At 68.2% G+C, this 55,774-nt stretch carries 58 protein-coding genes and 6 pseudogenes (2 of these 64 running past the window's edge); 38 read left to right on the forward strand and 26 right to left on the reverse strand.

Translation table 11 applies throughout. The features are described 5' to 3' along the window. From OG219_RS43360 to OG219_RS43370, 3 genes are all read right to left on the reverse strand, one after another. A protein-coding gene (locus OG219_RS43360) for a proton-conducting transporter membrane subunit (RefSeq protein WP_266837899.1) crosses the window boundary here: on the reverse strand, positions 1-490 show its start. It extends 1,541 nt beyond the left edge of the window; only the first 490 of its 2,031 coding nucleotides appear in the window; its start codon is at positions 488-490; its stop codon lies beyond the left edge, outside the window. A gap of 2 nt (positions 491-492) precedes the next feature. Then, the gene (locus OG219_RS43365) at positions 493-975 is read right to left on the reverse strand and encodes an NADH-quinone oxidoreductase subunit B family protein (RefSeq protein WP_266836524.1); all 483 of its coding nucleotides are present in this window, start codon (positions 973-975) and stop codon (positions 493-495) included. A 228-nt stretch (positions 976-1,203) separates the two neighbouring features. Then, a complete protein-coding gene (locus tag OG219_RS43370) occupies positions 1,204-1,554 on the reverse strand; it encodes a metalloregulator ArsR/SmtB family transcription factor (RefSeq protein WP_266836526.1) in 351 nt (116 codons plus the stop codon). A 215-nt stretch (positions 1,555-1,769) separates the two neighbouring features. Here OG219_RS43370 and OG219_RS43375 point away from each other — a divergent pair, with 215 nt between their 5' ends. Next, on the forward strand, positions 1,770-1,955 hold the full coding sequence (locus OG219_RS43375; protein ID WP_266836528.1) for a hypothetical protein: 186 nt from the start codon (positions 1,770-1,772) through the stop codon (positions 1,953-1,955). 168 nt (positions 1,956-2,123) lie between these two features. Here the strand turns inward: OG219_RS43375 and OG219_RS43380 are convergent, their stop codons facing one another. Then, positions 2,124-2,777, reverse strand: a complete 654-nt coding sequence (locus tag OG219_RS43380) for a DUF1326 domain-containing protein (RefSeq protein ID WP_266836530.1) — start codon at positions 2,775-2,777, stop codon at positions 2,124-2,126. Between the two features lie 264 nt (positions 2,778-3,041). Here OG219_RS43380 and OG219_RS43385 point away from each other — a divergent pair, with 264 nt between their 5' ends. Further along, positions 3,042-3,794, forward strand: coding sequence for a DUF2182 domain-containing protein (locus OG219_RS43385; protein ID WP_323183369.1), 753 nt, complete (start codon positions 3,042-3,044; stop codon positions 3,792-3,794). Between the two features lie 7 nt (positions 3,795-3,801). On the opposite strand, the gene OG219_RS43390 is transcribed toward OG219_RS43385, so the two are convergent. The 7 genes from OG219_RS43390 to OG219_RS43420 all read right to left on the reverse strand — a co-directional run bounded on the left by OG219_RS43390 (position 3,802) and on the right by OG219_RS43420 (position 9,185). After that, positions 3,802-4,194 (reverse strand): anti-sigma factor antagonist, encoded by a 393-nt coding sequence (locus OG219_RS43390; RefSeq protein WP_266836532.1) that lies wholly within the window; start codon positions 4,192-4,194, stop codon positions 3,802-3,804. 35 nt (positions 4,195-4,229) lie between these two features. Continuing rightward, a complete protein-coding gene (locus OG219_RS43395) occupies positions 4,230-4,655 on the reverse strand; it encodes an ATP-binding protein (protein ID WP_266836534.1) in 426 nt (141 codons plus the stop codon). Next, the gene (locus OG219_RS43400) at positions 4,655-5,062 is read right to left on the reverse strand and encodes a pyridoxamine 5'-phosphate oxidase family protein (protein ID WP_266836536.1); all 408 of its coding nucleotides are present in this window, start codon (positions 5,060-5,062) and stop codon (positions 4,655-4,657) included. Before OG219_RS43400 ends, OG219_RS43395 begins: the two co-directional genes overlap by 1 nt. Next, positions 5,059-6,783 carry a SulP family inorganic anion transporter gene (locus OG219_RS43405; RefSeq protein ID WP_266836538.1) on the reverse strand — a complete coding sequence of 575 codons (1,725 nt, stop codon included), beginning with the start codon at positions 6,781-6,783 and terminating at the stop codon, positions 5,059-5,061. The genes OG219_RS43400 and OG219_RS43405 overlap by 4 nt, the downstream gene beginning before the upstream one ends. After that, on the reverse strand, positions 6,780-7,121 hold the full coding sequence (locus OG219_RS43410) for a metalloregulator ArsR/SmtB family transcription factor (RefSeq protein WP_266836540.1): 342 nt from the start codon (positions 7,119-7,121) through the stop codon (positions 6,780-6,782). The genes OG219_RS43405 and OG219_RS43410 overlap by 4 nt, the downstream gene beginning before the upstream one ends. Before the next feature lie 159 nt (positions 7,122-7,280). Continuing rightward, positions 7,281-7,637 (reverse strand): zinc ribbon domain-containing protein YjdM, encoded by a 357-nt coding sequence (locus OG219_RS43415; RefSeq protein ID WP_323183370.1) that lies wholly within the window; start codon positions 7,635-7,637, stop codon positions 7,281-7,283. An 876-nt stretch (positions 7,638-8,513) separates the two neighbouring features. After that, positions 8,514-9,185 (reverse strand): uracil-DNA glycosylase, encoded by a 672-nt coding sequence (locus tag OG219_RS43420; protein WP_266836542.1) that lies wholly within the window; start codon positions 9,183-9,185, stop codon positions 8,514-8,516. A 224-nt stretch (positions 9,186-9,409) separates the two neighbouring features. Between OG219_RS43420 and OG219_RS43425 the strand changes: the two genes are divergently transcribed. Further along, positions 9,410-10,654 carry an IS256 family transposase gene (locus OG219_RS43425; protein ID WP_266836544.1) on the forward strand — a complete coding sequence of 415 codons (1,245 nt, stop codon included), beginning with the start codon at positions 9,410-9,412 and terminating at the stop codon, positions 10,652-10,654. Positions 10,655-10,825: 171 nt separating this feature from the next. Then, a complete protein-coding gene (locus tag OG219_RS43430; protein ID WP_266836546.1) occupies positions 10,826-11,470 on the forward strand; it encodes a hypothetical protein in 645 nt (214 codons plus the stop codon). Positions 11,471-11,497: 27 nt separating this feature from the next. On the opposite strand, the gene OG219_RS43435 is transcribed toward OG219_RS43430, so the two are convergent. Continuing rightward, positions 11,498-12,265: a transposase gene (locus tag OG219_RS43435; RefSeq protein ID WP_266836548.1), complete on the reverse strand. Its 768-nt coding sequence runs from the start codon at positions 12,263-12,265 to the stop codon at positions 11,498-11,500. 560 nt (positions 12,266-12,825) lie between these two features. Between OG219_RS43435 and OG219_RS43440 the strand changes: the two are divergent. Beyond that, positions 12,826-12,954, forward strand: a pseudogene (locus OG219_RS43440) (transposase); the annotation flags it as partial. Between the two features lie 7 nt (positions 12,955-12,961). Here OG219_RS43440 and OG219_RS43445 read toward each other — a convergent pair. Beyond that, entirely contained in the window at positions 12,962-13,096 is a 135-nt protein-coding gene (locus OG219_RS43445) for a hypothetical protein (protein WP_266838000.1), read from the reverse strand. A 738-nt stretch (positions 13,097-13,834) separates the two neighbouring features. On the opposite strand from OG219_RS43445, the gene OG219_RS43450 reads away from it, so the two are divergent. From OG219_RS43450 to OG219_RS43500, 11 genes are all read left to right on the forward strand, one after another. After that, complete coding sequence (locus tag OG219_RS43450; RefSeq protein WP_266836550.1) at positions 13,835-15,142, forward strand: nitroreductase family protein; 1,308 nt, start codon at positions 13,835-13,837, stop codon at positions 15,140-15,142. 3 nt (positions 15,143-15,145) lie between these two features. After that, positions 15,146-16,588, forward strand: coding sequence for a class I adenylate-forming enzyme family protein (locus OG219_RS43455; protein WP_266836552.1), 1,443 nt, complete (start codon positions 15,146-15,148; stop codon positions 16,586-16,588). A 57-nt stretch (positions 16,589-16,645) separates the two neighbouring features. Next, complete coding sequence (locus OG219_RS43460; protein WP_266836554.1) at positions 16,646-16,909, forward strand: hypothetical protein; 264 nt, start codon at positions 16,646-16,648, stop codon at positions 16,907-16,909. Next, positions 16,899-17,609 carry a dihydrodipicolinate reductase C-terminal domain-containing protein gene (locus OG219_RS43465; RefSeq protein ID WP_266836556.1) on the forward strand — a complete coding sequence of 237 codons (711 nt, stop codon included), beginning with the start codon at positions 16,899-16,901 and terminating at the stop codon, positions 17,607-17,609. Before OG219_RS43460 ends, OG219_RS43465 begins: the two co-directional genes overlap by 11 nt. Continuing rightward, positions 17,606-18,364 carry a class II aldolase/adducin family protein gene (locus OG219_RS43470; RefSeq protein WP_266836558.1) on the forward strand — a complete coding sequence of 253 codons (759 nt, stop codon included), beginning with the start codon at positions 17,606-17,608 and terminating at the stop codon, positions 18,362-18,364. The genes OG219_RS43465 and OG219_RS43470 overlap by 4 nt, the downstream gene beginning before the upstream one ends. Next, complete coding sequence (locus tag OG219_RS43475; protein ID WP_266836560.1) at positions 18,331-19,110, forward strand: 4'-phosphopantetheinyl transferase superfamily protein; 780 nt, start codon at positions 18,331-18,333, stop codon at positions 19,108-19,110. Before OG219_RS43470 ends, OG219_RS43475 begins: the two co-directional genes overlap by 34 nt. After that, positions 19,107-20,531 carry a condensation domain-containing protein gene (locus OG219_RS43480; RefSeq protein ID WP_266836562.1) on the forward strand — a complete coding sequence of 475 codons (1,425 nt, stop codon included), beginning with the start codon at positions 19,107-19,109 and terminating at the stop codon, positions 20,529-20,531. The genes OG219_RS43475 and OG219_RS43480 overlap by 4 nt, the downstream gene beginning before the upstream one ends. Further along, the gene (locus tag OG219_RS43485) at positions 20,528-21,325 is read left to right on the forward strand and encodes an HAD family hydrolase (RefSeq protein WP_266836564.1); all 798 of its coding nucleotides are present in this window, start codon (positions 20,528-20,530) and stop codon (positions 21,323-21,325) included. Before OG219_RS43480 ends, OG219_RS43485 begins: the two co-directional genes overlap by 4 nt. Next, positions 21,322-22,464 (forward strand): acyl-CoA dehydrogenase family protein, encoded by a 1,143-nt coding sequence (locus OG219_RS43490; RefSeq protein ID WP_266836566.1) that lies wholly within the window; start codon positions 21,322-21,324, stop codon positions 22,462-22,464. The genes OG219_RS43485 and OG219_RS43490 overlap by 4 nt, the downstream gene beginning before the upstream one ends. A gap of 17 nt (positions 22,465-22,481) precedes the next feature. Next, the gene (gene ngcE, locus OG219_RS43495; RefSeq protein WP_266836568.1) at positions 22,482-23,750 is read left to right on the forward strand and encodes an N-acetylglucosamine/diacetylchitobiose ABC transporter substrate-binding protein; all 1,269 of its coding nucleotides are present in this window, start codon (positions 22,482-22,484) and stop codon (positions 23,748-23,750) included. 63 nt (positions 23,751-23,813) lie between these two features. Further along, on the forward strand, positions 23,814-25,136 hold the full coding sequence (locus OG219_RS43500; protein WP_266836570.1) for an MFS transporter: 1,323 nt from the start codon (positions 23,814-23,816) through the stop codon (positions 25,134-25,136). 303 nt (positions 25,137-25,439) lie between these two features. Here the strand turns inward: OG219_RS43500 and OG219_RS43505 are convergent, their stop codons facing one another. Continuing rightward, a complete protein-coding gene (locus tag OG219_RS43505) occupies positions 25,440-26,159 on the reverse strand; it encodes a DinB family protein (protein WP_266836572.1) in 720 nt (239 codons plus the stop codon). A 241-nt stretch (positions 26,160-26,400) separates the two neighbouring features. Here OG219_RS43505 and OG219_RS43510 point away from each other — a divergent pair. Then, a pseudogene (locus OG219_RS43510) lies at positions 26,401-27,332 on the forward strand (IS5 family transposase). A gap of 3 nt (positions 27,333-27,335) precedes the next feature. On the opposite strand, the gene OG219_RS43515 reads toward OG219_RS43510, so the two are convergent. Next, complete coding sequence (locus OG219_RS43515; protein WP_266836574.1) at positions 27,336-27,770, reverse strand: hypothetical protein; 435 nt, start codon at positions 27,768-27,770, stop codon at positions 27,336-27,338. A gap of 54 nt (positions 27,771-27,824) precedes the next feature. On the opposite strand from OG219_RS43515, the pseudogene OG219_RS43520 reads away from it, so the two are divergent. Continuing rightward, positions 27,825-28,130, forward strand: a pseudogene (locus tag OG219_RS43520) (NUDIX hydrolase); the annotation flags it as partial. On the opposite strand, the pseudogene OG219_RS43525 reads toward OG219_RS43520, so the two are convergent. After that, positions 28,108-29,431 (reverse strand): annotated as a pseudogene (locus tag OG219_RS43525) (helix-turn-helix domain-containing protein). The pseudogenes OG219_RS43520 and OG219_RS43525 sit on opposite strands and share 23 nt — an antisense overlap. Positions 29,432-29,545: 114 nt before the next feature. On the opposite strand from OG219_RS43525, the gene OG219_RS43530 reads away from it, so the two are divergent. From OG219_RS43530 to OG219_RS43540, 3 genes and pseudogenes are all read left to right on the forward strand, one after another. Continuing rightward, the gene (locus OG219_RS43530) at positions 29,546-29,788 is read left to right on the forward strand and encodes a hypothetical protein (RefSeq protein WP_266836576.1); all 243 of its coding nucleotides are present in this window, start codon (positions 29,546-29,548) and stop codon (positions 29,786-29,788) included. A gap of 276 nt (positions 29,789-30,064) precedes the next feature. Then, positions 30,065-30,385, forward strand: a pseudogene (locus OG219_RS43535) (hypothetical protein); the annotation flags it as partial. Between the two features lie 70 nt (positions 30,386-30,455). Beyond that, positions 30,456-31,296, forward strand: a pseudogene (locus tag OG219_RS43540) (protein kinase). A gap of 426 nt (positions 31,297-31,722) precedes the next feature. Here the strand turns inward: OG219_RS43540 and OG219_RS43545 are convergent. The 3 genes from OG219_RS43545 to OG219_RS43555 form a co-directional block, all read right to left on the reverse strand. After that, a complete protein-coding gene (locus OG219_RS43545; protein WP_266836578.1) occupies positions 31,723-33,987 on the reverse strand; it encodes an NACHT domain-containing protein in 2,265 nt (754 codons plus the stop codon). A gap of 319 nt (positions 33,988-34,306) precedes the next feature. Beyond that, a complete protein-coding gene (locus OG219_RS43550) occupies positions 34,307-34,630 on the reverse strand; it encodes a hypothetical protein (protein ID WP_266836580.1) in 324 nt (107 codons plus the stop codon). A gap of 394 nt (positions 34,631-35,024) precedes the next feature. Then, the gene (locus OG219_RS43555) at positions 35,025-36,002 is read right to left on the reverse strand and encodes a helix-turn-helix transcriptional regulator (protein ID WP_266836582.1); all 978 of its coding nucleotides are present in this window, start codon (positions 36,000-36,002) and stop codon (positions 35,025-35,027) included. 89 nt (positions 36,003-36,091) lie between these two features. On the opposite strand from OG219_RS43555, the gene OG219_RS43560 reads away from it, so the two are divergent. From OG219_RS43560 to OG219_RS43570, 3 genes are all read left to right on the forward strand, one after another. After that, positions 36,092-37,408, forward strand: a complete 1,317-nt coding sequence (locus OG219_RS43560; RefSeq protein ID WP_266836584.1) for an MFS transporter — start codon at positions 36,092-36,094, stop codon at positions 37,406-37,408. Between the two features lie 184 nt (positions 37,409-37,592). Then, a complete protein-coding gene (locus OG219_RS43565; protein WP_266836586.1) occupies positions 37,593-38,177 on the forward strand; it encodes a DinB family protein in 585 nt (194 codons plus the stop codon). A 234-nt stretch (positions 38,178-38,411) separates the two neighbouring features. Then, on the forward strand, positions 38,412-38,570 hold the full coding sequence (locus OG219_RS43570) for a hypothetical protein (RefSeq protein ID WP_266836588.1): 159 nt from the start codon (positions 38,412-38,414) through the stop codon (positions 38,568-38,570). 171 nt (positions 38,571-38,741) lie between these two features. Here OG219_RS43570 and OG219_RS43575 read toward each other — a convergent pair whose 3' ends face one another. Together OG219_RS43575 and OG219_RS43580 are read right to left on the reverse strand one after the other, a co-directional pair. Continuing rightward, entirely contained in the window at positions 38,742-39,860 is a 1,119-nt protein-coding gene (locus tag OG219_RS43575) for an acyl-CoA desaturase (protein ID WP_266836590.1), read from the reverse strand. 7 nt (positions 39,861-39,867) lie between these two features. Then, positions 39,868-40,923 carry a ferredoxin reductase gene (locus OG219_RS43580; RefSeq protein ID WP_266836592.1) on the reverse strand — a complete coding sequence of 352 codons (1,056 nt, stop codon included), beginning with the start codon at positions 40,921-40,923 and terminating at the stop codon, positions 39,868-39,870. An 86-nt stretch (positions 40,924-41,009) separates the two neighbouring features. Between OG219_RS43580 and OG219_RS43585 the strand changes: the two genes are divergently transcribed. After that, positions 41,010-42,149 carry a CdaR family transcriptional regulator gene (locus OG219_RS43585; protein ID WP_266836594.1) on the forward strand — a complete coding sequence of 380 codons (1,140 nt, stop codon included), beginning with the start codon at positions 41,010-41,012 and terminating at the stop codon, positions 42,147-42,149. A 166-nt stretch (positions 42,150-42,315) separates the two neighbouring features. Here OG219_RS43585 and OG219_RS43590 read toward each other — a convergent pair whose 3' ends face one another. Beyond that, the gene (locus OG219_RS43590; RefSeq protein WP_266836596.1) at positions 42,316-43,545 is read right to left on the reverse strand and encodes a transposase; all 1,230 of its coding nucleotides are present in this window, start codon (positions 43,543-43,545) and stop codon (positions 42,316-42,318) included. Positions 43,546-43,562: 17 nt separating this feature from the next. On the opposite strand from OG219_RS43590, the gene OG219_RS48210 reads away from it, so the two are divergent. The 11 genes from OG219_RS48210 to OG219_RS43645 all read left to right on the forward strand — a co-directional run bounded on the left by OG219_RS48210 (position 43,563) and on the right by OG219_RS43645 (position 50,508). Beyond that, complete coding sequence (locus OG219_RS48210) at positions 43,563-43,769, forward strand: Arc family DNA-binding protein (RefSeq protein ID WP_323183371.1); 207 nt, start codon at positions 43,563-43,565, stop codon at positions 43,767-43,769. A 91-nt stretch (positions 43,770-43,860) separates the two neighbouring features. Next, entirely contained in the window at positions 43,861-44,010 is a 150-nt protein-coding gene (locus OG219_RS43600) for a hypothetical protein (RefSeq protein WP_266836598.1), read from the forward strand. Between the two features lie 222 nt (positions 44,011-44,232). Beyond that, entirely contained in the window at positions 44,233-44,571 is a 339-nt protein-coding gene (locus OG219_RS43605; protein WP_266836600.1) for a co-chaperone YbbN, read from the forward strand. Between the two features lie 723 nt (positions 44,572-45,294). Further along, a complete protein-coding gene (locus OG219_RS43610; RefSeq protein ID WP_266837907.1) occupies positions 45,295-45,504 on the forward strand; it encodes a hypothetical protein in 210 nt (69 codons plus the stop codon). A gap of 131 nt (positions 45,505-45,635) precedes the next feature. Continuing rightward, positions 45,636-46,865 (forward strand): helix-turn-helix domain-containing protein, encoded by a 1,230-nt coding sequence (locus tag OG219_RS43615; protein ID WP_266836602.1) that lies wholly within the window; start codon positions 45,636-45,638, stop codon positions 46,863-46,865. A 56-nt stretch (positions 46,866-46,921) separates the two neighbouring features. Then, positions 46,922-47,449 carry a hypothetical protein gene (locus OG219_RS43620; protein WP_266836604.1) on the forward strand — a complete coding sequence of 176 codons (528 nt, stop codon included), beginning with the start codon at positions 46,922-46,924 and terminating at the stop codon, positions 47,447-47,449. An 85-nt stretch (positions 47,450-47,534) separates the two neighbouring features. Then, the gene (locus OG219_RS43625) at positions 47,535-47,876 is read left to right on the forward strand and encodes a hypothetical protein (protein WP_266836606.1); all 342 of its coding nucleotides are present in this window, start codon (positions 47,535-47,537) and stop codon (positions 47,874-47,876) included. A gap of 7 nt (positions 47,877-47,883) precedes the next feature. Further along, positions 47,884-48,360: a hypothetical protein gene (locus tag OG219_RS43630; RefSeq protein ID WP_266836608.1), complete on the forward strand. Its 477-nt coding sequence runs from the start codon at positions 47,884-47,886 to the stop codon at positions 48,358-48,360. Between the two features lie 175 nt (positions 48,361-48,535). Further along, on the forward strand, positions 48,536-48,997 hold the full coding sequence (locus OG219_RS43635; RefSeq protein ID WP_266836610.1) for a hypothetical protein: 462 nt from the start codon (positions 48,536-48,538) through the stop codon (positions 48,995-48,997). Positions 48,998-49,086: 89 nt separating this feature from the next. Next, the gene (locus OG219_RS43640) at positions 49,087-49,917 is read left to right on the forward strand and encodes a phosphotransferase (RefSeq protein ID WP_266836612.1); all 831 of its coding nucleotides are present in this window, start codon (positions 49,087-49,089) and stop codon (positions 49,915-49,917) included. Positions 49,918-50,358: 441 nt separating this feature from the next. Beyond that, on the forward strand, positions 50,359-50,508 hold the full coding sequence (locus OG219_RS43645) for a hypothetical protein (protein WP_266836614.1): 150 nt from the start codon (positions 50,359-50,361) through the stop codon (positions 50,506-50,508). Positions 50,509-50,529: 21 nt separating this feature from the next. Here the strand turns inward: OG219_RS43645 and OG219_RS43650 are convergent, their stop codons facing one another. After that, positions 50,530-50,811 (reverse strand): SHOCT domain-containing protein, encoded by a 282-nt coding sequence (locus tag OG219_RS43650; RefSeq protein ID WP_266836616.1) that lies wholly within the window; start codon positions 50,809-50,811, stop codon positions 50,530-50,532. A gap of 57 nt (positions 50,812-50,868) precedes the next feature. After that, positions 50,869-51,330, reverse strand: coding sequence for a DUF6325 family protein (locus tag OG219_RS43655; protein ID WP_266836618.1), 462 nt, complete (start codon positions 51,328-51,330; stop codon positions 50,869-50,871). A gap of 421 nt (positions 51,331-51,751) precedes the next feature. Here OG219_RS43655 and OG219_RS43660 point away from each other — a divergent pair, with 421 nt between their 5' ends. Together OG219_RS43660 and OG219_RS43665 are read left to right on the forward strand one after the other, a co-directional pair. Beyond that, the gene (locus tag OG219_RS43660) at positions 51,752-52,093 is read left to right on the forward strand and encodes a DUF2550 family protein (RefSeq protein ID WP_266836620.1); all 342 of its coding nucleotides are present in this window, start codon (positions 51,752-51,754) and stop codon (positions 52,091-52,093) included. Positions 52,094-52,361: 268 nt separating this feature from the next. Beyond that, positions 52,362-54,722 carry an arylsulfatase gene (locus OG219_RS43665; RefSeq protein WP_266836622.1) on the forward strand — a complete coding sequence of 787 codons (2,361 nt, stop codon included), beginning with the start codon at positions 52,362-52,364 and terminating at the stop codon, positions 54,720-54,722. 24 nt (positions 54,723-54,746) lie between these two features. Here the strand turns inward: OG219_RS43665 and OG219_RS43670 are convergent, their stop codons facing one another. Together OG219_RS43670 and OG219_RS43675 are read right to left on the reverse strand one after the other, a co-directional pair. Next, the gene (locus OG219_RS43670) at positions 54,747-55,088 is read right to left on the reverse strand and encodes a hypothetical protein (protein ID WP_266836624.1); all 342 of its coding nucleotides are present in this window, start codon (positions 55,086-55,088) and stop codon (positions 54,747-54,749) included. Between the two features lie 386 nt (positions 55,089-55,474). After that, a protein-coding gene (locus OG219_RS43675; RefSeq protein ID WP_266836626.1) for a Ku protein crosses the window boundary here: on the reverse strand, positions 55,475-55,774 show its end. 570 nt of this gene lie beyond the right edge of the window; only the last 300 of its 870 coding nucleotides appear in the window; its start codon lies beyond the right edge, outside the window; the stop codon is at positions 55,475-55,477.

Here is a 55,774-nt window from a genome sequence, read left to right on the forward strand (position 1 = left end):
CCGCCTCCCGCACCGAAGGCCGCGCCCCGTGCTCGGCCAGCACCAACAGCAGGGAGGTAAGCGCCATCAGCTCCCACAGCACCAGGAACGTCGAGACCGACGCCGCCGCGGGCACCAGCAGCAACGTCAGCGCGAACAGCGGCAGCACCGCCTGCGCGCCCCGCGAGCCGAGCCCGTGCGAGCCGTGCCCGACGGCGTACCCGATGCCGTAGACCGCCACGGCCGCGATCACCGCACCCGCCACCGCCATGAACAGACCCGACAACGCGTCCACCGCCAGATGCGTCCCGGCCAGCGGCAACAGCCCCGGGACCTCGGCTCTCCACCGAGTTCCGCCCAGTGCAGCCACACCCGACGCACCACCAACCACCCCCACACCCGCCGTCAACGCCCCCGCCACCCAGACGCGTACGCGCTCCGGCAGCACGAGTCCGGCCAGCGCGCCCGCCACGGCAAGCCCGGCGGCCGCCGTGAGGGTGGCCGGCACCATGCTCACCGCCCGGTCACCGTCCGCAGCGCCACGATGATCTCGTCCGGCCGCGGCGGGCATCCGGGCACCATCAGATCCACCGGTACGACATCGGCGACCGCGCCCTCGACGCCGTAACCGCCCGCGAACTCACCACAGTTGATCGCACAGTCGCCGACCGCGACCACCAGGCGCGGCTCACCCATCGCGGCGACCGTACGCCGCAGCGGCTCGGCCATGTTCCGCGTCACCGGCCCCGTCACCAGGGCCACGTCCGCGTGCCGGGGCGAGGCCACCAGCCGGGCCCCATAGCGTTCGGCGTCGTACACCGGATTGAAAGCCGCCGCGATCTCGATCTCACAGCCGTTGCACGAGCCAGCATCCACACAGCGCACCTGCACCGAACCGCCGAACTCCCCCGCCACCGCCGGCCGTTCGCCCTGTGGCCGGGGCGGGGCGTCCTCCGCAACCCGCCCGGTGTTGCGGATTTTGCGCAGCAGACTCATGAACGCCCCTCCCGATCGCTGGTGAGGACTCTCTCCGGCAGGTGGCTAACAGGCCGCCCCGAAGCTGGAGTTACGGCACTTTTCCTACACTTTGCCTGGTTCGTGAATACGGGGACCGCCCCACGAGACCCGCACTGTTCCGTCCATGCCGTGGGGCGAAAGCGGCCGCCTCCTGCCGTCAGAGCGCTGTCCATCAAACAAGAGGCGGCCGCCGATCATGGGCCGCCGCTACGGCGGCGGCTCGCTGCCCGACTGCGCGGCCCGCAGGTCGGCAAGCAGCTCGGCCTGCCCCGCGAGCACCCCGGACAGGATGGTCCGCGCGACCTTGAGCAGCTCGGCCACGTGCGGGCTGGTCAGCGAGTAGTACACGGTCGATCCCTCTTTACGGGTCACGACCAGATTCGCCCGCCGCAGCACGGCCAGTTGCTGGGACAGATGCGCGGGCTCGATACCCACCTCGGGCAGCATCTCCGCGACCGCATGCTCCCGCTCGCTCAGGAGCTCCAGGACGCGGATGCGCGCCGGATGCCCGAGCGTCTTGAAGAACTCGGCCTTCAGTTGGTACAGCGGCGTACTCATCGTGCCGTCCCCTCCCTGAGGGAGCAGCACGGCCGTACCGGCCGGTCCTCGGCGCATCGCATCCATCCACTCGTCACACACATGCCGCCCATCCTCGCCTGCGGCACCGGACACACCGAACCCGCCCACGGGAACCGAGCCGCTCACAATCAGCCGTGACGACCTCAGTAATTGCTAAGATTAGCAACTCCATACGTCACCTGAGGGAGGCTTACGTGAGAATCACCCCGCTGCGCGGTCTGGGCGTCGCCTGGCTCAAGTGCCCCGCCTGCCGCCTCAAGTGCCGCCCCACCGCCGTCGGCACGGACGAGCGGTGCCCGCGCTGCGGCGAGGCCCGCATGCTCAAGCTGTCCTTCGGCGGCCGTTCCGCCCACCCCGCGCGGGACACCGACCTCGGCTGACCTACGTACGGCGCATCCGGAAAGGCTGCGGGTGATGGGTGACTGGGCAGCACAGTCCGGCAGCGAGGTCCGTTTCGAGTGGGGGCCACGGGTGCAGCCCGCCTCGCAACGGAAGCCGCCTGCCTGGTCGTAGTGGACGTCCTCTGTTCGTGATCGATGAGGCGGGCTTCAGGTCGGACCTGACCAGTCGAAGGTGATGTGCTTGCTGGACTGACCCTCTCTGCTCCAGTGGAAGCCGAAGGCGTCGGCGCGGTCGGCTGTCGCGCGGCCCCAGGTCGCGACCTGCCCCGGACCGGTCTCCGATCCCGGCAGGTTGGTGGACTGCACACGCGCCCCCTCGGGTGTCGTGGGTCCGGTGAGCGCCATCGCGCTCGCCTCGACCCGGCCCGGAATGGTGGCCTTCCATCCGCCGAGGTCCTCGTCGACCTGCACTTCGATGGGAGCGAAGTCCATGCCGCGCATCTCGGCTCCGAACATGCTGATCATTTCGGCAGGCCAACTTCCGGCCTGACCTCCGAAGATCATCTGCAGCGCCTCCCGCTGCGCATCGTCGGCCCTCTCGTCGAGGAAGACGGCCGCGTACGCATCCGAGTGCTCGGCCCACACGTTGCCGACGAACGAGCCGAGCATCAGCACGTTGAGACCGTCCAGCGGCACATCGCCATAGCGCCCCTCACGTACATGCCAGGCCAGCACTCCTTCACAGTCTCCGTATGTGGGCGGCTGTGCGAACGAGCAGGGGCACGGCACATCGCACTTGCAGGTGTCGAACCAGTCCCCGGACGCGTGCCATTGCGGAATCGTCTTCGCTGTCTCCGTCATGTCCTCGCCTCCTCGCGGCCCGCGCCAGATGAATCAGGTGGCCGGCGATCTCGCGGGGGAATGTCACCGTGGGACACCACATCCGCTCGGTGACACGGGTCATCCCCTCTATTGTCCTCCCGCTGTCGCACGTGAGCCAAGATGTCCAGGCGGAGCGGATGTCTCGCAGGGGGCCGCCTTCTGTGGTGACCTGGAAGCGTGTTCCGTGATCGGTCATCGCTCTCCGCGCCCATGCGGCCGGGCAATCTCCTTCCTCGCCGGGAGATGACCGTCGCCTGGACCTTCATGCTGCTGCTTGCCCTCCTCGCGTGGTTCCTCGTGGTCGGGCAGGCCGGCGACACGGAGATGGGGCCGGGGACGATGGGCCTCGGCCTGCCGCTGTTCCTTCTGCTCTGGGTGATCATGATGGCGGCCATGATGTTCCCGTCCGTGTCGCCGGTGGCCATCACCTGGGTCCGGGCCATCGGCCGTCAGTCGTCCGGCGCGATCCGGGCAGCGCGGACCGCGCAGTTCGTGGGCGGGTACCTGATCGCCTGGACGGCATTCGGACTCGTGGTGTACGGAATCCTCACCGTGACCGGCAATCTGGTCGACAGACACCCGGACGCCGGTCGCTGGATCGGCGCCGGCGCTTTCCTGCTCGCCGGACTTCATCAGCTCAGCCCGTTGAAGAACGTATGCCTGCGCCACTGCCGAAGCCCCATGGGCCAACTCGTGCGCTACGCCGGCTACCGATCGCACGCCCGCGATCTGCGCGTCGGGGCCCACCACGGGCTCTACTGCGTGGGCTGCTGCTGGGGCCTCATGATCGTCCTCGTGCCGCTGGGCACCATGAACATCGCGGCGATGGCCGGACTCGCGGTGGTCATCTTCATCGAGAAGCTGTGGCGGCTAGGCCCGGTGTTCAGTACGGCGGTCGGTGTCGTGTTCCTGGTCCTGGCCGCGCTGGCTCCGTTCCAGAGCTGGCTTCTGCCGGGACTGGAGCATTCGGGGCCGTCGATGCAGCCGATGAGTTAGGTGGCTGTTAGGTGGGCCAGCCGCTGGTGCGCCACTCCTGCCCGCCCTCGTCGGCCTGGTCGCGTACACCGTGTGCCGCGAGGGCCGCCGGCAGGTCGCTGTGGACGGCGATCGGCGGGCAGTCCCCGTCGGGGACGAGGGAGCCGTCGGCGGGAATCGCGGCAAGTTCCAGGCTGCGGCCGTGTGCCGTGAGGCGGCGGGTGGCCTCGGTGACGGCAAGCTGACCCTCTATCGACCAGCCACGCAGGGCGGTCATGTCGACCACGACGGGTCCGGTGCCGCGGGCCAGGACCCAGCCGATGGCACCCGAGAAGCGATGAGCCCCCTCGGGGCCGAGATAGCCGGCGAGGGAGAGGAGACCGAAGTCCTCTCCGGCGGTGTACTGCCATTCGATGGTCATGTCGTGAACTTCCTTGTGCGGTCTGCCCGTTCGGATCACAGGGGCAGGGTGATCCAGATGCTCTTGCCGTTGCCGTCGGCGTCCCCGCGAACGACCGCGGTGCCGCCCAGGCCGAGGGTGAGTTCCATGACGGTGGCCAGGCCGCCCGTTCCGGTCCCGATGACCGACGCGTACAGGGTCGGCTGGTAAGGGTGGCGGTCGTGGACCGCGAAGGCCAGACAGTCCGCGCCCGCCGCGTAGATGATCGTCACCTGAGGCGAGACCGCTGCCGCGTGCCGAATGGTGTTGGTGACCAGCTCACCGAGGATCAGTAAGGCGGGGCCGACCGTGGGGTGGCGCAGGCTTATGCCCCATTCAGCCAGGGCCTGTTCGCAGGTCTCGCGGGCCATGCGCACCGCGGAGGGCTCACTTGGCAAGGTCAGGACGTGCCGGTATGGCAGCGATTCGAGCTGGCTACTCATTACGCCTCCGCGCGGGCAAGGCGGTATCCGGTCACGGTCTTGGGATGGATGCACAGCAACGTGTCGTGCGGGCCGTGGGTCCAGCCGACGAGGGTGCGCTGATAGTGGGCGGCCTCGTCGGGATCGACGATCACTTCGGCCGGTCCGGCGACCGCGACGGACCAGCCGGTGCCGGTCGCGGCGCGGACCTCGTCCACGTGGTACGTCGCCGTCTCAGGAACCGCGGCGGCCGGGGCGGGCGAACGCACCACCAGACGCCCGAACTCCCATACGTGCCGACCGGGCCGTACGACGGTCAACTCCCGCTGTTCGTAGACCAGTCGCCCGAGCGTGCTGGCCTCCAGCAACCAGAGGGCCTCCGCGCCGGAGACCTCGACCATGCGCAGGATTGCGGGGGGCATGCTCATCGAACTGCTTCCTCGCTGGTGGTTGCGGCCTTCGGGGCGGGGATGGCCGGCAGGATTCCGGCGCACTCCAGGTAGGTGCGGGCGCCTTGGATCGCCTCGGGTGTGGTGGCGTACTCGCGGCCCTCGAGGCGTAGCAGGTCCAGCGCCCCGACCGAGTCCAGCGCCTGACGCTGACCGGGCCGTATCCCGGAGGTCATGACGACGATGCCGCGCCGGTTCAGCTTCTGAACCGCGTCCTTGAGGACCAGGGCGCCGGTGGCGTCCATGGTGCTCACCCGGGACATGCGCAGGATGACCACGCGGACATCGGCGACCTCGGCCAGCTCCAACAGGAAACGGTGGGCGGCGGCGAAGAACAGCGGGCCGTCGATGCGGTACGCCACGATGTGCTCGGCCAGCAGTGCGTGTTCCTCGGCGCTGTGGTCGCCGCGGTCGAGCGGCACCTGGTCCAGGCGGGCCTGCTTGGCCACCGCGCGCAGTGCCAGGGCTCCCGCGACTACCAGACCGATGATCACCGCGTACACGAGGTCGAGGGCAAGCGTGGCGACGGCGGTGAGGACGAGGATCAGCGCGTCCGAGCGGGTGGCCTTCGCCATCGCACGCAGCGAGCCAACCTCGACCATGCGGATCGCGGTGGCCAGCAGGACGCCCGCGAGAGCAGCCAGCGGGATCTTCGAGACGAGGGGCGCGGCGGCGAAGACGATCGCCGCGAGGACCGCGGCGTGGGTGAGGGACGCCAGCCGGGAGCCAGCGCCGGTGCGAACGTTGACCGCGGTCCGCGCAATGGCTCCGGTGGCCGGCACGCCGCCGAACAGCGGGGCGGCAATGTTGGCCAGGCCCTGACCGAACAACTCACGGTCCGGGTCGTGCTTCTGGCCGACCGTCATGCCGTCGGCGACGGAGGCCGACAACAGCGATTCCAGGGCGGCGAGCGCCGCCACCGCCACAGCCGGGGCGAGCAGGGAGCCGAGCGCGCCCGGGTCCAGGAAGGCGAGCGACGGCGCGGGCAGGCCCGACGGCAGGTCGCCGATCGGCTTCGCGGCGTCCAGGCCGGCCACCTGGGCAACGATGGTGGCCGCGATCACCGCGAGGATGGAGAAGGGAATCGTGGGCCGCCAGCGTGCCCCGATGAGCATGACGGCGGCGACCGCCAGGGCGAAGGCGACGGCGATCCAGTTCGGGTTCTCCGCGAACTCCTCCAGTGCGCGCCAGGTCACCACGAGGACGCGGTCGCCCTCCGGCTTGGGCACCCCGAGGGCATTCGGGATCTGCTGCAGTCCGATCACGCAGGCGATGCCCAGCGTGAAGCCCTCCACGACGGGCGCGGGCACATACTGCATGTACTTCCCGGCCCTCAGTAGGGCGAGCGCGACGAGCATCACGCCCGCCATCAGCCCCACCGTGAGCACTCCGGACGGTCCGTGCTCGGCGACGATCGGCACCAGCACGACCGTCATCGCACCGGTCGGCCCGGACACCTGCAGATTGGAACCGCCGAACACCGCGGCGAGCGCGCCGGCGATGACCGCGGTCGCCAGCCCCGCCTCCGCGCCCAGCCCGGAGGAGACGCCGAAACCGAGCGCGAGCGGCAACGCGACGATCGCCACCGTGAAGCCGGCCAGCAGGTTCCGGCGCGGGGCGCGGCGCATCTCCGCCAGATCCGCACGGCCGGGCAGCAGCGCGGTGAGCCGGGCCCCGACCCGGCCAGACGAGATCGTCATCGTGCGGGGACCTCGGCATCCCGCAGCTCGGCCAACAGCTCATTCCGCCCTGCCAGCATCTCGGTCAGGATCCGGCGCGCGGCCCCCATCAGGTCGGCGACGTCCCCGCTGGCGAGCGCGTACACCACGGTCGAGCCCTCACGCCTGGAGCTGACGATGCCCGAGCGGCGCAACACCGCCAACTGCTGCGACAGGGTGGAGGGCTCCACCTCGATCTCGACCAGCAGATCACGTACCGGCATCGGCCCGTCCTGCAGCAGCTCCAGTACCCGTATCCGTACGGGATGCCCCAGCATCCGGAAGAACTCGGCCTTGGCCTGATACAGCGGAACGGACACGACCCCTCGGCTTCCCCGACAGCGCCCCACCCGGGGCAAGCAAAGGCTGCGCCCGCGGCTACCTGCGACTACAGCCAACACAGCATCTAACCAATTGCGAAATTTTGCAATTCAGCATCCGACTACTGCCGGGCCGCCCTGGCGAGCGGGGCGGGCGGGTCAGCCCTTCTTGACCACGCTCGACTTGAGCTGCATCGCCCCAAAACCGTCGATCTTGCAGTCGATGTCGTGGCCGTCGGCTCCGTCGACCAGCCGGATGTTGCGCACCTTGGTCCCGGCCTTGATCCCCGAGGGGCTCCCCTTGACCTTGAGCGCCTTCACCACGACCACGGAGTCGCCGTCCTGCAGCACATTGCCGACGGAGTCCTTGACGACCCGCTCCTCGGACGCGCCGGAATCCGCGCCGCCCTCGGCAGCCACCCATTCGTGGCCGCACTCCGGGCACACCACTAGGGCGTTCATCTCATAGGTGTACTCGCACGAGCACTTCGGGCAGGGAGGAAGATTCTCGATCACCCCGCCAGCGTATCCGGCCTCGGCCTCCGTCCCGACGGGACAAGAGGGACCACGGGTGACCGCCCTGGGCACAGCGCGAACCGGCAGACCAGCCAGCAGGAGGGTGCCTGGTCGTTGTTGTTGGCAGGCCGATATCCCGCAACCGCAACCACAGTCTGTGAGCGGGAATCTCCGTATGGCGGCGGGCGTCGTACAGCGCCCGTTGCTCGCCCCGGTGAACGCCACTGACGGTGAGTCTGTCCGGCTTGTCGAAGTGGGGCATGGGCTGGTCGTGCTGCAGTTCCAGGTATTCGAACACGAGCTGGTGGCCGGGCCAATAGGCGTCAACCGGCAGCTTGACCGCCAGCCGCCGACCCCGGCATCCCTCTCAGCCAGTCGAACTTGTGCTGAGTCAAGGCGGTCTCGCCGACTACCTGATCGCACAGGCCGACTACGTACGCCTCGTCACTGTCGTCTCTCGCTGCCATGACCTCGCATCATGTCACCCCCCCCCACTGACAACGACGGGTGACAGTTCGCTCCGCCAACACCCGTAGGCGGGTATCTCTGGTGCTGCTCTGGCCGCGCGGGCCAGAGCAGCTGACTGACGTCTCCGATCACGCCCAGCCTGAAGATGCCTCAGCCTTTGCCTGCCCCGGGTCGGCAGTTCGCGGGTACTCGTAGGGGCAGACACCTCACAAGTCAACGGCCCAGGCACCGACCTGGCTGGATGCCTGCTCGTGCTCTTCGCGGTCCATCGGCGCATCGGATCCGTGCCCCGCTCGCGCAGGCCACAGCGCCGGCGGCCACGGAACCCCACACCGCCGTCGCTACTCGGGGCCACAACGATGTATCAGTTCCGGGCCAGCACCGTCGACCGCTGCGACCAGTCGGCCATCAGCCGGCGCCCAGCAGTTCCGCCGCCCGGCGAAGAACATCCAGGATCTCCTGGCGGGCAGCGGGACGGGAGGCAAACACCCGCGGGCTGGGGTGCCAGGTGGGAAGCGTGTGCACCTTCGGCGCGTACCGCTCCTGGTAAGTCGCCCAGCCAGCTTGCGCCTTGCGTCCCATGGGCACGACCACCTCCAGCGCGGGAAGCATGGAGATCACCTCGTGCAGAAAGGGCGCCGCACGCTGAATCTCCGTCTGCCCGGGGGCGGCTATGCGATCCGCGGTGCCCAGGTACCAGGGCACGATGTTCCAGTGCAGGGACTCCCAGTACGGCAGACCCGCTTCGGCGCGCAGCATCCAGCAGTTGCGTGCCGTCGGGTCGCCATTGTCGATGGAGATGATGCCGCTGCCGGTACGGCGCAAGGCCGCCCCCGCCCCCATAGACTTCTGGCCCGGCGCCTCCAGGAGGAACAGGCTACGGGCCTCGATTCCACCGGAAGCGGGGTCGAACCACGGCACAGACTCGCCTTCACCAAGCCGACCGCGCAGCCTATCCACCCCGTCGTTCAAGGGAAGCGCAGAAGGTTCCGTTCGGACAGCCTGCAGTCGGGCACTCAGCGCGTCGGGATCGCGCAGTGCCCGAAGGGCCGTGGAACGAAAACGATCGCGTGAAGTCATGGCCCGCAGTGTGCCAGGGCCCTCTGACATCAACGGCCGCCGCCTGCAGTCCAACGGTCCCGCTCCGATCGCGTCCCGTGAAGTGGTGTAGCCGAGCAGGGTCCCGGAACGCGCGGGTGTCTGCTCGGGGTGTGCATCCGCTGACGGCGCATGCTCCCTGAACAAGGGCAGGCCATCGCGCAAGTCTCCCTGGTGAACGGGCAGTTCAACCGGAGGAGCACGCGATGGCCTTGTCCCAGTCTGAGCTGATGCGGCTACTGGAGTCACTACGTCGGGCCGAGGGAGTTGAAGCAATCAGGGTGGTGTGTGAGCGCATTCTGCAGGAGCTGATCGAGACCGAGGCCACCGATGTGATCGGTGCCGGGCCGCGTGAGCACACCGAGACGCGCACGACGTGGCGCAACGGTCACCGGGAGAAGCTGCTGACCACGCAGGCCGGTGACCTGGACCTGAAGATCCCGAAGGTGCGCAGCGGGTCGTTCTTCCCGTCGCTGCTGGAACGCCGACGTCGGATCGACCGGGCGCTGTTCGCCGTGGTGATGGAGGCATACGTGCACGGGGTCTCGACCCGCTCGGTCGACGACCTGGTCAAAGCACTTGGTGCGGACAGTGGGATCTCCAAGTCCGAGGTCTCCCGCATCTGCGGCGAGTTGGACGAGGAACTGACCTCGTTCAAGGAACGGCCGCTGGATCACACCGTCTTCCCCTACGTGTTCCTGGACGCCACCTACTGCAAGGCGAGGGTGAATCACCGGATCGCCTCGCAGGCTGTGGTCATCGCGACCGGGATCTCCGCGACCGGGCACCGCGAGATCCTCGGGCTGATGGTCGGCGACAGTGAGTCGAAGCCGTTTTGGACGAAGTTCCTGCGCTCGCTGCGGGCCCGCGGCCTCGAGAACGTCCAGCTGGTCATCTCCGACAGCCACAGCGGCCTGGTCGCCGCGATCCGCACGGTCTTCCTCGGCTCGGCCTGGCAACGGTGCCGGGTTCGCTTCGTCCGGGACGTGTTCTCGGTGATCGAGAGGGGCTCCGGGGAGATGGTCGCCGCCACCATCCGCACCATCTTCGCGCAGACCACCGGCGAGCAGGTGCGCACCCAGCTGAACGTGGTCGCCGACATGCTCGGACGGCAGTTCCCACAAGTCAAGACGATGCTGCTGGACGCCGCAGCCGATATCACCGCCTTCGCGGACTTCCCGCCGGCGCACTGGAAGAAGATCTGGTCGACCAACCCGCTGGAGCGGCTGAACCGGGAGATCAAACGCCGGGCCGACGTCGTCCAGGTCTTCCCCAACCCCGCCGCCCTGGACCGGCTCGCTGCCGCGGTGCTGGCCGAACTCCACGACGAATGGCAGGTCTTCGACCGCCGCTACCTCTCCGAAGCCTCCATGGCCGAGCTCTTCACCACCCAGCCAACCCCGCCCGAACCGCAGATCACCCCACAACCGGAATCAAAACAGCTGCCGTGACTACACCACCCAGCGGGACATGACCACGCTCTCCACCACCCGCACCACCCCCGACGCCCTGCCAACAAAATATTCCGCCAACTAAAGCAACAGCATTGCCTTTAAGGGCTGTCCCGCAACGTCGAGGCGGGCGGTTGAGAGACCGAGAGGTTCGCTGCCTATCCTCCTGTTGTGCAGCTGCCTCGGGATCCGTCCAACGTCGCCCATGCCCTGGTGGCAGCGTTTCCGACCCGTCTTGCCGGTGACGTGCAAAGTGTCCTGGCGGTCCTGCCGGAGGCCAGGCTCCCGCCGACGAGCCCCTTCGAGGTCGACGTGCAGGGCGAGACCGTCGTCATCCCCTCGCGCATCTATAACGCGGAGCCGGGCGCCGACTTGGAGCGGGCCCTGGCCGGAACCCAGCAGGTGATTTTGCACTGCCTGTACTCCCGGCACAGTGATGGCCGGGTCCGCCAGCGGCACCTTGAGCAGATTGTGGCGTCGGGCGAGCCGTGGGTGGTCCCGTTCGTGGTGCAGTTGGCCGGCGAATACGTGCTGGAGATCCTTGAGGCGATCGGCCGGGGTCTTCCCGGACTCACGGTCCCCGGCTCGGCCCAGCGCCGACTGTACGGCGAGTTCATCGCTCGGAATCCGGCCTTCTTCGCGCGCACGGAGCGGCGCGTGGTGAGCTACTGGTCGTGCTACTACCGCTGGAAGTACGGAGCGTTTGGGACGTATCCCGGATGCGTCCTTTTGGAAACGTTCCGGGCCGCTGTTGTGGAACAGGTGGGCGCGCAGTGGCCGCGGCACATGCCGCGCTCCGCTGGCGGACACGGGTGAGGGACCTGCCTGAATTCGGCCATGGTCCTATCCAGCAAGGTTGAGATTGTGCAGGCGGGCGATGCCGCGCATGGCGTGGTGGACACCGTCGCCCTTGAGCCGGCAGTCGCGGAGGATCTTCCAGGTCTTCATCCGGGCAAGGACGTGCTCCACTCGTGCACGGACCTGCTTGTGTGAGCGGTTGTGCTCCCGCTTCCAGCCGGGCAGTTCCTCGCCCTGGGTGCGGCGGTGCGGCATGATCAATCCGGTCCCTGGATAGCCGCCGTCAGCTAACACGGCCGTCCGACCGACCGCTGTCTTGGCCCCCGATTCCTCCCAAGCCTTGCAGTCGTTCCGGTTGCCCGGCAGCGGCCGTCCGACCACAACGATCAGGCGGGTGTCGGCATCGATGACGACCTGGTGATTGGTGGAGTACCGATAGTTCTTCGACTGCTCGGCCACCGCGTGATCGCGGGTGGGCACCAACGTCCCGTCCACGATCAGCACAGTGCCCCTCGCGAACCGGTGTCGCGCCGGCAAGGCCAGCAGAGGGCCGATGTGGTCGATGATCCGGTCGGCCGCCGACTTCGAAACCCCGAACAACAGGGCCAGTTGGCGCAGGGGCAAGTTGGTGCGCCAGTAAGCCGCGACCAAGAGAATACGGTCCTCAAGCGACAGGCCCCATGGACGGCCCGTCCGTGGTTCGGCTGCACTCTCGCGCTGTACCGCTGTCACCAACTTGCCGAAGCAGCGCGGGCTCAGCCCGGTGAACGGACGTATCCACGACGGCTCTGACGCCGTGATCACACCAGCCACACCAAGATCATCTCACCCGTGGCCAGCAGTTGCGGGACACCCTTAGTCGTCATGATGACGGGGTTTCCGGTCACTAGTGAAGACGATGGCCAGGAGCATCGAGTGAGGAACGAGCTGGCCGAGCCTTCTTCCGGCTGTACTCCAGTTGCGCTTCTCCATTTTTTCCTGGTCAGCTCGCCTGTTTCGAGACTAGTGGGCTGACGCTACGTCAGGGCGGCGGCGGTTCGTGACCCACCCGATCAGGGCCGCGGTGCACCGGCTCGTCTCTGTCACCTTCACCAGGCGGCCGGGCGGCGTCGCCGCAGCGGATCGTTCCCGACGCACCGACGCCACCGTGCGTTCGCCGCACCAACCTGGGGACCACTCCGCCCATGGTGGCCACCCAACCCGCTCGTAAGCACGGCGGTACCCAGTAAGCGTCCGCTCCCGGGAAGACCTCCCCGAGTCCGGCTTCAGTGACTGTGTCCGTCGTCGGCGTACCCCGCCTCCTCAATCTCGGCCGGAGCTGCGGTCCCCTCGGGTTCCGCGGAGGCCGTCATCCCGGTTTCCATGTCCTGGTCGTGGCCCGGGTCCTGACGTCCATGCCGGGAGTCGCCGTCAGGAACGGGGCCCGCATTCTGGCCACCGTGGGCAACGGCAGCGCGTTCCCCACCGGCGCCCACTTGGCTTCCTGCGCTGGCATGGCTCCCACGAGGTTCAGCACGGGTCCCACTGACCGGTCGCGACACTGAGCGCGCCGCCCAACGCCTCGTCCAGCACGGTCAGACCAGGCCGGCCACCGCCACACAGCACCACCGCGCCCCCGTAGTTGAGCAACCGCCGCGAACTCATCGCTCCCCAGGTGCGCTTGTCCGAACCGCGACACCGACCCCCACCGACCCCCTTCCGCGGGTCACGCGATCCGCTCTCGCGCGATGCCGAACGGGCCGAAGACGGCCGTTGCGCGTCACACCGCAGAGCCGGATCCGGAACCTCACGACCGACGAGTCGGGCCGCACCCGGCGCCGGGCAATGGGAAACCGCGAGGTCCCTGGCGGCACCCCCGTCCGGGCCGCGGGCGTCGCATTTCACGGGGTCGCTATTTGCTCTGCGTACCGCCCGAAACGGAATGTTCCTGAACTCATTGCGCTCGGAGATATCGCACCCATATTTAAGGAGAACGCCCTACATCTGCGCAGACATCCGCAGTCGATGGCACCTGTCCTACGACTTGAGCGATGGTCGAATGCGGCTCGTGTATTCGGCCCTGATGTCTCATCTGATGCGCACGGGGTGGCCGGGCTCGAGTGGGCCGTGCTACGTTTTTGGCTGGTCCATACCAATCGGCCTGCTCCACGGGGGAGTTCGGCGCGTGAACAGCGCTTTCAGTCCTGTGGATCTTTCGTTGCCGTCAATTTCTTGCGATCACTCAAAGATACGGGCGACTCTTTACATTGTTTTTCTGTCGTCCTGCTGTTCATCGAACCGTGACGGACGTAGGAGCACGACTTGATGCGCAATCAGGAGGCTTTAGCGCGCCCTGGAATTGATTATTCCGGGCGAGAGAGCCTATGGGGAAGAATGACGCTGGTGTCGCCCGAAACCCGGCTCGACAAACGTATGGCCTCGTCGGCGGGACTGGCGGCCGCACTGCAGGCCGTCGAAGGATCGGTGGCACTCGGTGGCGGTGGGGAGCGGGCCGTGCCTTCGGCCGGGGCGATCTACCCGTACGAGTTCTACGTCGTCCTCGCGGGTCGCGGGACCGAGGCGGGCGAGGTGCTCGGCGTCGACCCGGTACGCAGACGGTGCTGGCGCATCGGGGCAGGGGAGACATCGGTGCGGGACCAGTGCCTGCGGGCCGGCATCGACCCGCCGGAACCCGGGGGTGCGCTGCTGGTGCTGGTGACCCGGCCGTGGCTGTCCATGCGCAAATACGCGGACCGTGGCTACCTCTACACCCAGTTGGACGCCGCCCACATGGCGGTGAATGCGCTCGGCACGAGCCAGGGGCGCGGCACCGAACTCCTGCTGCGGTTCGACCGCCGCCCGCTGGAAGCGCTCCTCGGTCTGGTGGACCGCTGCCGCGAGATCCACTCGGTGCTGCGTCTCGACGCCACCGGCGACGTGGCACTCCCCGACGGCTGGAGTGTGCATGCGGCGGGTCCCGACACCGAGGGACCCTCCTGGATGGAGCAGGTCTGCTGGCAGTCGCTGCTGCCCATGCTCTCGGGCGACGAGGATCCCGCGCCCGTCCCGGGAACGCAGCCTCTGACGCACCCGGGCCCGTCGGCCGGCGCGGCTCCCGACCTGTCCACGGAACGGTGGACCAAGCTCTCCCGCCAGCGCAGATCGAGCAAGCGGTACGTGTCGTACGCCGTGCCTGCCGACGTACTGGATCAGACACTGGCAGCGGCGGGAGCGGCGCTGCGCACGGATCTCCCGCCGAGCAGCGAGCTCGGTGTGACCGTGCTGGCCCGTTCGGTGGAAGGGGCGCCCGCCAGGGTGTTCCGGCTGTCGGGCGGGACGGTTCCCCAGGTGGCTCAGGTGCCGGACGGCGACCTCATCGTCCGAGCGTGCATGCAGCAGGAACACCTCAGGCACGCCGCAGCGTTCGTGGTGTTCCACGCGCCGCGGGCGGACCTGGTGACCGACCGGTCCACGTACATGCGGGAGTTGCTCTTCCGGGCGGGTGGCACGGCCCACCTCCTCTACCTCGGTGCCACCGCCGCCGGGCTGGGCGTCACCGCGGTCGGCGGGTTCGACGCCGCACTGTGGCGGACTGCCTCCGGGCTGCCCGAGGGCCACGACCCCGTCTACATCCTCTCCCTGGGTGCCACGGGGCTCGGCGGGGTCAAGTGGGACCGCATGCCCGTCGCCTACGCGCAGAGCGAGGAGTGAACGATGCTGGGCAATCTCTTCAGCGAAGCGGGCCGGCGTCATACCTCCAGGGTCGCGGTGACCGACCCGGACACCGAGCTCACCTACGGCGAGGTGCTCACCCGGGCCACCGAAACCGCCGACGCCTTCCATCGCCTCCGGCGCGGCGACGCCCCGTCCCGGGTAGGGCTGGTCGCCTCGAACTCGGCCGAATACGTGGTGTGTTACGTCGCGGTGCTGCTCGCCAGGGACGTCCCCTTCCTCATCGACTCCAGCTTCGGCGCCCCTGAACTCTCCTTGATCGCCGAGGACTGCGGGCTCGATCTCCTCGTGCACGACGCGCCTCCGGACGGGGAGTCGCTACCCGTCCTCTGGGAGCCGCTCGCCGCCGGGTGCGGCACGCTGCACGTCGGCCGGCTGTCCGCGGTGGCTGACCGCCCGAAGCTGCTCGACGACACGGAGGTGTGCCGGTTCACCTCCGGCACGACAGGCAAGCCGAACTGCATCGAGTTCTCCGGCGCCGCCGTCTCGGCTGCGGCGGCGAATTGGGCCGAGGGCACTGGCCTGGGCGCGGACGACCGGGTCGCCTGCTTCGCCGGGCTGTCCAACGGGCTGGCCTTCAACACCTCGTTGCTGTCGGTGTTTCTCACGGGTTCCTCGCTGCATCTCAGCCGGGGGCTGCCCACCGGTGGCCGGATAGCCCGGCTCATCGAGTCCGTCGAAGCGACCCGGCTGGTCGGCTTCCCGGCCCTGTACGAGTCGGTTCTGCGCCGCGGCCTGGCGGAGGACGTGGCACGGCGGATCGAGGTGGCCATCTCCTCCGGGGCACCGCTGCGCCCGGAGACGAAGGAAGCCTTCGCTTCCCGTACCGGGGTCGTCATCCGCAACTACTACGGTGTGGCGGAGGCCGGGCCGCTGACCTTCGCGCAGGACGGGGAGGGCCTCGACGGGCTCGGCACCGCACTGCCGGGCGTCACCCTGTGGGCCGGGACCCCGGACAGCCCGGGACCGATCCATGTCGTCAGCCAGTCCATGGGCTCGCGCTACCTCAACGCACCGGGGGTCTTCGAGTCCAGGCTGGACGCGCAGGGCCGCTACCGGACGGGTGACGAGGGCTACCTCGACCAGGGCATCCTGCAGATCACCGGCCGCACCGGCCGGGCGATCAACGTCGGGGGCCGCAAGGTCGACCCCATCGAGGTGGCCGACGCGCTGCGCGGTGCCGAAGGCGTCCACGAGGTCGTGGTGTTCGAGGACACCGACCAGCACGGTGACGCGCTGGTGGCCGCCGCGGTGACCGGAGAGGCGTCGCTGGACAGCGCCGCCGTGCGGGCCCACTGCCTGGGGCGACTGGCCGCCTTCAAGGTGCCGACGCGCATCCTCGTGCTCGACCGGCTGCCGGTCAACTCCATCGGCAAGCCCTCCCGGACGGCGCTGCGCGAGCTCACCGCCCAGCACCACCGGTGACCGTGACCCGGTGCAGCTCCTGACCGTGGTTCTGCAAGAGACACAAGGAGAACAGACATGAACGACGACGCTCTGCGTGCCCGGTTGGTCGCGCTCGTCATCGAGTCGGGGGACGGCAACATCACCGAGGCGGACATCGCCGACGCCAACGGGGCGCTGCGCGGCCTCAACTACTCCTCCCTCTCGTACATGCGGCTGATCGACGCGATCGAGAACGACCTCGGGGTGTACATCGATCCCGACGCCGGCAACGAGCTGTTCGAGAGCCTGGACACCCTGGTCCCCCTCGTACGGAAGGGGATGGACTCGGTTGAGGCCTGAGCCGGGACCCTCGGTCGGCGTCATCGGCACCGGGCGGCTGGGCACCGCCGTCGCCGGGCACGCCCGAGCCGAGGGCCTGTGCGTCGTCCTCACCGGAGCGCGGCACGGCTGGCAGGCCGAGGGGACACCCGACGTCGTGATCGACGCCAGCGGCCCCGGTGCGCAGGACGAGGTACGCGAGTACTGCGAGCGCAACCGGACCGCGCTGATCGAGTGCGTGTCCAACCTTGACGACCGGCAGTGGGCGGAGCTCAACACGCTGGCCCGGACGGTATCGGTGGTCCGGGCGGCGAACCTCTCGCTCGGCCACTACCTCCAGACCCGGCTGCTCCGCGAGGTCGCGGCCCTGCCCGAGGCTCTCAGGCCGCGAGCGAGCGTACGGGAACGCCATCCGGTGGCCAAGGCGCACCGGCCCAGCGCGACCGCGGTGGAGCTGGGCCGCACCTGGTCGGCGCTGAGCGGCGGCGAACCCGACGACATCAGCTCACTGCGGAGCGGCCTGCCGGTCAGCGACCACGAGGTGATGTGGACCTGGCAGGCCGAGACCCTGTCGCTGTGCCACTCCGTCGGCTCGCTGGAGGCGGCGGCGGCCGGAGCGGTGACAGCGGCGCGCTGGGTGCACCGGAGGAAGGCAGGAATGGAGTCCATGGACGCGGTCTACGACGACCTGCTCCACCACCACGCAGCGGAGTACCGATGACTGTGACTGTGACCACCGGGACGGACCCGGCCCCGACGACCCGTCAGCGGCTCCTCACCCAGATCGCCCTGGGCGCGCGCATGCTGTCGCTCGACGGACACGACGACTTCAACCAGGGGCAGATCTCCGCCCGTACACCGGGGTCGGACACCTTCTTCATCAAGAACGCCCTGTGCGGCTTCGACGAGGCCACACCGGAACAGATCGTCCAGGCCCACGTGGATCACACCCGGCCCGCGCCGGCCCTCGCGCCACCCGAACTCCCCCTGCACCAGGCGGTCTACCGGGCACGGCCTGATGTGAACGCCATCGTCCACTCCCATGCGCCCCACACGCTGGTCTTCGGCGCCACCGACCTCGAACTGCGGCCGGTCTCCCACGAAGGCGCCTGGTTCGCGGGCCGGACCGGTCTGTTCACCACCACCAGCAACACGGTGCTGGACATCGAGACCGGGGACTCGATCGCCGGGGCTCTGGGGGACGGCAACGGGGTGTTCCTGCGCAACCACGGAGGAGTCGTGGTCGGCAAGAGCGTCCGGCACGCGGCGATCTTCGCGACGGTGCTGGAGCGGGCCTGCCGTCTGCAACTCCTCGCCGAGAGCAGCGGCGCGCGATACACCTCCTCCAGCCTCCAGGACGTCCAGCTGAAGCGGGACTTCATCTACGCGGACCTGTCGGTGCGGTCCTACTGGGACCACAGCGTGCGCCGGGTACGCCGCGCGTGCCCGGAGACCTCCGCCTGGCCGCGGGCGTGAGGGCGCCTGACATCCAGGTCGCGCTCGCCAGGCGGGGCACGTTCTCGGATGCCCCGCTGACCGACGCGGACCGGGAGGGGCTGCGCGGCCGTCCCGCTGCGGGGACTCAGGACTACCGGGAGGGGCGGGGCCTGCTGCGCTGGGCCCTGCGCCGCATGTTCGGCCCGGAGTACGCGGCTGCCCCCGTACGGGCCGACGCCAGGGGAAAGCCGGTGCTCCTCGCGGACGCCAGGATCGGGGTCAGCATCTCGCACAGCGGGAACGCGGTCGCGGTCGCGGTGGCCGCCGGCCGGGACGTCGGGGTGGACGTGCAGACGCCCGCCCTGCCGAGCCTCGGCCTGATCCGGCGCTGCTGCCGCCCGCAGGACCGTGAGCGGATGGCGGTGCTCCCCGAGGCCCTGCGGTCACGCGCGTTCACCTCCATCTGGACGGTGCAGGAGTCGTGCCTGAAGGCGTGTGGGGAAGGGATCGGGTTCCGTCCCGGGCGGGTGCCCGTCATCCCGTTCCAACTGGCCGGCCGGTGGCGCGACTACGCGTGGCGGGTACTGCCCCCGTTCGCAGGGGATCTCGTCGCCGTCGCCGTGTCGAATCCGCCCGGCGCGCCGCGCGCGGTGCACGTCCTGACCGTCGGCCCCGGAGCTTCCCCACCTCCCCCACCTCCCCCACCTCCCCCACCTCCCCCAGCTGTCTCAGCTCTCTCAGCTCTCTCAGCTCTCTCAGCTCTCTCAGCCGAAAGGACACCGTGACCACCCCGCAAGCATCACCGCTGCTGATCACCCCAACGGCACGCGATGGGCGGCTTCCCGTCTCCTTCACCCAGGAGGAACGGCTCGAAACAGGCCGGCACGTGCAGTTGGTCAACAACAAGATCCCCGTCGGGCTGGTCTTCGAGGGACCCCTGGACGTCCCTCTGCTCGAACGCTGCCTGGAGACGCTGGGCCACCGGCACGAGTCACTCCGCCTGCGCTTCCCGGTCGACCCGGCCGGCCACACACTGGAGGTGCTGCCCGACCTGGGAGAGCCGTTGCGCGTGGTGTCGGTCGAGGACACCGCACCCGACCAGCGCATGGACCGCGCTCTCGCCCTGCTGGCCGAGGACGCCTGCCGGCCGTTCGAACTCGCCACCGGGCCGCTGTTCCGGCGGATGGTGGTCAGGGTCGACGAGACCACCCACGTGCTGTGCATGACCATGGACCACGTGAACATCGACGCCCTGTCGGTGCGCACCCTGATCAGCGAACTCTTCGCCCTGTACGCATCGCTGGCCGCCGGGCAGGAACCGGAGCTTCCCGAACTCCCGGTCCAGTTCCCCGACTTCGCCGCATGGGAGCGCAACTACCTGCGGGGCCCGGTGCTGGAACGGCTGATGGGCTACTGGCGCAAGCAGTTCGACGGCATCGACCCCATCCCCTCGTCCGGGCTGGTCGATCCGGCGGGCGGCGTCGAAGGGCCGCCCAGGCTGGTGAAGTTGTCGACCTTCATCGACGCCGAGCGCACCAAGGCGATCGACGCGTTCGCGGAATCCCTGGGCACCAGCCTCATCTCCGTGGTCGGGGCCGCGGTGAAGGCCACGGTGTGGCGGCGGAAGCTCGACACCGTGGGCGACGAGGCAGCAGGCACAGTCGCCCTGTTCGGCTCTCTGGGCAACAGGACCCGACCCGAGACGGAACACCTCGTCGGCTACCTGGCGACCGTGGCGACCTTCCGCACCACGTTCGACGGGTCCACACCCTTCTCGGACCTGGTCGGCCTGGTGGGACGCACACTCTGGAACGCCATGCGGCACCAGCGGATCCCGCACTCCCTGATCATGAAGGAACTCGGGCACCCGCAGTACGGCGCGCGCTACGGCGACCCGGGCGGCATGCCCTCGTACCTCAACTTCGACGTACTCGACTACGCGATGGACGCCTTCACCCAGCCACCGGGGCTCTCAGTACGGCGGGTCACGCTGCCCACGCCGGAGGTCCCCAGGGGCGGGCTGCGGGTGCTGGGCTTCCGCCGTCCCAACGGGGTCTCCCTCGAGTTCCGTTACCGCAGCGACCGCTACGGCGAGGCCTGGGCGAAGGACTTCCTCGCCGACCTCGACCGGGTTCTGTCGGTCGGCACCGGGAGTCCGGCGACCCGGGTGCACGAGCTGTTCGACGTGCGGGCGGGCCGGTCATGACCGGATTCAGGTTGGCCGCCGTGGACCTGGACGGCACCCTGCTGCGCTCGGACCGCTCGATCTCGGCGAGGACGCGGACCGCGGTGGCGCAGGCGCAGGAGGCGGGCGTGGAGATCGTCTTCGTCACCGCCAGGCACTCCGCCGCCATCGAGGGGTTCGTGTCCGATCTGGCGCTGACCGGCGAAGCGGTGTGCTGCATCGGCGCGGCCGTCCACACGCTGCCGTCCACAGCCCTGACCTGGAGCAGCACGCTCGCTCCTGCGGTCTCGGTGGAGATCGCCCGGCGGGTCGCCGAAAGCTTCCCCGGCCTGCACCTCGGCTGGGCCCTGCGGTCGGGACCGCTCGGCTACCAGCCCGGATATCCCGGCAGGCTCCTGATCGGCCCCTCCTTCCACGCCGACCCGCTGCTCATCGACGAACCCGTCCTGAAGATGTGGGCGGTCGGCGACAGCCTCGGCGAACACCGGCCCGACGAAGTGGCACTGGCCTTGGACGGCCTCGCGGACGTCGCCCACCACGGCAGGGGGTTCGTCGACCTCGTCGCCCCCGGAGTGACGAAGGTCGCCACCCTGCGACGGCTCTGCGAGGCACGAGGAATCGACCCCTTGGAGGTCGTCGCGTTCGGTGACGCCGAGGCCGATCTGCCGATGCTGGCGTGGGCCGGGCACGGCGTGATGATGGCCAACGGCCGGCCCGAACTCCACGCGCTCGCCGATGAGGTGGCGCCCGGTTGCGACGACGACGGAGTGGCGGTCGTACTGGAACGTATCGTCGGAGAGGCAGTGGCGCTGTGACGGCGAAGGTGCAACGGATCCTGCCCTCGCAGGACGCGACGGACCTGCTCGGGCTGGCGACCGACATCGCGGACCGTGAACTGGCGCCGCGTGCGGACGAGTTCGAAGCCCGCTCGGAGTTCCCTCGAGAGGTCCTGCGGACGCTGGGGCGTTCCGGGTTCCTGGGACTTCCCTACCCCGTCGAGTACGGCGGCGGAGGGGTCCCGTACGAGGTGTACGTGCAGGTCCTGGAGGTCCTCGCGCAGCGGTGGCTGTGCGTGGCCGAGTCGGTGTACGTCCACACGCTGTCCTGCTACGGAATGGTGAACCACGGGTCGCCGGAGCAGCGCAAGCGCCACCTCCCGGACATGCTCGGCGGTGAACTGCTCGGTGCCACCTGTCTGTCGGAACCACAGGCAGGCTCGGACGCCGCTTCGGTGACGACCAAAGCGGTCCGTGAGGACGACGCCTATGTGGTGGACGGCACGAAGTCCTGGACCACGCACGGCGGGGTCGCGGACTTCTACACCGTCTACTGCCGCACCGGCGGCCCTGGTGCCCGCGGCCTGTCGTGCCTGTCGGTCGACGCCCGCACACCGGGTGTGCTGCCGCAGCGGCGCGAGAAGAAGATGGGCGTCTCCTCGTCCCCGACCGCCCAGATGGTCTTCGAGGGGGCCCGGGTCCCGGCCGACCGGCTGATCGGCCGGGAGGGCAAGGGATTCCTCCTCGCGATGAACGCGTTCGACGTCGGGCGCCTGTCCAACGCGGCCTGCGCGGTGGGACTGGCCCAGGCGGCGCTGGACTACGCGACGCAGTACGCCAAGTCACGTGAGCAGTTCGGCCAGCCCATCATCTCCTTCCAGGGGGTGGGCTTCATGCTCGCGGACATGGCCACCCAGATCTCCGCGGCACGGGCCCTGGTGGTGACCGCGGCCCGGCTCCGGGACCACGGGAAACCCCATTCCGTCGAGGCGGCCAAGGCGAAGCTGTTCGCCACGGACATGGCCATGCGCGTCACCACCGACGCGGTCCAGGTCCTCGGCGGCTACGGATACGTCAGGGACCATCCGGTCGAACGCTGGATGAGGGAAGCGAAGTTGCTCCAGATAGTCGAAGGCACCAATCAGATCCAGCGCGTCGTCATCTCGGGCGCACTGTGAGAACGGGAGAAGGCGGCATGGGCAATCTGTTCGAGGCACCTGCGAACGCGCCTCTGGAGGTCGTGGCGCACAAGGCCGGATACGACGACGCCTTCATCAGGCTCGCGGAGTCGATCTACCGGGAGCGCTTTCCGGGCTCCGAGATCCTGCACACCGGGGTCAACGACGTACCCGCCGCCCTTGAGCCCCGGTTCGCCGCCGGGAACCCGCCGGACATCGCGAGTTCGTCCGGCCTGGCCATGATGGACCTCGGCCGGCTCTCCAACGAGGGCCAGCTCACCGATCTGACCCCGTTGCTCGAATCCCCGTCGGTGGACGATCCCAGCCGGACCGTCGCCGAGTCGCTGCTGCCCGGCACGCTGGAGATGACCACCTTCGGCGGGCGCTGCTACGCGATCAACTACGCCTACAAGGTGTTCGATCTGTTCCACGCCAAGTCCCTCTTCACCGAGCACGGTTGGGAGTACCCCCGGACGTGGGAGGGGATGCTGGAGCTGTGCGCCGAGATCAAGGAGGCCGGGATCGCACCGTGGACGTACGCGGGTGACTTCCTGGCACCGCTCTTCCGGGTCCTGCTGTCGATGGCGACGAAGCTCGCCGGACCGCACATCGTGCGTGACATCGACAATCTGGAACCGCACGCGTGGCGGGCGGACGCGGTCGTCGCCGCGGCCGAGGCGATGTACGAGCTGGTCCGCCGGGACTACATCCTGCCCGGTACCTCCCGGATGACGTACATGGAGGCCCAGGAGCAGTTCGTACGCGGCAAGGCGGCGTTCATCCCCTGCGGCTCCTGGCTGGAGAGCGAGATGCGCGGCATCACCCCCGCGGGCTTCGAGATGCGGCTGGCACCCGTGCCCAGCATCGGCACGGCCAACGCCCTCCCCTACGACGCGGTGATGGCGGTCGCCGGTGAGCCGTTCATGGTGCCGACCAAGGCGAAGAACCCCAACGGGGGCCTGGAGCTGCTGCGCATCATCACCTCGCGGCGGGTCGCCCGCACGTTCTCCGAGAGCACGGAGGAACTCAGTGTGGTGGCCGGAGCAGCGGACGGCCTGCCGCCCGGCGGCAGCCTCGGCGTGGTCCGCGACGTGATCGAACGGGCCGGCGAGAACACCTTCGCCATCGGCTTCCACCTGCGCTACCGGGACCTCTACAAGGGGCTGGGCCGCGTCACGGCCGAGCTGATGACCGGGGACATCACGCCGCGGGAGTGGAGCATCCGCTGCCAGCGGGAGTCCGACCTCATCGCCGCCGACACCAGCATCGCCAAGTACCCGCGCTGATCGCCCGGGCACGGCCCCTCGATGGGGCCGTGCCCGGACTGAACGTCGAAAACCGGAGCCATCATGTGTGCGCATGACGACAGGACCAGCTCGACGAGTGAGGCGAAGGACGGGACCGGGGACGTGAGCCGCGACCGGCTCCAGCGGCGCACCGTGCGCACCCTGGCACTGACCCAGATCGTGGCGGGGGTCGGGGTCGCGACCGGCTTCGGCGTCGCCACACTGATGGCGGTGGAACTGGCCGGCACCCCGGAGCTGGTCGGGCTGGAGCTGACTGCCTCGACGCTGGGCTCCGCCGCAGCCGCGGCGATCCTGGCGGCCGTGGCCCACCAGTACGGCCGGAGGCGCGCGCTGATGTCCGGTTATCTGGTGGGCGCGGTGGGGGCGGCGGTGTGTGTGGCCGCCGCGCTGTCCTCGAACTTCTGGCTGTTCGTCCTGGGCATGATTCTCTACGGATCGGCCCAAGTCGCGGGTCTGCAGGCCCGGTTCGCCGCCGGTGACCTGGCCGCGGAGAGCGAACGGGGCCGCGCGGTCTCCTTCGTTCTCTGGGCCTCGACGATCGGTTCGATCGCCGGACCGAACCTGTCCGGCGTGGCGGCGGCCGTCGACGACACCCTGGACATACCGGATCTCTCGGGCAACTTCCTGTTCGCTCTGGTCGGTTTCCTGATCGCGGTCGGCATGATCGGGATCTGGCTGCGGCCCGATCCGCTGCTGCGTTCCAGGGAAGGACTCGAACCGCCCGGCGAGCGGCAGAAGCCCCGGCGCATCGCCCCGCTCAGCACCTTCGCCGCCCCCGACGCCAGGCTGAGCCTGGTGGCCCTGTCCACCAGCCACCTCGTGATGGTGTCGCTGATGGCGATGACGATGCTGCACATCAGTCACTCGGGGATGTCGATGGGCTGGGTCGGGCTCGCGTTCAGCCTGCATCTGGCGGGCATGTCGGGGTTCTCGCCGGTCTTCGGCTGGCTTGCCGACGTAATCGGACGTCCCTCGACCCTCGTGGTCGGGCTGCTGCTCAGCCTGGTCTCGCTCCTGGTCCTTGGCACGTCCCCGGCGACCGTGTCCTGGTCCTCCGCAACGGGCCTGCTCCTGCTCGGGCTCGGCTGGTCCTGCGTGATGGTGACCGGCTCCGTACTCCTGTCGGAGTCGGTGACCACCGAGCACCGGCTGCTCGCCCAGGGGGGCTCGGACACCCTGATGCTGCTGTGCGGAGCCCTGGGCAGCGCGTGCTCCGGCGTCATCGTCGGCAACTTCGGCTTCCCGACGCTCAACGTCATCGCCGCGGTCGTCGTGCTGCCCGCACTGCTGCTCGCCCTGTCGTCGGTCAGGAGGTCCCGGCAGGGGGAGGGCGGGAAGAGTGCGGCGGTGAAGGCGGCCGCGTAGCGGGGCCGTCCCACCGACCGGACGCATTGGGCCCGTCGGCGTCGAGGGTGTCCGTCAAATGGTCCGCGACCGCTCGGGCTTGCATTCGTAGCGGCGGCGATGGCATCGGCAGACGACTGGCCAGGAGGTTGGGTCGGGCGCGCGGTGAGGTGCCCGCCGGCGAAGGGTTTCTTGGTCGAAAACCCATCCGCCGGCGGTTCACTGCAATGTCAGCTCAACTGACAGGCTCACGCTGCGGGTTGCACGCCTCACCTGCGTCCGGATCGGAAACGCCACTTGAACACCCTCGCGGAACGGGGGCGCCTACCCGGCAACGGAGAAGCGGGCTCCCCACAGGTCGCGGAGCAACGCGATCTCGGCCATGTGGTGGATGAATTCGAGGTTGGTCCCCGACAGCACGTCGACGTAGGGGTCATCGGGGTCGGAACCGTACGGGTACTGCGAAAAGCCGACCGTATCGAGCTGCTCGTCGGTGAGGGTGGCGACGCTGTCGCGCCAGCGGTCGATCACCGCCCAGAACCGCTCGAGTGCCAACGCGGCGGAAGGGGTGAAGTCGACCAGCAGTTTCGGCTCCTGGCGCCGTTCACCGAAGGTCCACTCCCATCCGCCCGCGAAGCAGTAGTGCAGGTGCCCCAGCCGCCACGCGATGGTCGTGACCGGCGCCGCGTCGGGCTCCGGGGCACCGGTGTGCGCGAGGATCTGCTCGACCCGCTCGACACTCACGCTCCAGTCATCGGCGATCTTGGCAACGGTCATGCCACCGGCAGCCTGCCGGGCAACCTCGGCGTACTCGTTCGCCGGGATGTCCGCGGCGCCCAGGTCGAGCACCCACTCCCCCGGCCCGAACGCCCTGGGCGTCGCCGCCTCGCCCCGCCGCCGGATCGACCAGCAACCGGGCACCGGCTCCCACAGGTACTCCTCGTCGCTGAGACCCGCCAGCCGCACCTGCGCCATCTCCCTGGCACGGTCGAACTGGTCGAGCAATAGGCCCAAGCGGTCGGTACGCGCGTCCTCTGTCTCCATGCCCGGTTCCCTTCGCGGTCGCGTCTCGTACCTGACTGCGCTCAGGGGGAAGTTAACGGCTCGTCTCACGGGGCGCGACCGATTTCCTCCGCCCACGAAGCGGTGCCGGATCGCCGGCATCACCGCACTCGTTCAGGCCGTGCCCTCCCTCCACGCGACCTGCTCAAGCTCAGGCCGGAAAGGGCTAGGACTTGTCCGGCCGATCATGTGACTGCTGCTTGTCGGGGTCGTTGATGTGGAAATGGGGCGGGGTGATCTGACGGATGCCGAGTGGGAACGGCTGCGGCCGTTCCTGCCTGTCAGCAATGGGCGTTGTGGCCGGTGGCGGGATCATCGGCAGGTGATCAACGGGATTCTGCATCGGGTACGGACCGGGGTGCAGTGGCGTGATCTGCCCGAACGGTTCGGACCGTGGCAGACCGTTTATGAGCGCCATCGCCCGTGGTCGGGCGACGGCACCTGAGAACGTCTGCTACCAGCGGGGTCAGGATGAGGCCGACGCGACTGGGGAGTTCGACTGGGACATCTCGGTCGACTCCACCATCGTCCGCGCGCACCAGCATGCGGCGGGCGCCCCCACCGATCCACCGTCGGCACTCGGCTCAAAGGGGGCCGAAGAGAGGGAACACCAGGGCGAGACGCCGTGCAGAGCCTCGTCGCCCGCCCGGTGGAGGTGGTGCTGGAGGTGAGGGCCTGGGCCGTTCGCGGGGCGGGTTCACCAGCAAGCTCCACCTGAGCGCAGACGGCTGTTGCCGCCCCCTGTCCTTGATCGTCACTCCAGGCCAGCGGGCTGACTGCACTCAGTTCATCGCCGTGCTGGAGAAGATCCGCGTCCCGAGATCCGGCGCGGGAAGGCCACGCGTGAAGCCGGACAGCCTCGCGGCCGACAAGGCATACAGCAACGGCCCTATTCGCGAGTACCTGAGACGGCGGGGCATCCGCCACACGATCCCGGAGAAGAGCGACAGTCAGGCCGCCCGTCTGCGCAAAGGGTCACGTGGCGGACGACCGCCCGGGTTCGACGAGGACCGCTACAAGAAACGCAACACCGTCGAACGCGCGATCAACCATCTGAAACAGTCCCGAGCGGTCGCCACGCGCTACGACAAGCGCGGCTACGTCTTCCTCGGTACCGCCACCGCGGCGTCCGCCGCGATCTGGCTCCGAACATGACCCCTACGCGACCCAGCAGTAGGCACCTTGGCCCTGGCGTCGGGCGCTGCTGACGAGAGCAGCCAGATCACTCAGGATCACGAAGGCGATCTCAGTGTCGATGACCTCACCGTCCTCCGCGCGCTGCAAGGACCAAGCGACAGCGGCATCCTTCAACTTGGACCGCTCAGCTTCGGCGAGTGCTGCGGACAGGCGAGGCGAGATCGCGAACACGATGCATCCGCCATCGCCCTGGTCGGCGACGATACGAGGCTCGCCGACTTTGACGAGTTCCTCGAAACTGCCGCCGGCGAGAAGGCACTCCCACTCGACCACACCCTCTTCGGGATCGAAGTTACCGAAGGAGAGCGACTCGAATGTGCGTCGCGGCCCGGTCTGAAGAACCAGAGCCGCTGACGCGTCATCCGGAGCCGCGAAGAACTCGACGGTGATGCTCACCCGAGCATCATGCCGGACCGCTCACGACCGTGATCGGCCGGACAGCTCCTATTCGAGGAGGGTGAGTCCCCGGAGGAGGCTGCGGCCCGTGAGGTCCTGGAGGAGACGGGCTGGCGCCCCGGTCCCATCAAGCCCCTGATCTACGCCGAGCCGGCCAACGGCATCACCGACTCCCAGCACCGCGTCTTCCGCGCGGACGGCGCGACTTACGAAGGCCCGCCCACGGAGAAGAACGAGTCCGACCGCATCGAGTGGATCCCCCTCAGCGAGATACGCGGGATGATCGACCGCCGCGAGATCGTGAGCAGCGGATCCCTCGTCGGCCTCCTCTACGTGCTCATGGACGCAGCGAGCCGCTGACCGGTGGGAGGAGTTCCCGTAGCCGTACCTCGAAGGCCAGGGCTACGGGCTCCCGCCTGTGCGGCGCCAACTGCTCGTAGAACTCCCGGAGATGGCCCGACACTCGCTCGGAGGACACCGCCGAGGCGGGCTCCAGAGCCTGCGTGGCGGTGTGGCACGCCTGGGCAAGCTTGCCTTGGTCCAGTTGCATACGAGCCAACCAGAACGCGTGAAACGCGCGCCCACGGTGGTTGGTGCTGTTCTCCCGTCGCAGAGCATCCGCGATCAAGGGCTCTGCGGTCGCGGCCTCCCCAGTCGTCCGTGAGCAATGCCGGTGTCCACTATGAGCTTCAGCTCGTCGAAGTAGGTGACCCAAGACGGGTCCGGGTCATTCGCCTCGATCTGCTCGAAGTGGCGGTGCGCTTCTCCGATCGCCCGGTGAGTGGAGTCCCGGTTGCCGAGGGTGGCATGGGCGAAGGCTCCACGTATGGACAGCATCGACATGACGCGCGGCGTGGTGCCGAGAGCTGGGCGGCGGTCACTAGTGCCAGAGAGTCCCCCGGGTTGTCCTGGTACGTGGCTTGCAAGCTCATGCAGGCCAGGACGTTGGCCATGAACTGCCGGTCGTCGATCTCCTTGGCCAGTTGCAGGGCCTCGGTGACGTACGCGCGGGCCTGGTTGTACTGGCGGGCGTCGAAGTAGGTCCAGCCGGTGAGGCGCGCCAACTCGGCCGCAATTCCGTACAGGCCGTTCTGGATCGACGGCGGTCGGCTCTCCTTCAACAGCCCCACCACATGCCGGAGCTGACCGACGATGGCGGGCCTCAGAGCCTCGCCGCCGTGCTGGTCGTCCCGTCGCCAGTAGTCCTCGATGGAGCATCGGAACGCTTCAAGTTTGGCTGTGCTGAGGCTCGTTCGTGTGGCCAGAGCCAGGATGCTGTCTACGTCCGGCCCCGGCAGAGACGCGGGGGTCTGCTGTTCTGGCTCCGGCGCTTGCGGTGCCTGCCGCTCGGTGACCACGAGAGCCTGGGGTGTCTCCCAAGGACGACGGGCAAGCCCGAGCATGTGCCCTGGGATGCGCAAGTCGTCCGCGATGCGTTCGACGACGTCCATGTGCAGCAACTGACGTCGCCCGGCGATCACTTCACCGACTCTGCTGGGTGTCAGCTCGCATCGCCTGGCGATCATCGACGGATAGATGCCCGCCCTGGTCTTGACCAGTCGGAAGACTCTGCCGAAGTCCCGTACCCGGCACGCTTTGATCATCTCAGGATCGGTAAGCAGCCTGGCAGGCAGTTCCTGCGGCCGGTCGGCGTCGGGCATCGCGCAAGCTCCCACACTGCGAGGGCTACGCAACGTCGCTGATTCTCTACTTCCCGCGATGTCGCCCAAGTTGGGTAATCAGCCTGACCTTTTGACGGGGGTGCCCGGGTCGCGATGCTCGTGTGCATGGCGAGCAATCAGCAGACCAGTCCAGGCATCAGTGAACTGGCCAAGGACAGCATCAGGGACCGAATCGGCGTCGTCATGGGCGAGTGCGGGGGCCGTGTGCAGATGCGGCCGATCCGTGGCGGCCTGGAGTGGGATGCCATTCCGGACTACGTGGTGGCGCTCAGTGCGCGGGAGGAACTGAGCGCACGTCTGACCATCAAGAACGGCAACAGTCTGGGTGGGTTGTGATGCGCGCCATCGGCCGGTACGCGGGAGTCCCTTTCATCATCTGCATCAGCGGTTCGTGCGGCTTGGTGATCGGCGCGACTCTCGGTATCCGCCAGTAGACCGGCCGCCCCGGACGGGTGCCAATTCACGGCTCCCCCGTTCCCGTTCGGGGCCGGCCTCCAAACCTGCCCCCTGATCGTCTGGAAGAGCCCAATTCGGCGATCAGAGCGGCATGCCCGTGCCACGCACCACCTCACACCGGGAGATTGCACATGACGGCAACGGCGAACGATCAGCTCGGACCAGGCGGTCGCGTTCCTCGCCACCGCAGCCACCGCCACCGTTCCCATGGTCCCGTCCGATGACGTGGACCTCGGCCTCCACGCGCTCATCCTGCACACGAAGGAGTACGCCGCGCTGTGCGAGCGGTATGCAGGCCGTTTCCTGCACCACAACCCGAAGCCGGGCGGAGGCGCCCGCGACCCGGAGATGGTCGCCGCCTCGGCACGCGCCATGAGGGCGGCCGGGTTCATGGTCTTCGACGACCTGTGGACCGTGAACGGCGTGAATCTCGCGCAGTGCGACTCGGACTGCGGCCGACCGTACGGTCAGGCGTAGCACACGACAACGGCGACGCGGCCGGCCTGGACTCGTGGTCGGCCGCGCTCGCCTGGAAGGAGAAGAGACGTTGTCCGGCTCAACCCCTGAACTGCCGATCGTGGTGCTCGACGCACTCATGCCCACGACTCAGCGCATGGTCATCAACCGTCGGGGCTCCACGGTCTGGGAGGTGGAGAGCCACCGGGGCCGCTACGCCCGCCGTGAAGCTCGGCCGTCCGATCGAGGCTACGGCCGACTGGCCTGCCCAACCGTGGACCGCGCTCGCACCCGCGCGCGAAGGTGCCGTTCTGCTTCGCCTCGGCGTCGAGGGGGATCGCGTACGGCGAATTGGAGAACGGCACGTGGAACTTCCAGCCGTGGCACGAGGGGCCGGACCTGTACCGGCTGTGAGAGCGCTGCCGTGAAAAGGACTCGTCCATCGCGCCGGACACCAGCGTGGCGCTGGAATGCGTCGAGGCGCTGGCCGAACTCCACGCCAAGGGCTGGGCACATGGCGACGTGCAACCTGCCCACGTCATCATCGGGCCGGAACGAACACACCTCATCGACCTCGCCCTTGCCCACGGCGGTCATGTCCCCGAGGGACACGACTTCCCATTCCGCGGCTGCCTCGTCCACTACGAAGCACCGGAGATCGCGCGCAGAGTGCTCGACACCGGGGAAGCGGAGCCGACACAGGCAGCCGACATCTACGCGCTCGGGGCCTCGCTGCTCATCTCCGCCACGGGTTGGCGGGCGGTCGAGTACCCAGACGACGCTCCGCGACCTGTGCAGCGCGAGGCGGTGGCAAACGGCCGACGTCGGCCCGCGAAAGTGCCCGGTGAGCTAGGCGAATTGGTCAACGCGATGCTCAGCCATGCGCCGGTGATCGGCCCACCATCTCCGAGGTGGTGAAAGCCCTGACCTGATCCCGAAAACCCGGCCCGTCGCAGGACGACGGCCGCTCATCGCCGTCCGGCCAGAAGACCACGTACCAGCAGCCCCTACCACGCAGGGACTGCCAAGCGCGCCAGATCTTGCCGGACCAACCGATGCGTTGCCTGTCGGCGTTCAATTCCTCGTCCCCTCTGCCGATGCCCCAGGCAGCGGCACTCCCGTCCAAGTCAGAGTTCCCTCTCCGCGTGCTGCCGCGCAACTGGCCGGCCTTGTCAGGCTCATGAGCGCCCATCGAGTTGTGACCGTTCGCAATCGTGGGCGATTCTGAGGCGCGCTCCAGGAACTCCAACGACGAGAACGCGCGATTGCTCGGGACTGATGACAACGTGGCATGGGCTCGTCAGGCACGGGGAGAACACCGCCAGTTCCTTGTCTGGATCGGGCACAGCGTCGCTGTGTCAGCCCCGTGTTCGGGAACGCGATCGGGCCGGCCTTGGGGCTGTTCGGGGGTGGGGCAGGTGTGCGCGGTCGGCGAGGCGATGCTGCAGGTGGGCGTGGCGGAACTGGTAGACGGGTCCTACCTGACGCAGGATGCCGAGGCGGTGGGCGTCGGCCAGGAACGGCTGGAGCCTCCACGGCAGTCGGCCTCGGGCCGCGAGCAGGATGCGCGCGGCGGTGTAGTACGGCCAGGCACAGGCGGCCAGGGCGAGCACCAGGCCAGCTGGGCCCACGAGAGGCAGTTTGCTCCACAGGTACCCGGCAGTGAGGATGGCGATGCTCACATCTTCGGGAAAGACTCCCGCAGCGCTCATCCAAAGGGGGATGTCGGGAAGGGTGATCAGCACTGCTCCCGCGGTGCCCGTGAGCAGGGAGATGATCCGGTCGGCTCGTACCGAGGAGGCCGCGGTGGTGAGGTCGTTGGGGGATACGGTGTGGCGCATCCAGCGCAGCAGCGCTTGTACCGTGCCGAAGAGAAGGCCAGCAGTCAGGCCGTACGCCCAGGCGTCCAGTGGCGGGATGGAGTCCGCTGCTACGCCAAGTGGGAGCCAGGGCGCCGCGGTGACAAACTGAATGTTCAGTGCGGTGCCGGTGAGGATGGCCGTGCCGACGACGGTGGCCAGAGCCCGGGGCAACCGGTGGCGCCAGTGAAGCGTGCCGAGTCTGCCGCGGCTGGGCATGTCAGGAGGCACCGGACTCCCGGCGGTGTACAGAACTGCCAGGTAGGAGAGTCCGTAGAGGGTACTGGCTACCAAGATGTATTCCACTCCAGCCCAGATGCTGGTGTGGGCCATGCGCCACACGGCCTTCGGAGCGGAGTGGGCCAGGTAGCCGCACGCGGCGATCAGTAGCACCGACTGCAGCGAACCGGCCCGCGTGCGGGGTCTGGCCGCCATCCACGCCGCGACGCAGAGCATGCCCGCCATGGCCAGTGCCACTGCGCCGCTGTACCACAGCACGACTTCCAGCTGCCAGTCTGAGGGGCCGGCGCCCGTGAGGTTACAAAACAGATAGCCCGCCCAGATGAGAGTGAAGGCGGCAAAGGCCGACAGTGCGGCACGGCTCCAGGCATGAGCCAGGGGTGTCCAGCGGTACAGCTGCCACCAGGTCAGATCGTGAGTGTCCTGGCGACGCAGGCCGTCAGCAAGGTGTGTGAGGTAGCGCTGGGCGCATGCTGGGTCCCAGCGGCGGTCGGCGGGTCGCAGGCGGTGGGCGCGCGCGTACAGGGCGGGGACAAGGGCGTCCAGCAGATGATGCTCGATGGCGCCACTGGTCGGGAAGCGGCCGCGGTCGGCGAGTTCGGAGGGGTCACCATCGGCGTCGGCGTACACGGCTCTGGCGAGCCCGACCATCAAGGGGCTGGCCAGTGCTCTGGCTACCGGTCCGTCGGGGTGTCGGGACACGTGCCTGGTGAGTTCGTCCCATCGCTCGTGGCGGGGACCCGGTGATGTGGCCAGGCGCAGGAGCGCGAGGGCGTCAACTGGGCGTACAGGTGTGGGCTCAATGACGGCGGCGCCAGCTAGGACGCCAGCGTGGGTGACCGCTGTGGTGTAGGCGGAGGTGCGGCAGGTCAGCACCAGCGGAGTGTGGGCGTCCAAGGTGTCATTGAGGGCCGTCAGAACGGCGGTGTGGGCCGGAACGGGCAATTCGTCCAGGCCGTCGAGGACGGGAAGGACATGGTGCCCGGCGAGGAGGTCGTCGATCGCGGTCGGGCCATACGCCTCAGCGTCGGCAAGCGCAGGGTAGTCGGCGGCGAGCCGGCGGCTCAGCCATCCGTGAGCACTCTCGCGGGCAGGATCGAAGGAAGCGAGCGACAGGAGCACTGGTACTGGATCGTTCTCCTCCCGGGTGCGCAACAACCCAAGAGTGAGGAGCACAGCGAACGTGGTCTTGCCCGACCCAGCCGGTCCCAGGGCGACAAGCCTGCGTCTGGGCAGGGCCCGGAAGGCACAGGCGAGCTCTTCCGTCCGATCCACACAGCAGGAGAAGGGGGCACCGATCAGCTGGCGATGGTCACCAACTCCGGCCTCCGGGCAGTCGGACCACACCACAGGCAATGGGGCGGGGTCGAACAACTGCCTGAGCGTCGCTTCCTCCTGCCACTGGCGGCCTACCAGCCGCGCGAGGACCGCCGTGGCATCCGCCAACTGCCCGCTGCTCGAATACCCCCGCTGCGGATCACGACGCCACGCCCACACTGCCAGCACACCGAACAGCCCGATCACAGCTGCCACCACCGAGCTGGCCGTCGCGGCAGCGCTTTCGTCCCACCTGCACCACATCAAGACGAGAACCACAGCCACGACCGCGCACAGGGCCCAGGCCACACTCCATCGCCGACCCATCCCAGCCCCCCACTCAACGGTCACGGCCAACGCCTGAACCAACGAGTGGACAATGCTGCGGAAACGGCAGCTCGGAACGCTCACTGGCCAACCGAGGCGCCCAGTCAAAGCCCGAGTCGCACGAGTCCAGGCGCTTACGGGCTGCGCAGCCGGGTTGCCGTCACCAGGGCGCGCCGGCTCGTCCCGGCCAGAACTTCGATCACCGGGCCGGGGCCGGTGGTGCGGTAGGCCCCCCCGGGCCCGTACGCGCGCTCCGTGGCGGTCCGCTCGCCATGAGGTAGGCCGAGATCTGGGCCGCAAGCGGTGCCTTGAGTTTCTGGGTGAGCGCGAGGCGGCCGCCGGGGAACCGTACGGCCAGGGCATGTGGGCGGGCGGCAGGGCCCGTGTAGCCGACGACTTCGGCGTCCACGGTTTCTGCGTGGCGGCATTTTTCCCATATTCGCCCGGCTCTGTATACCGAGTTGGCCGGCTTGTAGACGATGCCCTCGATGCCCAACTCCTGCAGTTGTTGGTACCAGGTCATGGCAACGTCGGGTCGTCCGTCATCGGGGCGGCCTGGATCGGGGGCTGAACGTCGTGCTCCTGGAGCAGGTTCAGGAGCAGGGCGCGGCGCTCGTCGTACGGGCGGGCGCGGACGTCGCCGTGGGCGGGGTGGACGAGGATGCCCCACGTCGAAGCGCGCGGGTTCTCGGAATCCTGGATGCAGGGGTGGGCGAACCCGCACGCGGACGCTAGCTGGCTGTCCGTCCCTGTGCAGGTTCGGGCGATCCGGCGGTGGTCGGGGCTTGACCTTCGAGTTGGGTGGAAGGTTTCCGTCAGCTGTGTGACGACCTACCGCATCTCGCAGCTGGCCGGGCGATCCGGCGTTCCGGCGACGACGCCGCGTTTCTAGATGATCAATTTGCTGATCTGCGTCCTCAGCCCGAACCGCCGACCAGTGCCTCGCCGAGCGGGGTGCGCCGGTAGAGCACCGACCGTCCGGACCGGGCGCGGACGAGCAGCCCTGCGCCTCGCAGGATGGCGAGGTGGTCTCCTACCGCGCCGGGTGCCATGGCGAGGCTTCGGGCGAGGTGGCTGGTACTGGCCGGGGCGTCCAGCGCCACCAGCAGCCGGGCTCGGGCCCGGCCGACCAGCGCGGTCAGTGCGTCCGGTTGGGGGACGGTCTCCTGTTCGCCCCACAGGGCGGCGGTGCCGCGGGCGGGATAGACCAAGGTCCTGGGCCAGGGGTCTTCGAGGTGGGCGGCGATATTCCCGACGAAGACCGAAGGGATCAGGAGTAGCCCGTCGCCGACGAGGCGGACTGTTCCGCCTCGGAAGAAGCCGATCTCGATACCGCCGGCGCGCCAGGCGATGCCCGGGTGCAGGCTCTCGATGGTCGTGGCCCATCCGTGTTCGCCGATCACACCTACCCGGTGCACGACATCGCGCTCACAAATCGTGCGCAGTTGCGGCCAGTCCGTGGCGAGCAGTTCGTGCCACGCCTGGTCCATCGCCTCGGCGATCCTGGGGACAGCGTCCGTCGAGTCCAGCACCGCGCGTACGCGGGGATCGCGGGCGGATGGGCCGGTCCCAGTGGTGGTGAATTCGTGGCGGGCCGCTTCCAGCGGTGTGGCCCGGATCACGGCCAGGTCGTCAGCCCAGGTCTGGTTGAGGCCGCGCGGGGGCGGGGCGACGAAGTTCGGTCCGCCTTGCGGGGCCTGCAGCGCGAGGGCGGAGTCCAGTTCGGTCTCGCGGCGAAGCCGTTCAAAGGTCGGCAGGAGCCGGGTGGCCCAGGCTCGCGGCAGCGGCCGGTTTTGGCCGGCGAGCGAGCGCAGCAGTAGGCAGAGGTCCATCGCGGGCGACAGTGCGAAGCGGCTGCGCATCAGGTCCTCGACGGAGACTTCGAAGCGGAGCACCCTGCGATGCTACCGCCGGACGTCTGTTCCGATTCGTCCAGCGACGAATCATTGGTGAGTGGCGTGGGCGCACGGCGAGGCTGGGCGTCATGACCCCAACCGCCGAACCCGCGCAGGGCAACCACCGTGCCACCTACCGGGAGGTCCTGGCCGAGCCGCGATTCCGGCTGCTCTTCTCGACCCGCGCCGTCGCGATCACTGCGGGCTCGCTGCGGATCACCACGTTCTCGGTGCTGGTCTTCGCGGCCACCGGCTCCGCGCTGTTGAGCGCACTGGCCTTCGGCATCGGCTTTCTCCCGCAGTTGTTCGGCTCGCTGCTGCTGGGCTCCCTGGCCGACCGATTGCCGCCCCGCGCGCTCATCGCCGGCGGCTACGCCTTGGAGTGCGCCGCCGCCCTGCTGCTCGCCCTGGTGCGGATGCCGATCGCGGCAAGCCTCGGTGTCGTGGCGCTGGTCGCCCTCGCCACACCGGTGTTCGGCGGCGCGTCGAGTCGGCTGGTCGCGCAGTGGCTGGAAGGCGACGCCTATGTACTGGGCCGTTCACTGAACAACATTGCTTCCTCCGGCGCGCAATTGTTCGGTTTGGCGCTGGGAGGTGCGGCCGTCGCGGTACTCGACCCGCGCAGGGCGCTCGCGGTAAGCGCCGCCCTCTACCTCGGCTGCGCGCTCGCTATCCGCATCCGGCTACCCCGGCTGCAGCTGGGAGAGTTCGGCGGCACACCCGGCAGCGCTCGGGGCGATGGCGGGGCCGTCCGGGCAAGCCTGCACGGTGCCGGCCTGCTGCTGCGCGGACACACGGTGCGACGACTGATGCTGGCCCAGTGGCTGCCGCCCGCGTTCGTAGCGGGAGCGGAAGGTCTGATCGTCGCCTACGCGGGAGGACGCCACTTCGCGCCCGGCTGGTACGCGGTGCTGATGGGCTGTCTGCCGGTCGGCATGCTTGTCGGTGACCTGCTGGTGGGTCGACTCCTACGGCCAACCACCCGGGAGCGACTGGTAGTCCCGTTGGTTGCGCTGACGGGACTGCCGCTGCTCGGCTTCGCTGCCGAGCCCGGAGTGGGCGTCTCGTCCTGTCTGCTGCTGCTCTGCGGCTTCGGATTCGCCTACCTTCTCGGCCTGCAACGGCCGTTCCTGGACGCCCTGCCGCAGAATGGCCAGGGTCAGGCCTTCGGTCTGCTCGGCTCCGGCAGCATGACGCTGCAGGGCATCGGGCCGGCCTGCTTCGGCTCGGTGGCCGCAGGCATCGGAACAGGCGGCGCAATCGCCCTGGCAGGCGGCGCGGCGGCGCTTACCGCCGGGTGGATTCTCACCTGGCACCCGCCCACCTCCCCGGTCCGCGTCCCGAACTACTCAACGGGATCAGAGAACAGCACCGAACAGCATGCGTGTAGTTCTCCTGCGCAGTAACCGTCGCAGGTCGGGTCGGCCGCGAGCCGTCACGCACCCCACCCCACCCCCACGTCTCTCTGACAGACCATCAATCCCGGCAGCTCATTGTGTTAGGAGTCCTGAGCCTCGGCTCTGCCAGCTGTTGCGGACCTTCTACGGGATCTTGAGACCACGAACAGCACCTATGGAAGGCTCATGCCGCATGATCGATGAATTCGCGAAGGACAACCTGCACGGGAGACTGCGGCGGGACCGCAAGGCGCTGCTCTGGAAACTCGACGGCTTGTCCGAATACGACGCCCGCCGACCTTTGACAGCGACCGGGACCAACCTCCTCGGCCTGGTCAAACACGTGGCCAGCGTCGAGGCCAGGTACTTCGGCGAGGTCTTCGACCGCCCTTCCCCGGAACCGCTGCCCCGGTGGCAGGACTCCAACGGCAGCGATCTGTGGGCGTCCGAGGACGAGACCCGCGATCAGATCATCGGGTTCTACCGGCGCACGTGGGAACACTCGGATGCGACGATCAACGAGCTTCCCCTCGACGCCCCCGGCCACGTGCCGTGGTGGCCCGAGCCCTATCCCAACACGAACCTGTTCGCCGTCATGGTCCATGTCCTCGGCGAGTCCAACCGGCATGCCGGGCACGCCGACATCCTGCGCGAGGGCCTCGACGGCCGGACCGGGATGCGCCCCGAACACGAGCAGCAGATCGACGAGGAAGCCCGTGCAACCTACTGCGCGAAGATCGAGCAAGCCGCAAGATCGGCCACACCAATCAAGGCTTAGTCAGACATATCAGGCAGCCTGACATCAGCTCCCCTACCGGCGCTTGCGATTTCCGAGCACTCCGACCACCCGATATGCCCGTGTCACCCGATGTGGGCGTTCAGTCCACGCCTTCGTCGTCCTCGTCCAGCTCGGGCGCGTCCGGGGCGCGCGGCGAGCCTTGGTGGGGCTTCACGGTCAAGTCGGCGCCCGGCCCGGAGCAGGTCGAATGCCAGGACATGCCCGGGGCGGAGCGTGGGGGCGGACGTAGGGGTGGCGAGCATCGGCTCCGGCAGTGACCAGGTCGAGGACGTGGTCGACGTCTTCCACCATGAGCAGCTGGCGGCGGGTGGTGTCGGCCGTCTGCTGTGCCTCGTAGAGAATGCGGTCGGCCCACACCTGGCGGGGCAGTAGCCCGATCTGGTCGAAGACGGCTCTGCGCGCAAAGTAGCTGATCGGCGAGGAGACGGGGTGGATTCCGTGTCGTACGGTCTGACGTCGCGGTCGCCCACCGTCCGCAACGGATCTCACCGAACCCGGCGATGGGGCCGGGTTCGGCCGAGAAATCTGAACCAATACCGGGAATCAGGCGGCGACGAGCTCCTGCTCGCGGTCCGGCGTTTTGACCTTGGGCTTCTTGTTCGGCAGGGAGAGCCGGAAGACCTTGTGCCACGCGGAGAACACCTGCTTGGGCAGCGGGCCGGTGACGTACTCCAGCTCGTACTTCTCGAACAGCGCGCGCACCTTCACCGCGACCTCGGCGTACCGGTTGCTCGGCAGGTCCGGGAACAGGTGGTGCTCGATCTGGTGCGACAGGTTGCCGGTCATGAAGTGCATGGCCTTGCTGCCGCTGATGTTCGCCGAGCCCATCATCTGGCGCAGGTACCACTGGCCGCGCGTCTCGTTCTTGATCGACCGGCGTTCGAAGACCTGTACGCCCTCGGGGAAGTGCCCGCACATGATCACCGAGTGGGTCCAGATGTTGCGGACCAGGTTCGCGGTGAAAGTGGCGGCGAGTGTGGGGAGGAACGACGGGCCTGACAGTAGCGGGTGGATCACGTAGTCCTTGAGCACCTGCTTGCGGATCTTGCGGCCGACGGCCTTGGCCCGCGCGCGGAACTCCGGGTTCTTGCGGCGGCGCTTGTTCAGGTTCTTGCCGAGCTCCAGGTCGTACGCTGCGATGCCGTACTCGAAGAAGCAGGCGTTGAGGAAGTTCCACAGCGGCTGGCCGAGGTGGAACGGGTGCCACCTCTGGTCCTCGTCGACGCGCATGATGCCGTAGCCGAGGTCGTTGTCCTTGCCGATCACGTTGGTGTACGTGTGGTGCAGCTCGTTGTGCGAGTGCTTCCACTGTTCGGACGGCGAGACGTGGTCCCACTCCCAGGTGGTGGAGTGGATCTTCGGGTCCCGCATCCAGTCCCACTGGCCGTGCAGGATGTTGTGGCCGATCTCCATGTTGTCCATGATCTTCGCCACGGACAGCCCGGCGGTGCCGATCAGCCACGCGGGCGGGAAGATCGAGAACAGCAGTACGCCCCGGCTGACCAGCTCGAGCTTGCGCTGCGCCGAGATGACCTTGCGGATGTAGGCGGCATCTTTCTCGCCGCGGTCGGCGATCACCTCGTCGCGGATCGCGTCCAGCTCGCGGCCGAGCTCCTCGATCTGCTCCGCGGTCAGGTGGGCGGTGGGGTCGGTGGCGGTCAAGGTGCTCCTACCGTTCGATGTCGCAGGGGCCCGCCGCGGCGGACACGCAGGTCTGGATGAGGACGCCCGGCTCGGCCTCGGTGATCTCGCCGGTGCGCAGGTCGCGGACGGCGCCCGCCTTGAGCGGCGTGACGCAGCCGAAGCAGATGCCCATGCGGCACCCGGAGGGCATGAGCACGCCGGCCTCCTCGCCGACGTCCAGCAACGGCGTGGCGCCGTCCGCGTCGACGGTCTTGCCGGTGGTGCTGAACGTGACCTCGCCGCCGTCGCCGGCGACGACGATGCTGGGGCGGAAGCGTTCGGTGTGCAGGCGCTCTTGTACGCCGTGCTCGGTCCAGTGCTCTTCGGCGGCGTCGAGCAGGCCCGCGGGCCCGCAGGCCCAGGTCTCGCGCTCGGCCCAGTCGGGCACGAGTTCGTCGAGACGGGCGATGTCGAGCTGGCCATCTGTGTCGGTGTGCACCTCGGTGAGCCGCAGCTTCTTGTCCGCGACCAGGTCGTGCAGTTCGTTGCGGAAGATCACGTCCTGCGGCTGTGGCGCGCAGTGGACCATGACGACGTCGTCGAACTCGGTGTCGCGCAGCATGCCCATCACAGGCGTGACGCCGCTGCCGGCTGTCAGGTAGAGCACCTTGGCGGGCTTGGCCTGCGGCAGCACGAAGTCACCGGTCGGCTGGTCGAGCTGGATCAGCGTGCCCGGTTTCGCCCTGCGGACCAGGTGGTTGCTGACCTTGCCGTCCTCGATCGCCTTCACGGTGATCGTGACGCGGCCGTCCTGGCGGTCTGTCGGCGAGGTGAGGGAGTAGGCACGCCACAGGCGCACCCCGTCGACGTCGACCCCGATCCGCACGTACTGACCGGCCGTGTGGCCGCGCCAGCCCCGTCCCGGCCTGATCACGATGGTCGCGGCGTCACCCGTCTCGGGGTGCACGGCCTCGATGCGCCCACGCAGGTCAGCGCCCGCACGCAGCGGGCTGACCAGGTCGAGGTAGTCCGACGGCAGCAGCGGCGTCGTGACCATCTCCAGCAGTTTCCACGCCCTGCTGCGGAGGGCTGTACTCGTCATGACTTCAGCTTGCTGCGCCACAAGGCGTAAAGTCCTGACCGCAGGACGTAAATCTGGTCGGCTGAATTGTTCGCAGGGAACAAAATATGAGCCATGCAGTCCGGAGGGCCAGCGAACTGGCCCTGGATGAGACGACGGTCACCGCACTTCGGGCCGCGCTGAAGACCACCGCCGACGAGGTCGTCGAGGCGATCATCGACGAGGTCCCTCCCTACGCCAACGCCCTTTCGGGCCGCATGGGCGCCACCATCCGCCGATCCGTCCGCACCGCCCTGGGGCACTACCTGGACCTCGCGAGCGGGAACGCCACAGGCGGCGACGCCGGTGACGCAGCCTACGAGCTGGGCCGCGGCGAGGTCCGCGACGGCCGTTCGATGGACGCCCTGCTCAGCGCCTACCGCGTCGGCGCCCGCGTGGCCTGGCGATGCCTGGCAGCGGGTGCCGTACCCGCAGGTCTGCCCGCCGCCGAGGTCGCCAAGTTCGCCGAGCTGACCTTCGCCTACATCGACGAGCTCTCCGCCGCGAGCGCCGCGGGCCACGCCGACGAACTGGCCGCCCGGGGCAGGGACCACGAGCGCCACCTGGAACACCTGGCCCGCGACCTCCTCGTCGGCGCGAGCCCGGACGTGCTGCTGGCCTCTGCTCAACGGGCCGGGTGGCAGCCTCCGGTTTCGCTGACCGCGGTCCTGCTGCCCGCCGCCCAGGCCCGGCCTGCCTACCGTGCGCTCGACCCGAGCACCCTCGTCCTCGACGATCTGCCGGACGCCACGGGTGTGCTGCTCGTTCCCGATGCCGACCGATCACATCTCTTGCGGCAGTTGACCGACCGCACCGCCGTGGTCGGCCCGGCCCGGCCATGGACGCGTGCGTCCGCCTCGTACGCACGCGCCGTACGCGCGCGCTCCCTCTCCTCTGATATTCGCGACACCGAGGACCACCTGCCCGAGCTGGTGCTGAGCGCCGACGTGGACGCGTTCGCAGACCTGCGTGCCCGAGCCCTCGCACCGTTGCGGACCTTGCCTGTCACGACCGCACGGCGACTGGAGGAGACGTTGCGGGAGTGGCTGCTGCACCAGGGCAGGCGGGACGAGGTGGCGGCGGCGTTGTTCGTCCATCCCCAGACAGTCCGGTACCGGATGTCACAACTGCGGGAGCTGTTTCCGGATCTCGCATCGCCACAACGGGTCCTTGAACTGACGCTGGCGGTCGGTCTTCGGGCCGGCTGACGCGTACTTCGACCGTCCACGACCGCGTCCACGAGCGGTCCAGGAATCGTGCCTCGTTCTCGGTGCCATCAACTGGCTCATGCGGCCTGGGGAAGAGCGGTATGAGCCAGCTGAGACCGGGGGTTGATTTGAATCCTCCCCCTCGTGGATGAGGGGGATTCCTGGCTCAGGCCGCCTCCTGGAGCAGCGCTCCAGGAGGTCTTCCGCCATCGGCGCCAGCCGGGTTGAGACCAGCCCGGATCAGCATCACGCGTGCGGAGTTCTTGTCCCGTGGGCTTTCGGTTCCGCAGGCGGTGCAGGTGTAGGTGCGCATCCCTAGCGGCAGTGCGTGCTTGGTTCTCGCTCCGCAGTGCGCGCAGTCCATCGTGGTGTGCGCGGGGTGTACCACATGCACGGCGCGGCCGTGCTTGCGGCCCATCTCGATCAGGGCCTGCTTGGTGGCGCCGATGGCGGCGTCGGCGGCCTTGCGGGCCATGGTGGTCTTGGCCAGGAACTTCGGCTTGAAGTCCTCGACTGCCAGGGCGTCGTGGTCACGGACGACCGTCTTGGCCCACTTGCGGGCGGTGTCCTGCCGTTGCCGGGCGACCTTCTTGCACGCCTTGGCCCGCAGCCGCTTCGCCTCCCGGTAGCCCTTCGAGGCGGCCTGCCCCTTCTTCGGCTTGCGCCGGGCCATCATCCGGTCGTACCGGCTCAGCCTGGCCTTGGCCTTCCTGCCGTGCCCGGCGTGGGGCAGGTCGTGGGTGTCGGATGTGGTGGTCGCGGTCTCCTTCACGCCCCAGTCGACACCGATCACCGCACCCGTCCCGGGCAGCGGCTGGACCTCGGCGGGCACGACGAAGGAGCAGTACCAGTGCCCGACGCTGTCCTGGTAGACACGCACGGAGGAGGGGGCGGCGGGAAGTTCCCGCGACCACACCACCGTCACCACGATGCCCCCGGCCAAGTGCAACTGACCGTCCTTCAGACGGAAGCCGCGCTGGGTGTAGTTCAGGCTGGGCAGAGCCTCACGCTTCTTCTTGAACTTCGGCATGCCCGCCCGGCGCTGCTGCGGGACGCGCTCACGGATGTCCTTCTGCGCCTTGGTCCTGGACTTGCCGAAGTCCCGGATGAGCTGCTGCTGCGGGACCGAGGAGCCCTCACGCAGCCATCCCGTGCGGGCGCGGGCTTCGGTCAGCATCTTGTCGAGCTGCGCCGGACCACACGTCCGCTTGTCCGCGCCTTCGGGGCACGCTTTGTTCCGGGCATGGACCTGCTTGGACTTGGCCACGCACTCGTTCCACACCCAGCGGCACCGGTCCCACTCATCCATCAGGGCAGTGCGGGCGGTGGACGACACGCGAAGCCGGAACGTCCACCGGGCATGCCCGGCGCCCTCGACTTCCCCCGATGTCGTCATGATGTCAAGATAGCATCATGATTCGCTTCGCGTTGCGCATTCCCGAAGACCTGCACGCCCGGCTGACCACCCAGGCAGCCGCCGACCGACGGTCCATCAACTCCGAGATCCTGCACCTGCTTGACGTCGCCCTCGCCTCCGCCTCTCCGGACGCCGGATCGCCCGGCGGCGACCCGGCTACTCCTGCCCAGCTCCGCGGGAAGCCGGATACATCCCCGGCCTGAAGGCCGCGGCATCCTCCGGTTATCCGGTGAAGACCAGACAAGGCTTCGGGAAGCCCGTCGGGGGCGCTGTCTCTGAGAAGCGCGGTGGCGGATGCGGCTCGACTGGATCCGGTGGACGATGCGCACCGGACCGCTCGTCGACGCGCTCATCGAGCATCTGGTCGGCGATCTGGGACGCTATGCCCTGGAAAAAAAATGGCTTTCATGTCGTCGTGGAGGGCGCTGTCCTGGCACGAGCTGACCCACGGGCGCGCGGCGGTCTGCAGCTGGGTGACCGGCGGGGCGGCCAGGCCGGGTCACCAGGGCGGAGGGCCGGGCCGCTCGCGTCGGGGACCACCGCGGTTCTGCGACGGCCCCGTGTCTCCCTTCCGACAGTTCAACCGGACGACCGACCGGGCCGGCCTGGCACACCGCGCGAGGGATGATGGGGATGGAATGACGGAACGTGAGGTCAGGAGCATCCATGGCGAAGCGGGTTCACCGACCCCGTGAGGACGCGGAGTTCAATTTCATCCTCGGGATGAGCGGAGTTCCGGTCCTCGCATACTTCACTGGGACATGGCCCAAGGCAATCGAGCCCTGCCGGGTGATGGACCTCGTCATGGGTGGCATCGCCGACGACTACACGGGCCGCCTGACGGCCGTCCGCACCGACATCACGCGTTGTCCGGCCGCAACCGAGCGATACGGGATCACCGGAGCCCCGTCCTACGTCCTGTTGAAGGAGGGAGAGGCGGTGGCGCACGGCACGGGGCCCATGACCATCGCCGAGGTACGGAAGTTCCTGGACGGCCACCTCTGAGCGGCCGCTGCGGCACGTGGCCGCGGCGCCCGTCATGTCTCGTCTATGGGCGGACTTGCTGGGCAGGTGACCTGGGCGGGTTGCCAACTCGTCTCGGAGAGCTCTCGCGGCCTGTTAATCGTTGGGCCGGAACCGCACGAATCGTAGGACCTCATGGTGACCCGAAGTTTCGCGTACCTCCGCTGCGAGGGGTTCGTTCACCATGTCCCATCAATTCACCATTCCTAAATGAATTTGCGTGAAGAGTACGCCCGGAGCGTTTTCCGGCAACCTGCAGCCGGAGCCGGCACGCCGAGTATGGACGGTCCAACACCCCGACAGCTCCAGACCGTCAGCGGCCCATTCAGGACCACCAACCCGCCCCGGGCTCCCTGGCCCGGACACCGCACCACCGGCCCTGCGCGGCGGCGCAGCCGACGCGCAGCAGACCCCAGGCCGCGCCCGATTCCCGAGGCCGTCGCCCAACCACCCGCCCCCATTCCTCACACACCATCAGACGCGCGGGAAAAGTGGCAGCAGAGGGGATGTCAGACCACCGACCATGCACGGAAACCTGGGTTGACCTGCAGATACGTCGACCGTCTAGAAGAGGTTCACGCAAGAGAAGGCGCAGGAGTAGCCGCAAGAGAAGGCGCAAGAGAAGGCGCAAGAGAAGGCGCAAGAGATGTTGCAGAGGTTCGGCGTTTCGGGTCCCTCCCCGCCCGAGCCGTCGAGCTTGAAAAGCTGCGCGGCACCATGGCCGAAGGGTTCGCCCGAGTCGACGGCTCCCTCGCGCTGCTCGTACAGCGTGGCGACCAGACCGACCGACAGCTCACCGACCACGACCAGCGCCTCGACGCCCTCGAACGCGCACGGTGGCCCCTGCCATCCGTCGCCGCCCTGGTCGCCGTTCTCGGCCTCGCCCTGTCCGTCTGGCAGTTCGCCACCCAATAGCAGGAACGCCCCCGTACGGCCGAGCGTGGTCGCACGGGGGGCGTTCTGTTGCTTCTACCGCCACCCGGCGACGTTCGCCCCTTGGCATGGGTACCGTTCTAGGGAGCGCCCGAACGGATGGAGCCCCGCGCATGCTGGAAGAAGCAGAGGAGATCGGCCGCCGTGTTCGCCGCGCGCGCCTGCGTCTAGGCATGCCGCAGGCAGACCTTGCCACCGCCCTGGGCAAGTCTCAGGGGTGGGTGTCCAAGATGGAACGCGGACAGATCGAGATAGACCGCGTTGGCCTGCTCAACGCCATCGCCGCCGAGCTTCACGTGCACCCCAACGATCTAATCGGACGCCCGTACAACAGCTCACCCACCGAGAACCAATGGCAGGTGGCCGCGTCGTCCATTCTGCGCGAGCTGCGCCGGTACGACCTCGCGCCAGTCTTCGAGGGCACACCCCGTTCGTCCAACCAACTGTGGCAAGAAGCGACCCGACTGCACCGGCTACGCGATGCCGCGGCGAACGTAGCGATCGTGCAGATTCTGCCCGACTTGTTCCGCGAAGCCCGCGCACTGGCCGAGGTATCCACCGGCCACGAGCGCGAGGAAGCTTTCGCTATCTACGCAGTGTGCTGCAAGTTCGCGCACACCGCCGCACACGCCTTGGGGCACCCCGAGCTAGTCGCCATGGCATGCGAACGGGCCGCATGGTCCGCCGGCCTGTCCGGCGATTCCGTGATGCCGGCCGTAGCCGACTGGATGCGCGTCTGGGACATGTGGGCAACCGCTGATTGGGCCGACGCAATCAGCCTGTCGGATAAGGCCATTCACACCGTTCAGCGTGACTACGACCGGGGCGACCCGCTCGCCGTTCGCGCCTGGGGGTCACTGCAACTGCGTGCGGCCGTGTCCGCAGCGCGAGGCGGGAGCAAGGCGGAAGCCAAGGAACGCATCGGCCATGCAAAGGTCGCAGCGAAGCGCGTTGCCCACCAAACGGGGGCCCCTACGTACGACCGGCATTCTTTGACCTTCTCGCCGGGCAACGTACACATCCATGCGATCAGCGTCGCCCTTGAGCTGGGAGAGCAGGGGGAGGCACTGACCCTGAATCGCCGCACTGACCCAGGGGTGATCGAGGCTCTGCCCAAGTCTCGTCAGGGACACCACCACATGGATCTGGCCCGAGCCTGGCTTTGGGACGGCAACCGGGACAAGGCACTGTCCGAGCTTGAGGAAGCGGAACGCGTCGCCCCACAGCTGATCCGAAATCATCCGATCGCCCGCTCGACGCTGCGCAGCATCGTCTACGCCGAGCGCACAGCCACGCGCGAGAAGCTGCGCCGCATGTCGAACCGCTTCCACCTTGACGGATGACGGCGATATTCCTCTGATTCATATTGGCCCCCTGAGGCTCTCTTAGCTTCGGGGGCATGAGTCGACCAGGAACCCCCCATCTGCCCTCGCAAGGCGGCGAGTTGGGCACCGCCGCGCCCTTCTACCCACGCCTCGGCGACCTCGCTCGAGACACGTCGAGAGACGGTGAAATCGGCGTCGTCATCGCGTTGCCGGGCGAAGACAGGAACACGTACCACCTTTGCCCGGCCGGAGGCGGCGACAAGTGGTCGACTCCCAACGACGGAACCACCCTCCGACCGGTACAGCCCCAGGTCACACACATCACGCCACTGAAACGCGACGTGATGTACGACGCCCGCGCCGGGCATGGCGGCTTACCCGTTGCCATCCACTACGACGACGGGGGCACCGCCGAGGCACTGCTCGTGCTCGATCCGTCCCAAATGGAGCTGTACGCCTACCAGGTTGGGCGCATCCTCGAACTGCGTGACACGGTGCGCGGGGCAAGCTGTGAGCGGACGCCACGCCGCCGGCCGCACACCCCGTCCGTTACGCGCCGCGCCGTACGCCACCGCGCCACGCGGAATCGGCTATCGGTGTGAAGCCATCGCAACCCCCCTTGACGGCAAGCGCACGGTTATCCTCGCCGCCTACAACGCCCGCTCACCACGTTTCGCCGCACGATGGATGCAAGGGCACGCCGAACGCCTCGCCCGGCACCTCGACCCGGACCCGTTCGCCCCCTGGCTGTACGCCTCCTCTCTTATTCTCACGGACGACACACACACCGCCGACATCCTGCGTACGTGGGTCCGCGACCCCACCAAGTACGCCGGCGTCATACACAAGCTCGCCGCGCGGATTGCTTACCAACTCACGATCACAGACAGCGACGCGCGATACGCCCTGATCGCCGCTCCCGTACCGATACGACGGGCCCCGCAGTTCCCGGCCCCCGTCGAGTGTTCCCCCTCCTTGGCGGGGGTCGGGCTTCAGCCCGCGGCGGCAAGATCGTACGGGCGGAGGTGAGGGCATCATGGCCGCCCCGAGCCTCGACATCCCGCCCGGACCCGAATTCGTCGCGAGCCTCGCCGCCGCTACCGGCGTCCACCACACGCCCGAGTTCGCCGTCGCCCAACTGCTCATCACTCACCCCGGCCCCCGCCGGGCCAACGAGACGACCGAGAGCGTCGAGGACGGAATGCGACGCCTCGCCTCAGCGCTGCACCTCGGCCCTGGCAACCAAGAACCCCCCGTGATCGGCGGACGGATCATGACCAGCCGCGGGCACGTCGCCTTGGACTACGGCCACGACCAATACGTGATGACGATCCCCTCGCCATCGCAAGACTGGTTGTCACTTGTGGGGAGCAGTGCCGCGTGCCGAATCTGCCTGATCTTGGCGCCCCTCGCGCTCGCGGCCGGCCAAGCCGAGACCGACGCACACCTACGCGACAGCTTCGCCCGCGGCGCGGTCGTGTGGGGCACCACGTACGCCCGTCGCCGCTTCTGAACCTCACCACAGAGACGGGCCTCCCCGAGGTGGATGGGACCCCGGGCCGACCCGCTGAGGTTCGAACGGAAGGGGTCGAAGGTTCCGCCCCACCTGGTGAGGAACTGGAACGTCGAAAGCAGGTGGGGCGGTCAGCAAGTGCAAGCAACCATCCACACATCATGGAGGCAAGCACGTGACCACGATGCAGGAACGCCCCGCGGCCGACGCGCGCACCCTGCTCAACGCGGAGATGCGGGAAACCCTGGTATCCAACATGATCGACAAGTTCCCGCAGCTGACCCGGGAGCAGGCAGACCGAGGCGTCGGACAGATGCTCGCCTTCCTCGCGGCGTGCAACTTTGCCGGCCGTCCGCTCAGCCCCTCACCGCTCGTCGATGACTTCTGGCACGCCTTCTTGCTCCACACCAAGGCGTACGCCGAGTTCTGCGAGCAGCGATTCGGCCGCTTCCTGCACCACCAGCCCGGATTCCTCGACAAGGAGGAGCACGGCGGCGGCAAGGCACTGCGCGCGCTAACCGTCGACTCGATCACCCTCGCCGGGTACGAAATCGACATGGAGTTCTGGTCCGAGCTGGACCTCGCCGACTGCTCGCAGTGCCACGCCAACTGCTCGGACAGCCCGAACCATCCGTAACGGTTCCCCTGCTGGTCCTCGGTCTGTGCCACGCTGTGGCAAGGCCGGGGACCAGCCCCGTACTGCTCGCCCAACGCAGGAGACCGCGGGTGGACCGCATCGAATGGCACGACCTACCAGCACCGGCCCGGGCCGCCGTCGAACGCCACACGGGGCCGGTCGAGCAGGCCGAAACCGCGCCGCACGGCGTCATGTCCCGGCTCGCCTGCACTATCCACACACGGGCAGGCCGAGCGTTCGTCAAGGGCACCGCTCACGACGATCCGCAGGCGTGGGTGTACCGCCACGAGTTTCAGGTCACGCAGGGCGCACCGCTCGCACCTCGTGGGCTGTGGGAAGTCGACGGGGGCGGGTGGCTGCTTTACGGGTACGAATACGTTGATGGTCGTCACCCAAGCCTGGCTCCAGGATCCGAGGATATTGGCCCCCTTCTGCGCACCCTCACCATCATGTCCGAGGCACCATGGCCCGAAGGTTTGCGCAAGAAGCCGCTGCACTCGCGGTGGGCCGACTTCCTACCCGAAGACGTACCGCCCGGATTGCAAGGCCGAGCACTCGCGCACACGGACATGTCACCGCACAACATGCTGGTGACCCTCTCCAGCGAACTGCGGCTACTGGACTGGGCCCTAGCGTGCCCCGCCCCCTCGTGGGCAGACACAGCGTTGACCGTCCCCCGCCTCATCTCCGCCGGCCATACACCAGAGCAGGCCGAGACGATCGCCCGGCAAGTTCCCGCGTACCGCACGGCCGACCCTGCCACCGTCACTACCTTTGCGCGCACGGTCTACGCCGCGTGGGAAGACTGGGAGCGGAAGCGCCCGATGCCTCACAGGGCCGCTCTCACCACAGCCGCCCGGACATGGGCCGCTCACCGCGAGGAGGTGCGCCAAACAGGCACTCACGCCCTATCCCCCTGATCGTCGTAGCACCCCTTTGATCCCCCGCGCGCGGGACGGCACAGTCCCCGAGCAGGTGACGGCGCCGGTTCCCTCCGAACGAGGTACCAGGCCGATGCGCGTGCCCTTTCGCCCCAGCACCGCCCCGAGACGAAAACGGCCCTGGTAGAGAACCAGCCAAACCAGAAGATCCCAGGTTGATGTACTTCTACCTACCTGGAGGAAAGTAGAAGTTACTCGCCGACTGCCCTTGATTTCCCTTCACTGCCCCCTGCTTTGACCTGCTGACACCCGGCTCCTGGCTGACACTGCCTCATGCCCCGCGCGCTGATCGCTGACTCGTCCTACCGTTCTCCCATCCGGCAAGAATCCGGCCAGCGTGGGCAGAGCCGTACGCATGTGGCGACGCTCACAGGGACTGTAAGAAGAACGGTGTAACTCCTGATCATGGAGGATGCACTGATGACCAGTAACAACGCGCCTGAGGACGAGAGTTCGAAGGTGGCTGTCCCGCAGTCGGTGAAAGCGGTGGATGACCAACTGATCGAGGAGTTGGTGGGCCGCGCTCAGGCCGAGGGGCTGCAGCTGGCCACCTTCTCCGAAAGTCGATGACATCCCGACCTCAGCAGCTGGTCACGAAGCGAGAATCCTGCTCTTTTGAGCCGCGAACTCTTCCTCGGTCAGGACACCTTGCTCCTTCAGCTGTCCGAGATCCCTGAGTTGAGCGATCTTGCTCTCCATGTCCGGTACGGCCGGTGCCGGTGCTGCGGCCGGGGGCGGCGCACTCTGCTCGGCTGCCGCTGGTTCCTGTTGGGCCCAACGGCCGGCCTGGCGCCGCGAAACTCTGTTGGAGACCGCGGTAGCCGTGCCGGCCACCACCGCCGTGCGCGCTACCCCTCGGAGAAGTCCTGGCATGTCAATGCTCCTTGGCTGATGTCGAGTTGATAAGGTTTGCCCGAAGCGTCCGCGGGGTCAGGTTGCGGCTGCATCGCCCACTGCGGCCTCCGCAGCATCGAGCGAGGCCAGAAGAGCTTGCACCGGGATGCGCCCGCTTGCGACGAGTTGCGCTCCTCCGCGTCGCAGTGCCTGTGCGAGGGGAGCGGCCCAGAGGTTCTCGTACACCAGGATGCTGGCCGAGTTGCCCGGCTCAAGGGCCATCCCCGCCTCTTCGATGTCATCCTGGCCCAGGAGTCCTGATGAGGCTCCCTCGAACACGGTCAGGTCGAGTTCACCGTCAGCATCCAGATCCTTCAGTTCCAGACCTTCGACGCTTCCGTCGGTGTCCTTCCGGACGAACAGAAGGTCCAGAATTCGAATAATTCCTCTGTCCACCAGGTCGAGAAGCAAGGGGAATCCCTCACCCGTCATGCGGTTGCCCGGAAACTCGATGACCAGAAAGTCGACCGGTCCCATGGTTTCGAAATCGTCGCTCATGACCGCTCCTCACAGGGCTGGGACGCAGCCATGACCAAGCTGTCCACACCGGACCTTGGCAAGCGTGGTCGCCCCAACTTCATCCTCCCATTGCAACATTGGCCAGAACGCTGCGCACGTCACGGGAAGATGATGCGGACGCCGGATCAGCTAATGACAGGTCAACTATTGAACCCGCAAAGAACTTTTTACGGCCCGTCGCCCTTACGGTAACTCTCTCCGCTCAGTACTGATACCAGCCGAACACTTATGGCGACACAGCGCGACGGCTCCCCCCGAACCAGTCAGCCCTGACATGTGAGCTGATGCCACAACTGCTACGGCCGCTTCCATCGTCCCGGTGTCGTCAGCTCTGGGCATTCGAGGTCGCCCTTACGCCATCCAGCGAGCAGCGCGGCTGTCGCCGAGGGATACTTCGGCCATGCTGGTCGCGCTACTCGCCGTCCTGGGCGTCGATCTGATCGTGATTCTCGCCTTCCTGACCGCCGTATTGCTGAGACGACGGTGGGTCAGGCGTCAGACCGGAGCCTCCAAGAGCGCAATCCGTGTCGTCCAAGGCGACGTCCCGGGCCTTTCTGTGAAGTGGCGGCGTGGATACGGGCAGTGGATCCGCGACATCCTGGTCTGGTACGGGGCGCCGTTGCTGTTTCGCAGCGAATTCGTCCCGGCGGATTCCCTGGCCGGGCAGGACCGTGTGGCCGAGGCGGGCGACGTGAAGCGTCTGGGGAGGGATCTCGTGATGCTCTCCATCGCTGCGGGATAACGGAGTCCAGCTCGAACTGCTGAGAGACACAGCTCCCCCGCAAGGCAGAGGCTCTCTGGTGGCGGCGTGGGTCCTTGCGGCCTAGCGTGGAAAAGAGGCTTTCGAACAGCCGGGCAGGTCCCCGCTGTGCCGCAGTGCGCACACGCTTCGTGGAAGAGCCGGAGAGACGGAAAGCCCGGCTGACGAATTCACGGTGTCCTCATCACTCTGAAACCTCAAGGGCCGGCCGGAACGAGTAATGTGCGCGCCGGTGGAACGGAGACCGGGCATGTCGCAGACATCCTGGAGCGAGTACAAGCCGGGACGAACTTTCCCCGGAGTCGTCGGGCGAACCACGGATGAGTCGACCCCCGCATGGCCGCAGCCGGTGCGGGCGCTGCCGGATGCGCCGAACGTGCTGATGATCGTGCTGGACGACACCGGGTACGGGCAGCTGGGCTGCTACGGCAGCCCGATCCAGACGCCCAGCCTGGACACCCTGGCTGCGGGCGGGCTCCTGTACAGCAACATGCACACGACCGCCCTGTGCTCGCCATCGCGCTCCTGCGTCGTGACCGGCCGTAACCACCACGCCAACGGAATGGCGTCGATCACCGAGCTCGCCACCGGGTATCCCGGCTACAACGGGCAGATCCCGTTCGAGAACGGAATGTTGTCCGAGATGCTGCTCCAGCACGGTTACAACACGTACATGGTCGGCAAGTGGCACCTGATGCCCTCGGAGCAAGAGTCGGCCGCGGGGCCGTACGACAGGTGGCCGCTGGGGCGGGGATTCGAGCGGTTCTACGGCTTCCTGGGCGGCGACACCAGTCAGTGGTATCCGGATCTGGTGTACGACAACCACCAGGTCGAGCAGCCGTCGACGCCGGAGGAGGGCTACCACCTCACCGAGGACCTGACCGATCGGGCGATGTCGTTCATCACCGATGCCAAGCAGGTCGCCCCGGACAAGCCGTTCTACCTGCACTTCTGCACGGGCGCGACGCACGCCCCGCACCATGTGCCCAAGGAGTGGGCAGACCGGTACCGGGGCAAGTTCGACGACGGCTGGGAGGCCTACCGCGAGCGCACCTTCGCCCGGCAGAAGCAGCTCGGCATCATGCCGCAGGACGCACAGATCTCCCCGCCCGACCCGGACGTGCCTGTCTGGGAGTCCCTCTCGCCGGACGCCCGCCGCCTCGCGGCACGGATGATGGAGGTCTACGCCGGGTTCCTCTCCCACACCGACCACCACATCGGACGGCTGATGGCCTTCCTGAAGGAGATCGGCGAACTCGACAACACACTGATCATGGTGGTCTCCGACAACGGCGCCAGCGCCGAGGGCGGGGCGACCGGGACGACCAACGAGCTGCAGTTCTTCAACAACGCGCCCGAGTCCCTGGAGGAGAGCCTGGCGCGGATCGACGAGATCGGCGGCCCTGAGACGTTCAACCACTACCCGTGGGGCTGGACGTCCGCCGGCAACACACCGTTCCGGCGGTGGAAGCGGGAGACCTACCGGGGCGGCGTCAGCGACCCATTCCTGGTCCACTGGCCGGCGGGCATCCAGGCCCGCGGCGAGATCCGCGACCAGTTCGCGCACATCATCGACATGGTGCCCACCGTCCTCGACGTGTTGGGCGTCGAGCCGCCCGCCACCATCCGGGGTGTCACCCAGTCGCCCCTGCACGGGGTCAGCTTCGCCCAGACCTTCGACGACGCCGCCGCGCCGACCCGTCACCGCACTCAGTACTACGAGATGTTCGGGCACCGGGCGATCGACCATACCGGCTGGCGTGCGGTCTGCCCCTGGCCCGGCCCCTCGTTCGTCGAGGCCGGCAAGCCGTTCGGCACCCCGATCACCATGACGGACCTGGACGGCCTGGACGCCCATCACTGGGAGCTGTACCACGTCGCCGAGGACGTCGCCGAGACCCGCAACCTCGCCCAGGAGCACCGCGGCAAGCTGATAGAGATGATCGCGCTGTGGTACGTCGAGGCCGGCAAGTACAACGTGCTGCCGATCGACGGCAGCGCCCTTGAGCGCCTGATGCTCGAGCGGCCGCAGATCACCGCGGCCCGGACCAGCTACACCTTGCGTCCCGGCACTCAGGTCCTCTCGGCGGCCGTCGCCCCCCGGGTCCTCAACCGCCCGCACAGTCTCACCGCCGAGGTGGAGATCCCACCCGGCGGCGCCGAGGGCGTATTGCTCTGCCAGGGCACCAACGCCGGAGGCTGGTCCTTCTACGTCAAAAACAAACGTCTGCACTACGCCCATAACTACGTCCACCGCACGCTGCACCACGTGGCGTCGGACGAGGACGTCCTAGAAGGCCGTCACACGCTGCGCTTCGAGTTTGAGCCCACCGGCGGTCCGGACATCGCGGCAGGCAAGGGCTCGCCCGGCCGCGCCCAGCTGTACGTCGACGACCGCCTGGTCGGCGAGCTCGACATGCCGTTTACGACCCCGGTCGCCTTCAATCCCGGCGGCATGTGCTGCGGCGCGAACCCCGGCTCGGCCGTCACCTCCGACTACCGGGCGCCGTTCCGGTTCACCGGCACCCTGCACAGCGTGACCGTCGACCTGTCCGGTGACCTGATCGTCGACGCCCCGAGCGAGATGCGCATGCACATGGCCCGGCAGTAAGGGCCCGGCACAGCTTGCTGCTGGTCAGCCAATGCCGTCCAGCAGCAGACCCAGCCGGATGTCGAACCAGGCCCGCTCCTGACGCCATGCTTCTGCGGCGCCCACCAGCAGCCGGCTCAGGCCGTCGACGGTAAGCGACCGCCACCGGCATCCGCTCAAGACCTCCACCAGAGCTCCAGCGCACTCAGCCTGCGAATTCAGCCCGTTCTGAGGACCACGGGGCCGAGGAAACGTCTGTCCGCCCTCCATGGCGGCAACCGCACGTCGGCAGACCAGCTCGGTAGTGAACGACTGCCACCCGAAGGGCTCAAGCGCGGCACGGACCGCCGCGACCCGGGCATCGCCCGCCGCTACCGTCACCGCCATCGAGACCACCTCACTCGCACGCACCGATCGATTCCGATTGTCACATGATGTAGACGCCGCAAGAGCAGGTCAGTGACCGATGCAACGGGCGTTCACAAGATCGTCGGGCGCACCTCGCTGCGACAGATCAACCTGGTCGAGACGACCGTCAGGAAGAACAAGACCTACCGGGTCGGCGACCGCCTGTGGGTGAGCGCACAACTCGCCTGCCGGGCCTACAAGAACTTCGACTACTCGGTCTTGCAGGGCGGCGCAGTCATCCACCAGACCCTCACGGTTCAGTTCCGGTTCGAAGCGACAGTGCTCTTGGAGATCGAGGACGACAAAGGCGCGATCAGCCGAAGTCGTGTCACTCGGGACACCGTTCGTCGAAGGCACGGCCCACATCACCGACGTAACCGAACTTGGAGCGGATATGCCGCCCGTGGGTCGCACCGGGGCGGAGCCCGAAGCGGCACTCTGACCCGAGCGTCCACCCGGCCCGCAGAGGCGGACGCTCGCGCGTCCCGGAGGTGCGGAGTGTCGCCGCGTTCGTGGTGCCTCTGCGCCGCGTCAAGTCCTATGAACCACACCTTGGCTCTGCGTTCATCGGCGACTACGAGGCGCTGCGGCGCGGCTTCTTCGCTGCCGCCTTCTTGGTCGTCTTCTTCACGGCGGTCTTCTTGACGGCCGTCTTCTTCACCGTC

Origin of the sequence: Streptomyces sp. NBC_00038, assembly GCF_026343635.1 — a bacterium.
Lineage (GTDB): Bacteria > Actinomycetota > Actinomycetes > Streptomycetales > Streptomycetaceae > Streptomyces.

Coding starts and splice junctions, on each gene's coding strand:
- OG219_RS43365 (WP_266836524.1), bottom strand. CDS start 975: ATGAGTCTGCTGCGCAAAATCCGCAACACCGGGCGGGTTGCGGAGGAC.
- OG219_RS43370 (WP_266836526.1), bottom strand. CDS start 1,554: ATGAGTACGCCGCTGTACCAACTGAAGGCCGAGTTCTTCAAGACGCTC.
- OG219_RS43380 (WP_266836530.1), bottom strand. CDS start 2,777: ATGACGGAGACAGCGAAGACGATTCCGCAATGGCACGCGTCCGGGGAC.
- OG219_RS43385 (WP_323183369.1), top strand. CDS start 3,042: ATGACCGTCGCCTGGACCTTCATGCTGCTGCTTGCCCTCCTCGCGTGG.
- OG219_RS43390 (WP_266836532.1), bottom strand. CDS start 4,194: ATGACCATCGAATGGCAGTACACCGCCGGAGAGGACTTCGGTCTCCTC.
- OG219_RS43395 (WP_266836534.1), bottom strand. CDS start 4,655: ATGAGTAGCCAGCTCGAATCGCTGCCATACCGGCACGTCCTGACCTTG.
- OG219_RS43400 (WP_266836536.1), bottom strand. CDS start 5,062: ATGAGCATGCCCCCCGCAATCCTGCGCATGGTCGAGGTCTCCGGCGCG.
- OG219_RS43405 (WP_266836538.1), bottom strand. CDS start 6,783: ATGACGATCTCGTCTGGCCGGGTCGGGGCCCGGCTCACCGCGCTGCTG.
- OG219_RS43420 (WP_266836542.1), bottom strand. CDS start 9,185: ATGACTTCACGCGATCGTTTTCGTTCCACGGCCCTTCGGGCACTGCGC.
- OG219_RS43425 (WP_266836544.1), top strand. CDS start 9,410: ATGGCCTTGTCCCAGTCTGAGCTGATGCGGCTACTGGAGTCACTACGT.
- OG219_RS43445 (WP_266838000.1), bottom strand. CDS start 13,096: ATGAGTTCGCGGCGGTTGCTCAACTACGGGGGCGCGGTGGTGCTGTGT.
- OG219_RS43455 (WP_266836552.1), top strand. CDS start 15,146: ATGCTGGGCAATCTCTTCAGCGAAGCGGGCCGGCGTCATACCTCCAGG.
- OG219_RS43460 (WP_266836554.1), top strand. CDS start 16,646: ATGAACGACGACGCTCTGCGTGCCCGGTTGGTCGCGCTCGTCATCGAG.
- OG219_RS43470 (WP_266836558.1), top strand. CDS start 17,606: ATGACTGTGACTGTGACCACCGGGACGGACCCGGCCCCGACGACCCGT.
- OG219_RS43485 (WP_266836564.1), top strand. CDS start 20,528: ATGACCGGATTCAGGTTGGCCGCCGTGGACCTGGACGGCACCCTGCTG.
- ngcE (WP_266836568.1), top strand. CDS start 22,482: ATGGGCAATCTGTTCGAGGCACCTGCGAACGCGCCTCTGGAGGTCGTG.
- OG219_RS43500 (WP_266836570.1), top strand. CDS start 23,814: ATGTGTGCGCATGACGACAGGACCAGCTCGACGAGTGAGGCGAAGGAC.
- OG219_RS43505 (WP_266836572.1), bottom strand. CDS start 26,159: ATGGAGACAGAGGACGCGCGTACCGACCGCTTGGGCCTATTGCTCGAC.
- OG219_RS43530 (WP_266836576.1), top strand. CDS start 29,546: ATGCTCGTGTGCATGGCGAGCAATCAGCAGACCAGTCCAGGCATCAGT.
- OG219_RS43550 (WP_266836580.1), bottom strand. CDS start 34,630: ATGACCTGGTACCAACAACTGCAGGAGTTGGGCATCGAGGGCATCGTC.
- OG219_RS43560 (WP_266836584.1), top strand. CDS start 36,092: ATGACCCCAACCGCCGAACCCGCGCAGGGCAACCACCGTGCCACCTAC.
- OG219_RS43565 (WP_266836586.1), top strand. CDS start 37,593: ATGATCGATGAATTCGCGAAGGACAACCTGCACGGGAGACTGCGGCGG.
- OG219_RS43580 (WP_266836592.1), bottom strand. CDS start 40,923: ATGACGAGTACAGCCCTCCGCAGCAGGGCGTGGAAACTGCTGGAGATG.
- OG219_RS43585 (WP_266836594.1), top strand. CDS start 41,010: ATGAGCCATGCAGTCCGGAGGGCCAGCGAACTGGCCCTGGATGAGACG.
- OG219_RS43590 (WP_266836596.1), bottom strand. CDS start 43,545: ATGACGACATCGGGGGAAGTCGAGGGCGCCGGGCATGCCCGGTGGACG.
- OG219_RS48210 (WP_323183371.1), top strand. CDS start 43,563: ATGATTCGCTTCGCGTTGCGCATTCCCGAAGACCTGCACGCCCGGCTG.
- OG219_RS43600 (WP_266836598.1), top strand. CDS start 43,861: ATGCGGCTCGACTGGATCCGGTGGACGATGCGCACCGGACCGCTCGTC.
- OG219_RS43605 (WP_266836600.1), top strand. CDS start 44,233: ATGGCGAAGCGGGTTCACCGACCCCGTGAGGACGCGGAGTTCAATTTC.
- OG219_RS43615 (WP_266836602.1), top strand. CDS start 45,636: ATGCTGGAAGAAGCAGAGGAGATCGGCCGCCGTGTTCGCCGCGCGCGC.
- OG219_RS43620 (WP_266836604.1), top strand. CDS start 46,922: ATGAGTCGACCAGGAACCCCCCATCTGCCCTCGCAAGGCGGCGAGTTG.
- OG219_RS43625 (WP_266836606.1), top strand. CDS start 47,535: ATGCAAGGGCACGCCGAACGCCTCGCCCGGCACCTCGACCCGGACCCG.
- OG219_RS43630 (WP_266836608.1), top strand. CDS start 47,884: ATGGCCGCCCCGAGCCTCGACATCCCGCCCGGACCCGAATTCGTCGCG.
- OG219_RS43645 (WP_266836614.1), top strand. CDS start 50,359: ATGACCAGTAACAACGCGCCTGAGGACGAGAGTTCGAAGGTGGCTGTC.
- OG219_RS43650 (WP_266836616.1), bottom strand. CDS start 50,811: ATGCCAGGACTTCTCCGAGGGGTAGCGCGCACGGCGGTGGTGGCCGGC.
- OG219_RS43655 (WP_266836618.1), bottom strand. CDS start 51,330: ATGAGCGACGATTTCGAAACCATGGGACCGGTCGACTTTCTGGTCATC.
- OG219_RS43660 (WP_266836620.1), top strand. CDS start 51,752: ATGCTGGTCGCGCTACTCGCCGTCCTGGGCGTCGATCTGATCGTGATT.
- OG219_RS43665 (WP_266836622.1), top strand. CDS start 52,362: ATGTCGCAGACATCCTGGAGCGAGTACAAGCCGGGACGAACTTTCCCC.
- OG219_RS43670 (WP_266836624.1), bottom strand. CDS start 55,088: ATGGCGGTGACGGTAGCGGCGGGCGATGCCCGGGTCGCGGCGGTCCGT.